Annotated in this window: 58 protein-coding genes and 2 tRNA genes; 35 read left to right on the top strand and 25 right to left on the bottom strand. The window is 66.6% G+C overall.

Annotation, left to right across the window (positions count from 1 at the left end; genetic code table 11):
- Positions 1–643: 643 nt before the first annotated feature.
- Positions 644–790, bottom strand: coding sequence for a hypothetical protein (locus N0B51_RS03420; RefSeq protein WP_259960817.1), 147 nt, complete (start codon positions 788–790; stop codon positions 644–646).
- Positions 791–933: 143 nt separating this feature from the next.
- Between N0B51_RS03420 and N0B51_RS03425 the strand changes: the two genes are divergently transcribed.
- From N0B51_RS03425 to N0B51_RS03440, 4 genes are all read left to right on the top strand, one after another.
- Positions 934–1551, top strand: a complete 618-nt coding sequence (locus tag N0B51_RS03425; RefSeq protein ID WP_259960819.1) for a hypothetical protein — start codon at positions 934–936, stop codon at positions 1549–1551.
- 247 nt (positions 1552–1798) lie between these two features.
- Complete coding sequence (ribH, locus tag N0B51_RS03430; protein ID WP_259960820.1) at positions 1799–2218, top strand: 6,7-dimethyl-8-ribityllumazine synthase; 420 nt, start codon at positions 1799–1801, stop codon at positions 2216–2218.
- Positions 2215–3147: an aldo/keto reductase gene (locus tag N0B51_RS03435; RefSeq protein ID WP_259960821.1), complete on the top strand. Its 933-nt coding sequence runs from the start codon at positions 2215–2217 to the stop codon at positions 3145–3147. Before ribH ends, N0B51_RS03435 begins: the two co-directional genes overlap by 4 nt.
- A 66-nt stretch (positions 3148–3213) precedes the next feature.
- Positions 3214–3522, top strand: a complete 309-nt coding sequence (locus N0B51_RS03440; RefSeq protein WP_259960822.1) for a hypothetical protein — start codon at positions 3214–3216, stop codon at positions 3520–3522.
- Positions 3523–3526: 4 nt separating this feature from the next.
- Here N0B51_RS03440 and N0B51_RS03445 read toward each other — a convergent pair whose 3' ends face one another.
- Together N0B51_RS03445 and eno are read right to left on the bottom strand one after the other, a co-directional pair.
- Positions 3527–5614, bottom strand: a complete 2088-nt coding sequence (locus tag N0B51_RS03445; RefSeq protein WP_259960823.1) for a M13 family metallopeptidase — start codon at positions 5612–5614, stop codon at positions 3527–3529.
- A gap of 107 nt (positions 5615–5721) precedes the next feature.
- On the bottom strand, positions 5722–7008 hold the full coding sequence (eno, locus tag N0B51_RS03450) for a phosphopyruvate hydratase (protein ID WP_259960824.1): 1287 nt from the start codon (positions 7006–7008) through the stop codon (positions 5722–5724).
- 172 nt (positions 7009–7180) lie between these two features.
- Between eno and N0B51_RS03455 the strand changes: the two genes are divergently transcribed.
- The 5 genes from N0B51_RS03455 (at position 7181) to N0B51_RS03475 (ending at position 9385) form a co-directional block, all read left to right on the top strand.
- On the top strand, positions 7181–7783 hold the full coding sequence (locus N0B51_RS03455) for a hypothetical protein (protein WP_259960826.1): 603 nt from the start codon (positions 7181–7183) through the stop codon (positions 7781–7783).
- Between the two features lie 23 nt (positions 7784–7806).
- Positions 7807–8208, top strand: coding sequence for a phage holin family protein (locus N0B51_RS03460; protein WP_259960828.1), 402 nt, complete (start codon positions 7807–7809; stop codon positions 8206–8208).
- The gene (locus tag N0B51_RS03465) at positions 8205–8540 is read left to right on the top strand and encodes a hypothetical protein (RefSeq protein WP_259960830.1); all 336 of its coding nucleotides are present in this window, start codon (positions 8205–8207) and stop codon (positions 8538–8540) included. Before N0B51_RS03460 ends, N0B51_RS03465 begins: the two co-directional genes overlap by 4 nt.
- A gap of 32 nt (positions 8541–8572) precedes the next feature.
- Complete coding sequence (locus N0B51_RS03470) at positions 8573–9049, top strand: hypothetical protein (protein ID WP_259960831.1); 477 nt, start codon at positions 8573–8575, stop codon at positions 9047–9049.
- A gap of 99 nt (positions 9050–9148) precedes the next feature.
- On the top strand, positions 9149–9385 hold the full coding sequence (locus tag N0B51_RS03475; protein ID WP_259960832.1) for a DUF4170 domain-containing protein: 237 nt from the start codon (positions 9149–9151) through the stop codon (positions 9383–9385).
- A gap of 90 nt (positions 9386–9475) precedes the next feature.
- On the opposite strand, the gene greA is transcribed toward N0B51_RS03475, so the two are convergent.
- The 3 genes from greA to carA form a co-directional block, all read right to left on the bottom strand.
- Positions 9476–9952 carry a transcription elongation factor GreA gene (gene greA, locus N0B51_RS03480; RefSeq protein WP_259960833.1) on the bottom strand — a complete coding sequence of 159 codons (477 nt, stop codon included), beginning with the start codon at positions 9950–9952 and terminating at the stop codon, positions 9476–9478.
- A gap of 111 nt (positions 9953–10063) precedes the next feature.
- Positions 10064–13387 (bottom strand): carbamoyl-phosphate synthase large subunit, encoded by a 3324-nt coding sequence (carB, locus tag N0B51_RS03485; protein ID WP_259960834.1) that lies wholly within the window; start codon positions 13385–13387, stop codon positions 10064–10066.
- Positions 13387–14550 carry a glutamine-hydrolyzing carbamoyl-phosphate synthase small subunit gene (gene carA / locus N0B51_RS03490; RefSeq protein WP_259960835.1) on the bottom strand — a complete coding sequence of 388 codons (1164 nt, stop codon included), beginning with the start codon at positions 14548–14550 and terminating at the stop codon, positions 13387–13389. The genes carB and carA overlap by 1 nt, the downstream gene beginning before the upstream one ends.
- Positions 14551–14675: 125 nt before the next feature.
- On the opposite strand from carA, the gene N0B51_RS03495 reads away from it, so the two are divergent.
- From N0B51_RS03495 to N0B51_RS03535, 9 genes are all read left to right on the top strand, one after another.
- Positions 14676–15128 (top strand): GatB/YqeY domain-containing protein, encoded by a 453-nt coding sequence (locus tag N0B51_RS03495; RefSeq protein WP_259960837.1) that lies wholly within the window; start codon positions 14676–14678, stop codon positions 15126–15128.
- Positions 15129–15169: 41 nt separating this feature from the next.
- Positions 15170–17059, top strand: coding sequence for a DNA primase (gene dnaG, locus N0B51_RS03500; protein ID WP_259960838.1), 1890 nt, complete (start codon positions 15170–15172; stop codon positions 17057–17059).
- The gene (gene rpoD, locus N0B51_RS03505; RefSeq protein WP_375545927.1) at positions 17056–19113 is read left to right on the top strand and encodes an RNA polymerase sigma factor RpoD; all 2058 of its coding nucleotides are present in this window, start codon (positions 17056–17058) and stop codon (positions 19111–19113) included. The genes dnaG and rpoD overlap by 4 nt, the downstream gene beginning before the upstream one ends.
- A 141-nt stretch (positions 19114–19254) precedes the next feature.
- Positions 19255–20118 (top strand): MBL fold metallo-hydrolase, encoded by an 864-nt coding sequence (locus tag N0B51_RS03510; protein ID WP_259960839.1) that lies wholly within the window; start codon positions 19255–19257, stop codon positions 20116–20118.
- Positions 20119–20191: 73 nt separating this feature from the next.
- Positions 20192–20641: a ribose 5-phosphate isomerase B gene (rpiB, locus tag N0B51_RS03515; protein ID WP_259960840.1), complete on the top strand. Its 450-nt coding sequence runs from the start codon at positions 20192–20194 to the stop codon at positions 20639–20641.
- The gene (gene glyA / locus N0B51_RS03520; protein ID WP_259960841.1) at positions 20638–21978 is read left to right on the top strand and encodes a serine hydroxymethyltransferase; all 1341 of its coding nucleotides are present in this window, start codon (positions 20638–20640) and stop codon (positions 21976–21978) included. Before rpiB ends, glyA begins: the two co-directional genes overlap by 4 nt.
- 1 nt (position 21979) lies before the next feature.
- On the top strand, positions 21980–22207 hold the full coding sequence (locus N0B51_RS03525) for a hypothetical protein (protein WP_259960842.1): 228 nt from the start codon (positions 21980–21982) through the stop codon (positions 22205–22207).
- A 14-nt stretch (positions 22208–22221) separates the two neighbouring features.
- Entirely contained in the window at positions 22222–22683 is a 462-nt protein-coding gene (nrdR, locus tag N0B51_RS03530; protein ID WP_259960843.1) for a transcriptional regulator NrdR, read from the top strand.
- The gene (locus tag N0B51_RS03535) at positions 22667–23392 is read left to right on the top strand and encodes an RNA methyltransferase (protein ID WP_259960844.1); all 726 of its coding nucleotides are present in this window, start codon (positions 22667–22669) and stop codon (positions 23390–23392) included. Before nrdR ends, N0B51_RS03535 begins: the two co-directional genes overlap by 17 nt.
- On the opposite strand, the gene N0B51_RS03540 is transcribed toward N0B51_RS03535, so the two are convergent.
- Positions 23389–23700 (bottom strand): chorismate mutase, encoded by a 312-nt coding sequence (locus N0B51_RS03540; RefSeq protein WP_259960845.1) that lies wholly within the window; start codon positions 23698–23700, stop codon positions 23389–23391. The two genes, N0B51_RS03535 and N0B51_RS03540, sit on opposite strands and share 4 nt — an antisense overlap.
- A 200-nt stretch (positions 23701–23900) precedes the next feature.
- On the opposite strand from N0B51_RS03540, the gene rpsD reads away from it, so the two are divergent.
- Positions 23901–24515, top strand: coding sequence for a 30S ribosomal protein S4 (rpsD, locus tag N0B51_RS03545; RefSeq protein ID WP_259960846.1), 615 nt, complete (start codon positions 23901–23903; stop codon positions 24513–24515).
- A 68-nt stretch (positions 24516–24583) separates the two neighbouring features.
- On the opposite strand, the gene N0B51_RS03550 is transcribed toward rpsD, so the two are convergent.
- The 11 genes from N0B51_RS03550 to N0B51_RS03600 form a co-directional block, all read right to left on the bottom strand.
- Positions 24584–25843 (bottom strand): HupE/UreJ family protein, encoded by a 1260-nt coding sequence (locus N0B51_RS03550; protein WP_259960847.1) that lies wholly within the window; start codon positions 25841–25843, stop codon positions 24584–24586.
- Entirely contained in the window at positions 25840–27228 is a 1389-nt protein-coding gene (locus tag N0B51_RS03555; RefSeq protein ID WP_259960848.1) for a tetratricopeptide repeat protein, read from the bottom strand. Before N0B51_RS03555 ends, N0B51_RS03550 begins: the two co-directional genes overlap by 4 nt.
- 72 nt (positions 27229–27300) lie before the next feature.
- Positions 27301–28434 (bottom strand): tRNA guanosine(34) transglycosylase Tgt, encoded by a 1134-nt coding sequence (gene tgt / locus N0B51_RS03560; RefSeq protein WP_259960849.1) that lies wholly within the window; start codon positions 28432–28434, stop codon positions 27301–27303.
- 140 nt (positions 28435–28574) lie between these two features.
- A complete protein-coding gene (locus tag N0B51_RS03565) occupies positions 28575–29519 on the bottom strand; it encodes a DUF481 domain-containing protein (protein ID WP_259960850.1) in 945 nt (314 codons plus the stop codon).
- Positions 29520–29538: 19 nt separating this feature from the next.
- On the bottom strand, positions 29539–30303 hold the full coding sequence (locus N0B51_RS03570) for an ABC transporter permease (RefSeq protein ID WP_259960851.1): 765 nt from the start codon (positions 30301–30303) through the stop codon (positions 29539–29541).
- Complete coding sequence (locus N0B51_RS03575; RefSeq protein WP_259960852.1) at positions 30300–31247, bottom strand: ABC transporter ATP-binding protein; 948 nt, start codon at positions 31245–31247, stop codon at positions 30300–30302. The genes N0B51_RS03570 and N0B51_RS03575 overlap by 4 nt, the downstream gene beginning before the upstream one ends.
- 40 nt (positions 31248–31287) lie before the next feature.
- Positions 31288–32316 (bottom strand): tRNA preQ1(34) S-adenosylmethionine ribosyltransferase-isomerase QueA, encoded by a 1029-nt coding sequence (queA, locus tag N0B51_RS03580; protein ID WP_259960853.1) that lies wholly within the window; start codon positions 32314–32316, stop codon positions 31288–31290.
- Between the two features lie 38 nt (positions 32317–32354).
- Complete coding sequence (locus N0B51_RS03585) at positions 32355–33029, bottom strand: peptidylprolyl isomerase (RefSeq protein ID WP_259961457.1); 675 nt, start codon at positions 33027–33029, stop codon at positions 32355–32357.
- 76 nt (positions 33030–33105) lie between these two features.
- Positions 33106–33606 (bottom strand): pantetheine-phosphate adenylyltransferase, encoded by a 501-nt coding sequence (gene coaD, locus N0B51_RS03590; protein WP_259960855.1) that lies wholly within the window; start codon positions 33604–33606, stop codon positions 33106–33108.
- Positions 33606–34520 carry a polyprenyl synthetase family protein gene (locus tag N0B51_RS03595; protein WP_259960856.1) on the bottom strand — a complete coding sequence of 305 codons (915 nt, stop codon included), beginning with the start codon at positions 34518–34520 and terminating at the stop codon, positions 33606–33608. The genes coaD and N0B51_RS03595 overlap by 1 nt, the downstream gene beginning before the upstream one ends.
- Entirely contained in the window at positions 34513–34764 is a 252-nt protein-coding gene (locus N0B51_RS03600; RefSeq protein ID WP_259960857.1) for an exodeoxyribonuclease VII small subunit, read from the bottom strand. The genes N0B51_RS03595 and N0B51_RS03600 overlap by 8 nt, the downstream gene beginning before the upstream one ends.
- A 73-nt stretch (positions 34765–34837) precedes the next feature.
- On the opposite strand from N0B51_RS03600, the gene N0B51_RS03605 reads away from it, so the two are divergent.
- Genes N0B51_RS03605 through N0B51_RS03625 form a run of 5 tightly spaced genes read left to right on the top strand, consistent with a single transcriptional unit; the run spans position 34838 to position 39287 of the window.
- Positions 34838–35236 (top strand): DUF2177 family protein, encoded by a 399-nt coding sequence (locus N0B51_RS03605; protein WP_259960858.1) that lies wholly within the window; start codon positions 34838–34840, stop codon positions 35234–35236.
- Complete coding sequence (locus tag N0B51_RS03610; protein ID WP_259960859.1) at positions 35237–35893, top strand: hypothetical protein; 657 nt, start codon at positions 35237–35239, stop codon at positions 35891–35893.
- A gap of 34 nt (positions 35894–35927) precedes the next feature.
- Positions 35928–38213 (top strand): phosphoribosylformylglycinamidine synthase subunit PurL, encoded by a 2286-nt coding sequence (gene purL, locus N0B51_RS03615; protein WP_259960861.1) that lies wholly within the window; start codon positions 35928–35930, stop codon positions 38211–38213.
- 4 nt (positions 38214–38217) lie between these two features.
- Positions 38218–38625, top strand: coding sequence for a DUF3052 family protein (locus N0B51_RS03620; protein ID WP_259960862.1), 408 nt, complete (start codon positions 38218–38220; stop codon positions 38623–38625).
- Positions 38583–39287 (top strand): nitroreductase family protein, encoded by a 705-nt coding sequence (locus N0B51_RS03625; RefSeq protein ID WP_375545928.1) that lies wholly within the window; start codon positions 38583–38585, stop codon positions 39285–39287. Before N0B51_RS03620 ends, N0B51_RS03625 begins: the two co-directional genes overlap by 43 nt.
- 4 nt (positions 39288–39291) lie before the next feature.
- Here N0B51_RS03625 and N0B51_RS03630 read toward each other — a convergent pair whose 3' ends face one another.
- Together N0B51_RS03630 and serB are read right to left on the bottom strand one after the other, a co-directional pair.
- Positions 39292–40116 (bottom strand): Coq4 family protein, encoded by an 825-nt coding sequence (locus N0B51_RS03630; protein ID WP_259960864.1) that lies wholly within the window; start codon positions 40114–40116, stop codon positions 39292–39294.
- A 62-nt stretch (positions 40117–40178) separates the two neighbouring features.
- Complete coding sequence (serB, locus tag N0B51_RS03635; RefSeq protein WP_259960865.1) at positions 40179–41063, bottom strand: phosphoserine phosphatase SerB; 885 nt, start codon at positions 41061–41063, stop codon at positions 40179–40181.
- Here serB and miaA point away from each other — a divergent pair.
- The 6 genes from miaA (at position 41056) to leuA (ending at position 47749) form a co-directional block, all read left to right on the top strand.
- Positions 41056–42027 (top strand): tRNA (adenosine(37)-N6)-dimethylallyltransferase MiaA, encoded by a 972-nt coding sequence (gene miaA / locus N0B51_RS03640; protein WP_259960866.1) that lies wholly within the window; start codon positions 41056–41058, stop codon positions 42025–42027. The two genes, serB and miaA, sit on opposite strands and share 8 nt — an antisense overlap.
- A 119-nt stretch (positions 42028–42146) precedes the next feature.
- Positions 42147–43895 carry a biosynthetic-type acetolactate synthase large subunit gene (ilvB, locus tag N0B51_RS03645; RefSeq protein ID WP_259961458.1) on the top strand — a complete coding sequence of 583 codons (1749 nt, stop codon included), beginning with the start codon at positions 42147–42149 and terminating at the stop codon, positions 43893–43895.
- Positions 43896–43908: 13 nt separating this feature from the next.
- On the top strand, positions 43909–44424 hold the full coding sequence (ilvN, locus tag N0B51_RS03650) for an acetolactate synthase small subunit (protein WP_259960867.1): 516 nt from the start codon (positions 43909–43911) through the stop codon (positions 44422–44424).
- Positions 44425–44514: 90 nt separating this feature from the next.
- A complete protein-coding gene (gene ilvC / locus N0B51_RS03655) occupies positions 44515–45534 on the top strand; it encodes a ketol-acid reductoisomerase (RefSeq protein ID WP_259960868.1) in 1020 nt (339 codons plus the stop codon).
- 52 nt (positions 45535–45586) lie between these two features.
- Positions 45587–45880: an I78 family peptidase inhibitor gene (locus N0B51_RS03660; protein ID WP_259960869.1), complete on the top strand. Its 294-nt coding sequence runs from the start codon at positions 45587–45589 to the stop codon at positions 45878–45880.
- A 192-nt stretch (positions 45881–46072) separates the two neighbouring features.
- Positions 46073–47749 (top strand): 2-isopropylmalate synthase, encoded by a 1677-nt coding sequence (gene leuA / locus N0B51_RS03665; protein ID WP_259960870.1) that lies wholly within the window; start codon positions 46073–46075, stop codon positions 47747–47749.
- Between the two features lie 28 nt (positions 47750–47777).
- Here leuA and N0B51_RS03670 read toward each other — a convergent pair whose 3' ends face one another.
- Both N0B51_RS03670 and N0B51_RS03675 read right to left on the bottom strand, forming a co-directional pair.
- The gene (locus N0B51_RS03670; protein ID WP_259960871.1) at positions 47778–48578 is read right to left on the bottom strand and encodes a hypothetical protein; all 801 of its coding nucleotides are present in this window, start codon (positions 48576–48578) and stop codon (positions 47778–47780) included.
- The gene (locus N0B51_RS03675) at positions 48565–49389 is read right to left on the bottom strand and encodes an aspartyl protease family protein (RefSeq protein WP_259960872.1); all 825 of its coding nucleotides are present in this window, start codon (positions 49387–49389) and stop codon (positions 48565–48567) included. The genes N0B51_RS03670 and N0B51_RS03675 overlap by 14 nt, the downstream gene beginning before the upstream one ends.
- A 187-nt stretch (positions 49390–49576) precedes the next feature.
- On the opposite strand from N0B51_RS03675, the gene N0B51_RS03680 reads away from it, so the two are divergent.
- Both N0B51_RS03680 and N0B51_RS03685 read left to right on the top strand, forming a co-directional pair.
- Positions 49577–50620 (top strand): amidohydrolase family protein, encoded by a 1044-nt coding sequence (locus tag N0B51_RS03680; protein WP_259960873.1) that lies wholly within the window; start codon positions 49577–49579, stop codon positions 50618–50620.
- Positions 50621–50679: 59 nt separating this feature from the next.
- Positions 50680–51654, top strand: a complete 975-nt coding sequence (locus tag N0B51_RS03685) for an NAD(P)H-dependent flavin oxidoreductase (RefSeq protein WP_259960874.1) — start codon at positions 50680–50682, stop codon at positions 51652–51654.
- Here the strand turns inward: N0B51_RS03685 and N0B51_RS03690 are convergent.
- The 3 genes from N0B51_RS03690 to N0B51_RS03700 form a co-directional block, all read right to left on the bottom strand.
- Complete coding sequence (locus N0B51_RS03690; protein WP_259960875.1) at positions 51615–52172, bottom strand: AHH domain-containing protein; 558 nt, start codon at positions 52170–52172, stop codon at positions 51615–51617. The two genes, N0B51_RS03685 and N0B51_RS03690, sit on opposite strands and share 40 nt — an antisense overlap.
- A complete protein-coding gene (locus N0B51_RS03695; protein ID WP_259960876.1) occupies positions 52169–52903 on the bottom strand; it encodes a hypothetical protein in 735 nt (244 codons plus the stop codon). Before N0B51_RS03695 ends, N0B51_RS03690 begins: the two co-directional genes overlap by 4 nt.
- Positions 52904–53060: 157 nt before the next feature.
- Positions 53061–53543, bottom strand: coding sequence for a flavodoxin family protein (locus tag N0B51_RS03700; RefSeq protein ID WP_259960877.1), 483 nt, complete (start codon positions 53541–53543; stop codon positions 53061–53063).
- Positions 53544–53624: 81 nt separating this feature from the next.
- On the opposite strand from N0B51_RS03700, the gene recJ reads away from it, so the two are divergent.
- From recJ to N0B51_RS03715, 3 genes are all read left to right on the top strand, one after another.
- Positions 53625–55430, top strand: a complete 1806-nt coding sequence (recJ, locus tag N0B51_RS03705; RefSeq protein WP_259960879.1) for a single-stranded-DNA-specific exonuclease RecJ — start codon at positions 53625–53627, stop codon at positions 55428–55430.
- Positions 55431–55500: 70 nt separating this feature from the next.
- Positions 55501–55575, top strand: a tRNA-Glu gene (locus tag N0B51_RS03710).
- Positions 55576–55600: 25 nt separating this feature from the next.
- A tRNA-Glu gene (locus N0B51_RS03715) sits at positions 55601–55675 on the top strand.
- The last annotated feature ends 24 nt before the right edge of the window (positions 55676–55699 follow it).

Consider the following 55699-nt stretch of genomic DNA (forward strand, 5'->3'; position numbering starts at 1 on the left):
TCGGGCGAGGAAAGCTGCTCGCCCCCGATCCGCGTCAGCCTGCCAGCAACGCAGAACCCGACTTCTTCAACAGAATAGGGTGGTTAGCAGACCTCAGAAGGACCCTCCCGGTCAGGACTCTCTGGTGCACCACATGCGGCACAGAACCGGGCTACTGGAGTTCGCAATGGCTTCCCACAGGTGCTGCAGGGCGGGCCATACATGCTACGACGATGATGCCAGATGGCGTTAATGTTCGTTTCACGAACACCCGTCATCTCGTGGTAGAGATCGAGCGCAGCATCTCTTCGCGTTGGTTCAGCAGAAGCTTCGAGGAAGGGGCCGATCCGCGCCCACTCGTCCTCGTCAAGCATGGGCATCTCTACTCGGCAACGCCAACAGTAGGTTTCTTCTGCCACGCGCTAGTCTCCTATGGGCCGTTAAGAACGCGAGGACCACCAGTAGCCGCCTCTGCTCTGCGGACGCGTATCCAATGACGTTCGCGCTGGTTCAGCGTATCTCGTTCGCAATTTTCCAAGATCGTCACTAACACACACTGCTTCCCCGCCTGGGCATCACGCAAGGCATGATGAACCTGCCGAAAGTCTGTCTCCTTACCGCGACGATAAGGGGCGCCGGTGAGCAGCTTGCGCACATTGTTAGGTTATTCTCGAATGCGGCGGCGCAGCCGACAGGATTTGCCGATGTAGACGCTCTCGTTGGCGATGCGCCACTCGTAGATGCCGGGACGGGTAAGATCGACGTGCGCTGGCACTTCGAGCTTCCACCAGTCCCCTCCACCGTCACTCATGCTGCCAAGGATGGCACCCGCGAATAATGTCCGCAATGGGGTCGTAGCGGAATGTCCGTTCCCAGCCGTTCGCCGCTGTATAATTCTCTAATGATTTAGGAAAATCCTTCGCTCTGCGTTTCCGCGTTTGTTTGATTCAGAGCATGGGTGGCTACGGATCTGGACAGCACGGTTGGAGGCCAATTGCCGATGCTTCGCGGCGCATTGATTTGGCATGGATGTTCAGGGATGGTCTGGCGCGGCCGGGACAGCGGATCAGCGGCACCTTGCGCTGGACCTGCGGTGGAAACCCGTCCGGTTCGATGAGCTACGATGCCGTCATGGACGATCCTGAGCAGGAGCGGCTTCAGTTATCCTACACGCGCGGAAGCGGCAAGGATGCCGAAAGCGTGGGCCAGACGGTCTATCTCTGCCACACCCAGCCGAATTATGGGGGCAAGCGCTGGTGGATGATCTGTCCCTATCGCGGCAACCGTGTCCGCAAGCTCTACCTTCCACCAGGTGGCGACAGGTTCGCGTCCCGCAAGGCATGGCGGCTGGCCTATCAATTCCAGCGTTACGCACACCGAGACCGGCCTTTCGAGCGCCTGTTTAGGCTCCAGAAGAAGCTCGACTGCGAGCAAGGTTGGGGCAGCGTTATCCAGCGCCCCAAGGGCATGTGGCACCGCACATTCGAGCGCCACTGGGAAGAGTTCCTGGAATTGGACGATCATTGCGCGGTGCAGATGATGGCGATGGTTGGCCTACTGAATCGCAAATAACTGCTAACGACCCGATTGGGGACTTCCGGTGAGGCCAAACCACTAATATGCAGACGTAGCGATTGGTGCCATTACCGCGTAACGTTTGCCGGACCCCCATAGCGCTCAAAGCTAGGTGACGACCGTTAGGCGTGGGAAAGAGTGTGGGAGCGCTCTGATCATTTGAAAAAATATCGATGTTTTTCAATTTGTAATGGCAATAGTTGAACGGACGTCCTGTCCGCCATGCAATCGAGAGGATCCATCCTTGGCCAAGTTCCTGATCGTCGAAGCCCGTTTCTACGACCATCTCAACGACCTGCTCGTGAAAGGCGCGGGCGACGAACTGCGCCGCAACGGGCACGAGTTCGACGTCATGACGGTGCCCGGCGCGCTCGAGATCCCGGGGGCTATCGCGACGATTGCCGACAGTGGTCGCTATGACGGCTTCGTCGCCATCGGGGTGGTGATCCGCGGAGAAACCTATCACTTCGAGATCGTCGCCGGAGAGAGCGCGCGCGGGGTGATGGCGCTCACCATGGACGGGGTGCCGATCGGCAACGGCATCCTGACGGTCGAAAACGAGGCGCAGGCGCTCGAGCGCGCCGACCCGGCTCGAAAGGACAAGGGCGCCGAGGCGGCCAAGGCGGCGATGGCGCTTCTATCGATCGCGGAGCAGTATTCATGATGGCGAAGCACGATTTCATGGCCGGCATTCCGCTGGTGCTCGGTGGTAACGTGTTCGGTTGGGCGACCAAGGGCGACGAGACGCTTGCGGTCCTCGACAAGTTCTACGAGGCCGGGGGCCGGATGATCGACACCGCCGACGTCTATTCGGCCTGGGTCGAGGGACACGAGGGCGGCGAATCGGAAAGCGAGATCGGGCGCTGGTTGTCGAGCCGCGGGGTGCGCGACGAAATGCGTCTGCACACCAAGACGGGGATGCTGGGCGGAAAGGAACTCTACGAACCTGAGCGGGTGCTGAAGTCGCTCGATGCCTCGCTCGACCGGCTCGGGACCGATCGCGTTGACCTGTATTACGCGCACAAGGACTATCCCGACCTCGCGATCGAACAGATCGTCGAGGCGTTCGATGGCGCGGTGCGTTCCGGCAAGGCGAAGGCGATCGGCGCATCCAATTTCGACGTCCAGCGGCTCGAGGACGCGGTCGAACACGCGCGCTCGATCGGGGCGGCTGCGTTTTCCGCCCTGCAGAACGAATACAACCTCGCCGCGCGCGAGGCGTATGGCGAGGATATGCGGGCGAGCGTCATCGACAATGGCCTCGTCATGTTGCCCTATTTCGGGCTCGCCGCAGGTTATCTCACGGGAAAGTACCGGACCGAGGATGACTTCAAGAAGTCGATCCGCGGGGGTCGGGCCAAGCAGCTTGCCGGTGCGAACGGCCCCCGGGTGCTCGCCGCGATGGATGATGTTGCAGCCGAGACCGGCGCGAGCCACGCGGCGATTGCGCTGGCGTGGCTCGTGCGTCAGGCGGGCATTCCCGCGCCGATCGCCAGCGCACGGACCGCGGACCAGCTCGACGACTTGCTCGAATTCACCCGGGTCGAGCTGACCGATGACCAGGTCGACAGGCTGACCGCTGCCGGATCCTGACCGGGTCCGGAACTCCCGGCCCTTTCCGCAGCTTGTCGCTAGCGTGACCGCATCGGAAGGACAGGAATGAACGGACCGCTCGAATGGATCGCCGCCGTCGGCACGATGCTGGCGGCCGGGCTCATCGCGCTCGATCTCGGCCGCAAGGCGACCGGGTGGGGATTTGTGCTGTTCTGCCTCGTGTCGGTCACCTGGATCGCGTCCGGCCTGACCAGCGGCGCGATGCCGATCGCCGCGATGAACGCGATCCTGCTGCTCATCAACGCCTGGGGCGTATGGCAATACCTGCTCAGCCCGAAGAACAAGAAGGTGATGGACCGCCTCGAACCCGTGGCCGAGCGGATCGAGCACGAGGTCGAGGCGGAAGAAAGCTAGGCGATCACCAGACCTTCACGCGCTTTTCCGGCGGCAGGTACAGCTTGTCGCCTTCCTTGACGTCGAATGCCTTGTACCACGGGTCCATGTTGCGGACCGTCAGCGCCCTGTACTGCGCAGGGGCGTGGCCATCCGTGGCGATGCGCTGGCGCAGGGCTTCCTCGCGCATCTTGCTGGCCCAGGTCTGGGCATAGGCGATGAAGAACCGCTGGTCCCCGGTAAATCCGTCGATCACCGGCGCCTCCTTGCCGTTCAGCGACGCGCGATACGCGTCGTAGGCCGCCTGCAGGCCGGCGATATCGGCGATGTTTTCGCCCAGGGTAAGCTCGCCCTTAACGTTGAGGCCGGGAAACGGCTCGTAGGCGTCGTACTGCTCGGCGAGCGCCTTGCCGGCCGCCTGGAACTGCTTCTTGTCGGCATCGGTCCACCAGTTGCGCATCGTACCGGTGGAATCGAATTCGGCGCCGTTGTTGTCGAAGCTGTGGCTGATTTCGTGACCGATCACCGCGCCGATTGCGCCGTAGTTGGCAGCCGGGTCCCACTTCGGGTCGAAGAAGGGTGGCTGAAGGATCGCGGCGGGAAAATTCAGCGCGTTCTGCACCGGCAGGTTGACCGCGTTGACCAGCTGGGCGTTCATCCACCACTCGCTCTTGTCCATCGGCTTGCCGATCTTGGCGAGCTGCTGTCGGTAGCGCGCCTTCTCCGCCGCGATGACGGCGGCATAGGGCTTGCTTTCGGGGACCTGCAGCGCCGAATAGTCGGTCCATTCGTCCGGATACCCGACGCCGACCTCCATCGTCTGGACCTTCTTCGTCGCTTCCGCCTTGGTTTCGGCGGCCATCCAGTCGAGCGCTTCGATGCGCTTGGCGAACGCGTCCTTGATGTTGTCGACCATCCCCTGGATTTCTGCCTTGGCGGAGGCCGGGAAGTACTTTTCGGCGTAGAGCTTGCCGAGCGCATCGCCCATGTGCTCGTTGACCGCGGCCAGTGCGCGCTTGTCGCGCGCGCGTTGCTTCTCCTGACCGTTCAGCTTCTGGCCGTAGAACGCGAAGTGCAGGTCATCGAGCTTCGACGGCAGGACGTCGGTGTGGCTATTGATCTGGTGGAACGCCAGCCAGTCCTTCCACGCATCGAGCGGCTCGCTGGCGACCAGCCTGGACAGGCCGGTGATCGCGCCGGGGTGGTAGGCATCGAAGGTCTTGTACCCGTCGAGGTTGGCCCCTTTGAAAAAGGCATCCCAATCAAGGCCGGGAGCCTTCTTCGCAAAGTCGGACTGCTGCCACAGGCTGCTCGCGGTCGACCAGTCGTCGCTTTCTTCCCGGCTCACGTGGGCCCTGGCGATCTTCATCTCGAGGTCGAAGATCCGCTGCGCCCTCGCATCGGCATTGTCGATGCCGGCAGCCTTCAGCAGGTCGGCGATGTAGGCGCGGTAGGCGGTCCTGAGGCCGGCCATCTTCTGGTCGGATGACAGGTAGTACTCACGCTCGGGCATCCCCAGGCCGCCCTGCAGGATGTAGGGCACGACCTCACCGCCCTTGAGCGCCTGGGTCACGAACACGCCGAACAGGTTCTCGGTACGGAAGTCGGTCGCATTGAGCGGATCGACGTCGGCACGGGTCTGGCTGCCGAGCACCTGGGCCAGTGCGGACTTGTCGGCGATTCCGGCGAAGCGGGCGAGATCGTCCTTCACGGGCGCCAGACCCGCGGCGTCGATCGCCTTGGTGTCCATGTAGGCCTGGTAGAACGCCTTGACCTTCGCGGCATCGCTCCCCGGCTCGGGGTCCGACGCGACGATCTCCGCGATGAGCGATTCGAGGTTCTTTTCGGTCGCCTGGTCGGCGATCCAGAATCCCCCGATGCCCGAGCGGTCGGCGGGAATCTCGGTGTTCTGCACCCAGCTGCCGTTCGCGTACTGGAAGAAGTCGTCGCCCGGCTTGGCCGAAGTGTCCATCCAGTCCTTGCGGATGCCGAGCTCGGTCCCCGGCGTGGTGGCTACGTCGGCGGTGTCAGTACCGGCCATCGAACAGGCGATGGGTCCCAGGGTGGCGCTGGCCACGCCCAGCATCAGGGCGGCGACGAAACGGGTGTTCATGGAAACGGGCTCTCCCAGTGAGTCGGTTACAATCGCAACCGTCTAGGGGCGGAGCGCCCGTCGCGAAACCGCCTTCGTCAGCTCCGCCCGGTGGTTCGTCGATTGCCCTAGCGGGCCAGCCGGCCGAAGCAGTCCGCGCCCGCGTAGTGCGCGCTCGCCCCGAGTTCTTCCTCGATGCGGATGAGCTGGTTGTACTTTGCCAGCCGGTCAGACCGCGCGAGGCTCCCGGTCTTGATCTGCCCGCAATTGGTGGCGACCGCGAGGTCGGCGATCGTCGCGTCCTCGGTTTCACCCGAACGGTGACTCATCACCGCGGTGTAGCCCGCGCGCTGCGCCATGCTGACAGCCTCGAGCGTTTCGGTCAGCGTGCCGATCTGGTTGACCTTGACCAGCAGCGAGTTCGCCAGTCCCTTGCCGATGCCCATCTCGAGCCGGCGCGGATTGGTGACGAACAGGTCGTCTCCGACGAGTTGCACCCTGTCGCCGACGAGGTCGGTGAGCGCCTTCCAGCCCTCGAAGTCGTCCTCGCTCATGCCGTCCTCGATCGAGCGGATCGGGTAGTCGGCGCACAGCTTTCCGAGCCACTCGGCGTTTTCCTGCGGCGAGAGCGAGATGCCCTCGCCCGTCATCTCGTATTTGCCGCCCTTGAAGTATTCGGTCGCCGCGCAGTCGAGCGCGAGCACGATGTCGGTGCCGGCCTTGAACCCGGCCTCCTCGATCGAACCCATGACGAAGTCGAGCGCGGCCCGGGTGCTCGCGAGATCGGGCGCGAAGCCGCCCTCGTCCCCGACCGCGGTGGCCAGGCCCTTGGCGTGGAGCGACTTCTTGAGCGTGTGGAATACTTCCGCGCCCCAGCGCACCGCCTCGGCAAGGCTGCCGGCACCGACGGGCATGATCATGAATTCCTGCACGTCGATGGGGTTGTCGGCGTGCTCGCCGCCGTTGACGATGTTCATCATCGGCACCGGCAGGACGTGCGCCGACACGCCGCCGACGTAGCTGTAGAGCGGAAGGCCGCGGGCATCGGCGGCCGCCTTTGCCACCGCCAGGCTCGCGCCCAGTATCGCGTTGGCGCCAATGCGCCCCTTGTTCTCGGTGCCGTCGAGTTCGATCATCGCGAGGTCGATGTCGCGCTGGTCCTCGGCGTCGAAGCCGACGAGCAGATCGCTGAGCTCGCTGTTGACCGCGTCGACTGCCCTGATCACGCCCTTGCCGAGGTAGCGGCTCTTGTCGCCGTCGCGCAGTTCGACCGCCTCGTGCGCGCCGGTCGACGCGCCGGAAGGCACCGCCGCGCGGCCGAAGCTGCCGTCTTCGAGCAGGACGTCGACCTCGACCGTCGGGTTGCCGCGGCTGTCGAGGATTTCGCGACCGTGGATGTCTATGATAGCGGTCATGACGACTCTCCGTGGGAAGGGTGTTGTATAGTTCTAATACACGCCCATATGGGGATGCAGGCGCGCTCTATGCGGCGGAACCATGCCACGCAAGTTGCGTTGCAGCATTGCGGTGTCCGATACCCCCGGACGCACGATGAATTTGTATGCGAGGGCAAGAAGGAAAGCGATCATGGCCGAAGCCAGCACCCCGAAATCCACCACTCCCAAGCCCAAGGCGACCCGCAAGCCGGCCACCAAGGTTGCCGGCTCCGGCGCGACCACGACCCCACGCAAGCCTGCTGCCCAGTCCCGCAAGAACACCGACGTCGCCAAGAGCCGCTTCAATGCCGCGCTCGAGGAAGCGAAGGCCGGTGCCGCGGCGCTCAAGACCGAGGCGGGCGAGCGCGCTGCCGCCTATCGCAACCAGGCCCGCGCGCAGAGCGAGGACTGGGTCGCCGAGGCGAAGAACTATGGTGTCCAGGCCAAGGGCAAGGCGGGTGAACTCGCCACCGACGGCAAGGGCAAGATCGCCGAGGCGCTCCTCGCGCTCGGCCGTGCCGTGTTCGATACCGCGCCCACGGTCGACGAGAAGCTCGGCGCCAAGTACGGCGACTATGCCCGTTCGGCCTCGCGCTCGCTCCAGGAAGCGTCTGCCAAGATCGACGCCAAGAGCGTTGAGGAACTGGGCGAGGACGCGCGCGAGATGGTGCGCAAGAGCCCCGGCCTCGCAATCGGCATCGCCGCGGTCGGCGGGTTCCTGTTGGCACGGATGTTCCGCGGTTCTAACGACTGATCCTCCTGCTCGGGAGGGCTGACTTGAACACGCATGACCCCGATCTCCACTTTGCGGACGAGGATCGTCCCGTGGGCGAGGCTGATCCGGAGAAGGGATCGCTGACCGACGATATCGTCGCACTGTTCGACGACGGCCGCACGATGGTCGAGGCTGAGATCCAGTTCCAGAAGACGCGAGCGGCATTCGCCTTCGATCGCGGACGGTCGGGAGCGTTCTACGGTATTGCGGCCTTCGCGCTGGTCCACCTGGCCCTGGTCGCGCTCGTCGTCGGCCTGGTGATCGCGCTCACCCCGCTGATCGGCCCGTGGGGCGCCACCGGTGCCGTCGTCTTCGTGCTCCTCGCAGCCGGCACCGCCTTCGCCCTCGCCGCCCGGCGCAAGTTCGCCCGACTTGCCCAGGCCTATTCGGAGACCCGCGAATGAGCCTGTCTCTCGAAAGACAGCTCCGCGAGGATCGCGCACTGCGCAATGCCGCCCGCGCGCTGTTCGAGGCCGACATCGCCCACTTGCGGGCGAGCCTGGCCGGCAAGAGCATCTCGCGCCGGATCGTCGATCGCATCGGCGAAGGCGCGAGCGAGGTCCTCGACGAAGCGATCGAGGTCGCGGACAACAACAAGGGTGTTGTCGCGACTCTGATAGCCGCGATCGTGCTGTGGTTCGCCCGCAATCCCATCCTCGACCTGTTTCTCGACGAGGATGAAGTCGCCGACGGGGATCCGGGCGAATTGGAACGGAACACCGAGCCGACCCGTTAGCTAAGCGAACCCCCACTCGAATGGAGTCGCCCATGGCCACCAATTCCGAAGACAAACGCAAGGAACTCAAGAAGAAGATCGAAGCAGCCGAGCAGCGCAACAGCGATCGCTCTTTCGGCGATTACGCGCGCGACGCAGCGGACGGCGCGACCTCGTTCGTCAAGGAGCACCCGCTGGCGACGCTCGCTGGGGGACTTGCCCTGGGAGTCCTGGTCGCTGCGATCGTGCCGGGACCCGGGCGCCGCATGCGCAAGAAGGCCAGCGCGCGTACCGCGGTTCTTGCCGGAACGCTTGCGGACCTGGCGCTGACGTATGGCGCAAAGTTCCTGGAAAGCGCGGAAGAAGCGGCAAAGGCCGGGCAGGAACGCATCGGTGATCTTGGCGAAACGATCGGCGACGGCGCCCGTGATCTCGGACGCAGCGCGAGCGATTCGGCGAGCCGCGCGATCGACAGCGCGAGCCGGACCGCCAACCGCGCGCTCGGCAGCGCACGCTCCCGACTGCACTGATACCGGCGAAGCAATCGACGCGAGGCGGCGCGACGGGGTTTCCCTGTCGCGCCGCCTTCCCTATGGGGCGCTGCGATTCCTCCCCAAGGACCTGACACGATGACCGAAGCCAAGAAGCAGTTGCTCCACCTCGTCATGGGGGGGCGCGTGACCGACCCGATGACGCTGCAGTTCGAAAACCTGAAGGAAATCGACGTCGTCGGCGTCTTTCCCGACTACGCCAGCGCGCTCGAGGCCTGGCGCGGCGCGGCCCAGCGCACCGTCGACGATGCCGAGATGAAGTACGTTATCGTGCACCTTCACAAGCTCTTCGACCCCGAGGCCGAGGGCAAGTGAGACGCTCGACGGCAACCTCGGTCGATCCGCCGAACGGACGGGCCGAACGGGGGGAAGCGCCGCGACGGCGCCCCTCGCCGCGTGCCGTAATCAGATGAACTCGATCTTCTCGACCAGGTAGAACTTGTCGCCCGAGGGAACTGTGACCTCGATTTCGTCGCCGACCTTCTTGGTGATCAGCGCGCGGCCGAGCGGCGAATTGTAGCTGATCCTGCCCTTCTTGGCGTCCGCTTCGGTCTGGCCGACGATCTGGTACTTCACCGGCTTGTCGTCTTCGTCGAGCAGGGTCACCGTGGCGCCGAACACGATGCGGTCACCCGAAAGCGTCGCAGGGTCGATGATCTGCGCGCGGCTGATGCGGTCTTCAAGATCCGAAATCTGCGCCTCGATCTGGCCCTGACGCTCCTTCGCGGCATGGTATTCGGCGTTTTCGGAGAGATCCCCGTGCGCGCGCGCTTCCTCGATCGCGTCGACGATCTTCGGCCGTTCCGCGCGCAGGGCCTTGAGGTCGGCGGCGATTCGCTCGTAACCTTCGGCCAGCATCGGCACCTTTTCCATCGTAGCCATCCCGTCGTTCTTTCTCTTGCCGTCACGCCTGTCGGGACAATTCGAGACCCCGCCGCTTGTCGAAACGGCTCGTTACAAGGTCGCGATGTCGGGAAAAACGCGTGTGTTGTTTCAGCCGTAATAGTCCTGCAAGGGGCGGACTTCAAGCTGATCGGCCGAAACCTCGGTGATCGCGCGCGCTGCGGCGAGGCTGGCGGCGGCCGTGGTGTAGTACGGGACACGCGCTTCCAGCGCGCTGGCGCGGATCGACTGGCTGTCGAGAAGCGACTGCCAGCCCTCGGTCGTGTTGAAGATCAGCGCCACCTCACGGTCGATGATCCGGTCGACGATATGCGGCTGTCCCTCGGCGACCTTGTTCACCCGGTCGACCGGGAGGCCGGCCTCGGCAAGGTAACGCTGGGTTCCGCCGGTCGCGATCACCTCGAACCCGTGATCGATCAATGCCTTGACCGCAGGCAGGACAACCGGCTTGTCGCTGTCCTTGACCGACACGAACAGCAGGCCCTGTTGGGGCAGCGCGCTACCGGCACCGATCTGCGACTTCAGGAACGCGGTCGAGAAATCCCGGTCGATGCCCATGACTTCGCCGGTCGATTTCATCTCGGGCGTGAGTACCGGGTCGGCGCCGGGGAACCGGCCCCAGGGGAACACGGCCTCTTTGACGGCCATGTAGTCGAGATCGCGCCTGAACCGCTCGAAGTTCGACAATGGCTCGCCGGCCATCACCCGCGCGGCGATCTTGGCGACCGGCTGCCCGATCGCCTTGGCGACGAATGGCACCGTGCGGCTCGCGCGCGGATTGACCTCAATCAGGTAGACTTCGCCGTCCTTGACCGCGAACTGGACGTTCATCAGCCCCTTGACCCCGAGCGCGAGGGCAAGTGCCTCGGCCTGGCGCTCCATCTCGGCGACGATATCGGCGGAGAGCGAGTACGGCGGCAGGGTGCAGGCGCTGTCGCCCGAGTGGACCCCGGCTTCCTCGATGTGCTGCATCACGCCCGCGATGCGGACCTCGGTCCCGTCGCACAGCGCATCGACGTCGCACTCGATCGCGTCGCGCAGATACTGGTCGACGAGCACCGGGCTGTCCCCGCTGACCTGCACCGCGGTGGCGATGTAATCGTCGAGCTGCGCCTCGCTGTCGACGATCTCCATCGCGCGCCCGCCGAGCACGTAGCTGGGACGCAGCAGCACGGGATAGCCGATGCGGTTGGCCCAGGCGGCGGCCTCGTCGCGGCTGCGGGCGATGCCGTTCTGCGGCTGCTTGAGCTTCAGCTTGTTGACCAGCTGGGCAAACCGCTCGCGGTCCTCGGCAAGGTCGATCGCGTCGGGACTGGTGCCGAGGATCGGGATGCCTTCGTCCTCCAGCGCCTGGGCGAGCTTCAGCGGCGTCTGCCCGCCGAACTGGACGATCACGCCGACGAGCTCGCCGTTCGACTGTTCGACCCGCAGGATCTCGAGCACGTCCTCGGCGGTCAGGGGCTCGAAGTAGAGCCGGTCGCTGGTGTCGTAATCGGTGGAAACCGTTTCCGGGTTGCAGTTGACCATGATCGTTTCGAAACCTGCCTCGGACAGCGCGAAGCAGGCGTGCACGCAGCAGTAATCGAACTCGATGCCCTGCCCGATCCGGTTCGGGCCGCCGCCGAGGATGACGATCTTCCTGCGGTCGGTGGGGTTCGATTCGTTTTCGGGTTCCCCGAAGCTCGGTGCTTCGTAGGTCGAGTACATATAAGGTGTCACCGCCTCGAACTCGGCGGCGCAACTGTCGATCCGCTTGAACACCGGGAACACCCCGAGCTTGCGGCGCAGGTCGCGCACTTCCTGTTCGCTGGTGGCGCCGGCCATCGCGCGCAGCGTGTCGTGCAAAAGGCCCGAACGTTTGGCCTGGGTTTCTCCCAGCCCCCCTGCGACCCCGACCGAGCGCACCGCCAGCGTGGCAAGGCGCTTGTCGGAAAAGCCCATTGCCTTCAGCCGGCGCATTTCCTGCGCATCGCGCGGCAGGCCGTGATGACCGATCATCTGTTCTTCCCAGATGATCTCCTCGATCTGGCGGAGGAACCACGGATCGTATCCGGTGATGCGGGCGATCTCGTCGAGTTCGATCCCCTCCCGGAAGGCCTGCGCGACCTTGAGAAGGCGGTCCGGGGTGCGCCGGGCGAGCGAGGCGGTGATCTCCTCGCGGCTCGCGCCCTCGAGCTCGACCACGCGGTTGAACCCGTCGAGCCCGGTCTCGAGTCCGCGGAGCGCCTTCTGCACACTTTCCTGGAAGTTGCGGCCGATCGCCATGACCTCGCCCACCGACTTCATCGCGGTTGCGAGCTCGACCTTGGCGCCCTTGAACTTCTCGAACGCGAAGCGCGGGATCTTGGTGACGACGTAGTCGATCGTCGGCTCGAAGCTCGCCGGCGTCGCGCCGGTGATCTCGTTCGTGATCTCGTCGAGCGTGTAGCCCACCGCCAGCTTCGCCGCGACGCGCGCAATGGGGAAGCCGGTGGCCTTCGACGCGAGCGCCGAGGACCGCGAGACGCGCGGGTTCATCTCGATGACGATCAGCCGCCCGTCCTTGGGATTGACTGCGAACTGTACGTTCGAACCGCCTGTTTCCACGCCGATTTCGCGCAGCACCGCGATGCTCGCGCTGCGCATGATCTGGTATTCCTTGTCGGTCAGCGTCAGCGCCGGGGCGACGGTGATGGAATCCCCGGTGTGGACGCCCATCGGGTCGACGTTCTCGATCGAGCAGATGATGATGGCGTTGTCGTTCCTGTCGCGGACGACTTCCATCTCGTATTCCTTCCAGCCGAGCAGCGATTCCTCGATGAGGACCTCTGTGGTCGGGCTGGCGTCGAGGCCCTCGCGGACGATCTTCTCGAACTCGGCCTTGTTGTAGGCGATGCCGCCACCGGTGCCGCCCAGCGTGAAGCTCGGCCGGATGATCGACGGCAACCCGGTTCTTTCAAGAATTGCAAAGGCCTGGTCGACAGTGTTGGCAACGCCGCTGCGCGCGCTTTCGAGGCCGATCTTGTCCATCGCCTCGCGGAAGCGCTGGCGGTTCTCGGCCTTGTCGATCGCGTCGGCATCGGCGCCGATCATCTGCACGCCAAGCCGGTCGAGCGTTCCGTCGTTGAACAGCGCCAGCGCGGTGTTGAGCGCGGTCTGCCCGCCCATCGTCGGCAGCAGCGCGTCGGGCCGCTCCTTTTCGATGATCTTGGCGACGATCGCGGGCGTGATCGGCTCGACGTAGGTCGCGTCGGCGAACTCGGGATCGGTCATGATCGTGGCGGGGTTGGAGTTGACCAGGATCACCCGGTACCCCTCCTCCTTCAGCGCCTTGATCGCCTGCGTGCCCGAATAATCGAACTCGCACGCCTGTCCGATGACGATCGGCCCGGCACCAATGACGAGGATCGAGGAGATGTCAGTGCGTTTGGGCATTATCCGAGCATTCCGACGAATTTTTGAAAGAGATAGAAGCTGTCCTGAGGCCCCGGGCTGGCTTCGGGGTGGTACTGGACACCGAAGGCGCGCTTGCCCTTGATCGCGATGCCGCAGTTGCTGCCGTCGAACAGCGAGACGTGGGTTTCCTCGACGCCTTCGGGAAGTGCGGTGTTGTCGACCGCGAAGCCGTGGTTCATCGAGGTGATCTCGACCACGCCGTCGGCGAGCCGCTTGACCGGGTGGTTCGCGCCGCGGTGGCCCTGGTGCATCTTGCTCGTCGTCGCGCCCGCGGCGAGGCCGAGCATCTGGTGGCCAAGGCAGATGCCGAACACCGGCACGTCGCGCTCGAGCAGGGCCTTGATCGTCGGCACCGCGTATTCGCCGGTCGCCGCCGGGTCGCCCGGACCGTTGGAGAGGAACACGCCGTCGGGCTTCAACGCCTCGATCTCTTCCAGCGAAGTCTTGGCCGGCACCACCGTCACCCGCGCGCCCGCCTTCACGAGGTTCCTGAAGATGTTGTCCTTCGCGCCGTAATCGATTGCGACCACGTGCGGCTTGCCGGCGTTGTCGGCATCGGCGTAGCCTTTGCCCAGCTCCCAGTAGCCGCCGCCCCAGTCCTCCTGCGCCTCGCGGCTGACGCGGGTGGCGAGGTCCATGCCTTCGAGACCCGGCCATTCCTGCGCGCGCTGGATCAGCTTCTTGAGGTCGAACTGGCCCTTGGGGTGGTGCGCGATCACCGCGTTGGGCGCGCCCTTCAGCCGGATGCGGCGGGTGAGCGCGCGGGTGTCGATGCCCGACAGGCCGATCTTGCCCTTTGCCGCCATCCACTCGGTGAACTGCTGCTGGGAGCGGAAGTTGCTGCTCGGCGTCACCTCCTCGCGCACGACGCAGCCGACCGCGCCTTCGACCACGCTCTCGATATCCTCGGCGTTGGCGCCGACATTGCCGATGTGCGGGAAAGTGAAGGTGACGATCTGCGCCGCGTAGGAGGGATCGGTCATCACTTCCTGGTAACCGGTCATCGCGGTGTTGAAGCAGACCTCGCCCACCGCCTCGCCGGTAGCGCCGAAGCCCTTGCCCCAGATCACCGTGCCATCGGCCAGGACAAGCACGCCGGTGGCCCCCTTCGGTTGCGCAGGCGTGTTGGCGGGGACGGCCATGGGGCTCTCCGAGTCAGTGTTTCCGGCGATGTCGCTAAGTCCCAGCCGCTAGGGCCGGTTCCCCGCGGCGTCAACCCGCGCTAAGCGGCGCTCCGCAAACTTATCCCGTGAAAGGCACCCTCCCAATGATCCGCGATACCATCAAGCAGACCCAGATCGACGCGATGAAGGGCGGCGACAAGGAGCGCCTCGCCGCGGTCCGGCTCATCCTCGCAAAGCTGAAGGACCGCGACATCGAGCTTCGTACCGCGAGCCAGAAGCCCGAGGACGACGCGCTGGTCATCGAGACGCTGCAGAAGATGGCCAAGCAGCGCCGCGAATCGATCACGATGTACGTCGATGGCGGCCGCGAGGAACTCGCCGAGCAGGAGCGCAAGGAGCTCAAGGTCATCGAGGAGTTCCTTCCCCGGCAGATGTCGCAGGAGGAAACCTGCGCGGCGATCGAGGCGATCAAGACCGAACTCGGCGCGCAATCGGTCAAGGACATGGGCCGCGTGATGGCGGAACTGAAGGCGCGCCACGGGACCGTGCTCGACATGTCCGCTGCCAGCCGGCTGGTGAAGGAATCGTTGTCCTGACCCGCTTGCATCGAAGGGCGATTCGCCCGCATTGAGGGCGCATGGCGCTTTCCCCGCAATGGCTCGACGAACTGCGCGCGCGGGTGACGCTGTCGAGCGTGGTGATGCGCACCACCAAGCTCACCCGTGCCGGGCGGGAGTGGAAGGCGTGCTGCCCGTTCCATGACGAGAAGACGCCGAGCTTCACCGTCAGCGACGAGAAGGGCTTCTACCACTGCTTCGGCTGCGGCGCGCACGGGGACGTGATCCGCTGGATGACCGACCAGCGCGGCCTCGCCTTCATGGACGCGGTGAAGGAACTTGCGGCCGAGGCCGGGATGGAGGTCCCCGCCCCCGACCCGCGCGCTGCCCAGGCCGCCGAGCAGCGCGCCGGGCTGCACGACGTGACCCAGGCGGCGCAGGACTTCTACCGCGCCAGCCTCGACACGCCGGCGGCCGCCAAGGCCCGCGCATACCTCGAATCGCGCGGGTTCGACGCGCATACCCGCGAGCGGTTCGGTTTCGGCTACGCCCCGGGCGACCGGCAGGCATTGAAGGCGGCGCTCAAGCAGTTCGACGAGGCGATGCTGGTCGAGGCGGGCCTGCGGATCGCGGTCGACGACAAGCCGCCCTACGACCGGTTCCGCGACCGGCTGACCATGCCGATCCACGACGCGCGGGGCCAGGTCATCGGGTTTGCGGCGCGTATCCTCGACGCGGACAAGAAGGACGCGCCGAAGTACATCAACTCGCCCGACACCCCGCTGTTCGACAAGGGGCGGACGCTGTTCAACCTGCACCGCGCCGGCCCGGCCTCGCGCAAGACGGGCCGGATGGTCGTGGTCGAGGGTCAGATGGACGTCGTCGCGATGGCGGCCGCCGGGTTCGAGGACGCGGTCGCCCCGATGGGCACCGCACTCACCGAACGCCAGCTCGAGATGCTCTGGCGCCTCGTCGATGCGCCGATCCTGTGCTTCGACGGCGACAGTGCCGGCCAGCGCGCAGCGATGCGCGCGATCGGCCGCGCGCTGCCGATGCTCGCGCCGGGCAAGACGCTGTCGATCGTCCGGCTTCCCGCAGGGCTCGATCCCGACGACCTGCTCAAGCAGCAGGGCGCGCCGGCGATGGCGGCGCTCCTCGCCGATCCCGGCAGCCTGATCGACACGCTGTGGGCGTTCGAGAAGGCGGCCTCGCCACTGCGCACGCCGGAAGACAAGGCCGGCCTTAAGGCGCGGCTGATCGACCACTGCGAGGCGATCCAGCATCCTGACATCCGATCGCTCTACCGCCGCGAACTGCTCGAGAAGTTCTCCGCCTTCGCCTATCCGCCGCGCCCTCCGCGCGAACGCCGCGAATGGCGCAGCGGGTTCGCGAGGCCGGCATCGCCCCCGCTGTCGCCGGAATCCGCGGGGCGTTTGCGCAAGGCCGCCAGCGGCGCCAACCGCGATGCACTGGCGAGCGCGGTCGTCGCCGGGCTGCTGCGCTTTCCCGACCAGATTCTCGTCCATGCCGAGCCCCTGGGGCGGTTTGCCGCGCACGACGGGCGCGCCGGCCCCGCAATCGAATCGTTGATCGAGGCGGCCGAGATGCTTGAACCCGATGAAAAGGGGGCCATATCCGCCCCACAGGGTTTCGCCCCGCCGCCGGACAACAGTCGCTTTGCCTTCCTCGATGAAGGCGCCGATCCGCGGGCTGCGCGCGAGGACCTGGCCGAAGCCGTTTCGTTGCTGGTCGAACGGCCCGCGCTGGATGCCGCGCTTGCGGCTGCCACCGCGCGCTTCGAGACCGATCCCGAGGCCGCTTTCGCCGAGCAGCAGCGCCTGCTCAAACGAAAGCTGGCATTCGAGAAACGATTGGGGCTAATGGCGACCCGCAGGGCCGCAAGCGCAGCCCATCCGGATTCAGACTCTCCGTCGGCACCGTCCGGCGCCACGGACGAGGACAGCGAATGACACGAGACGAGATGGCGACCCAGGAAGACACCGACTCCAAGGACGATGCACCGCTCATCGACCTCAACGAAGCGACGATCAAGAAGCTCATCACCAAGGCCAAGCGCCGGGGTTACGTCACCGTGGACGAACTCAACGAAGCGCTGCCGCAGGACGAGCTTTCGTCCGAGCAGATCGAGGACGTCATGTCCGCGATCAGCGAGATGGGCGTCAACATCGTCGAGAAGGACGAGGACGCCGAGGACGAGGACAGTTCCGAGGACGAGGTCGACGAGATCGGCTCGGACGAAGACGGGGACGACGAAGGCGCCTCCAACAAGCCCGCCAAGCCCGCCGCCGCGACCAAGAAGAAGGAAACGGTCGAACGCACCGATGACCCGGTGCGGATGTACCTGCGCGAAATGGGCGCGGTGGAACTGCTCAGCCGCGAGGGCGAAATCGCCATCGCCAAGCGGATCGAGGCCGGTCGTGACATGATGATCATGGGCCTGTGCGAAAGCCCGATCACCTTCCACGCGATCATCCTGTGGTCCGAAGCCCTCAACAACGAGGAAATGCAGCTGCGCGAGATCCTCGATCTCGACGCCATGCTTTCCAAGGAGCCGCCGGTCGACAAGATGACCGACGACGCCGAGGACGACGACGACGGCGAGATTTCCGAGGAAACCGCCGGTCCCACCTACAAGGAAGACGAAGACGAGGAAGAGGAGGAGGAATCCTCCGACGACGAGGACGAGGACGGCGAAGGCACCTCGCGCCGCCGCGAAGAGGAAGAGGAGGAGGACAACACCCTCTCCCTTGCCCAGATGGAAGCGGCGCTGAAGCCCGAAGCGCTCGAGACCTTTGCGCGCATCACCGACCTGTTCAAGAAGTTCGAGAAGCTCCAGGCCGAGCGCGTCGAGGTTCTTGGCCGGGGCGAGGAGTTCCCGAAGGCAAAGGAGAGGAAATACGAGGAACTGCGCGAGCAGCTGACGGCAGAGGTCGAAAGCGTTCAGTTCCACGCGACCAAGATCGAATTCCTGGTCGACAACCTCTACGCGTTCAATCGCAGACTGACCGCGCTGGGCGGCCAGATGCTGCGCCTTGCCGAGCGCCACAAGGTGAAGCGCGCGGACTTCCTCAACGTCTACATCGGCAACGAGCTCGACGACAGCTGGCTGGCCGAGAACGCCAAGAAGGACAAGAAGTGGGCCGCCTTCGCCGAGAAGGAGGCCGACGCGGTCGAGCGCATCCGCGCCGAGATCGCCGACATCGCCAGCGCCACCGGCATGTCGCTGCCCGAGTTCCGCCGGATCGTGAACATGGTCCAGAAGGGCGAGCGCGAGGCGCGCATCGCCAAGAAGGAAATGGTCGAGGCGAACCTGCGCTTGGTGATCTCGATCGCCAAGAAGTACACCAACCGCGGCCTGCAGTTCCTGGATCTCATCCAGGAAGGGAACATCGGCCTGATGAAGGCGGTCGACAAGTTCGAATACCGCCGTGGCTACAAGTTCAGCACGTATGCCACGTGGTGGATCCGGCAGGCGATCACCCGCTCGATCGCCGACCAGGCGCGCACGATCCGCATCCCGGTCCACATGATCGAGACGATCAACAAGCTGGTGCGCACCAGCCGCCAGTTCCTCCACGAGCAGGGCCGCGAGCCCACGCCCGAGGAAATGGCCGAGCGCCTGTCTATGCCGCTCGAGAAGGTCCGCAAGGTGATGAAGATCGCCAAGGAGCCGATCTCTCTCGAAACGCCGATCGGCGACGAGGAGGATTCGCACCTCGGCGATTTCATCGAGGACAAGAACGCGGTGATCCCGGTCGATGCCGCGATCCAGTCGAACCTCAAGGAAACGGTCACTCGCGTCCTCGCGAGCCTTACCCCGCGCGAGGAGCGCGTCCTGCGGATGCGTTTCGGCATCGGCATGAACACCGACCACACGCTCGAGGAAGTCGGCCAGCAGTTCTCGGTGACTCGCGAGCGCATCCGCCAGATCGAAGCCAAGGCGCTGAGGAAGCTCAAGCACCCGAGCCGGTCACGCAAGATGCGCTCCTTCCTGGATCAGTAGCCCGCGGTGGCGCGCGACGGCGGGCAGGACGGCAGGAGCAATCCCGCTGTGCGATCCTGCCTCGCCGCATTGCTTGCATCGATTCTCGTGATTCCGTCCTCGCTTCCTGCAAGCGAGGGAGACCGGCAGGATGCGGTTGCGGTGACCTTTCTCGGAACAGGCACGCCTTCGCTCGATCCTGCCCGGTACGGCGCAGCCACCCTCGTCGAGGCAGGGGACCGAAGGCTCCTGTTCGACGTCGGCCGCGGTGCGACCATACGGCTCAGGCAGGCCGGCCTCGCGCCGATCGACGTCGACGCGGTTTTCCTGACCCACTTTCATTCCGACCACGTGGTGGGGTTGCCGGATCTTTTCCTGTCTCGGATCATTCTCGACGCCGGTCGGCCGGGTAGCAATTCCCCGCTTCGCCTGTTTGGCCCGCCCGGAACCGGGGCGCTCGCCGACGGCCTGCGCCAGGCCTTCGCGGCCGATCTTGCCATCCGCCGCAAGGACGAACGGTCGCCCGAGGCTCGGATGCAGATTCGGGTCGTGGAAATGGACGAAGGCGTCGTCTTCGACGAGGATGGGCTGCGGGTTACCATGTTCCGCGTCGATCACGGCGAGGACATCCGGCCCGCAGTTGGATACCGCATTGATTTTCGTGGGCGCTCCGTCGTGCTGTCGGGAGATACCCGCTACGATCCCTCGATCGCCGATCGGGCGAAAGGCGTCGATCTTCTCGTTCACGAAACGGCTGTGGCAGACGAAATGATCGCGGCCACGCCGCGCTTTTCCAGGATCCTGGCGCATCACACGTCGCCCCAGGACGTCGGACGGATATTCGCAAGCGCCGCGCCGAAACTGGCGGCGGTCAGTCACATCGGAATGCACGGCGCGGTGGACGAGACCGATATCGCGGAAGGTGTGCGAACATCCTACCACGGTCCCTTGCTCATCGCGCAGGACCTCACCCGTGTCCTCGTCGGCCAGGGAGACCCGGTGGTTACGCGAGCGGGTGACCGATGATCCGGGCCGAGCGCCTTTAAAAAGATTGACCCGCGGGGTCGCGCGAATCGGCCTCCGTCCCTATGTGGCCCCCATGCGTATCGCCATCGCCTCCGATCACGCCGCCGTCGACCTCAAGACCGCCCTGCGCGAGTGGCTGATCGATGCCGGCCACGAAGTCGCCGACCTTGGGCCCGACAGCCACGACAGCGTCGATTACCCCGATTACGGCTACAAGCTGGCCGAAGTCGTTGCCGAGGGCACCGCCGAACGCGGTATCGCGTTGTGCGGATCGGGCATCGGCATCTCGATCTCGGTCAATCGCAATCCCGGCGTTCGCTGCGCGCTCGTGTCGGAGCCGCTGTCCGCCGCTCTTGCGCGCGAGCACAACAACGCGAACGTCATGGCGATGGGCGCGCGCCTGACGGGCATCGACATGGCGAAGGCTTGCGTGACCGCGTTCCTCGACACCGATTTCGCCGGCGGGCGCCACCAGCGCCGCGTCGACAAGCTTTCCAACCCGCCCTCCAGGGAGACGGCATGACTATTTCCGAGCTTGGGGCCGCCACCCTCGCCCGCAACGCTGGCACTTCGGACCCGCTGACGCGCTTCTGGTGCGACGACCTCGAGACTGCCGATCCCGCGGTGGCCGAGGCGATCCGCCACGAGCTCGACCGCCAGCGCAACCGCATCGAGTTGATCGCGAGCGAGAACATCACCTCGAAGGCGGTGCTGGAAGCGACCGGCAGCGTCTTCACCAACAAGTATGCCGAGGGCTATCCCGGCAAGCGGTACTACGGCGGGTGCGAATACGCCGACGTCGTCGAGAACCTCGCGATCGAGCGCGCGAAGCAGCTTTTCGGGTGCGAATTCGCCAACGTCCAGCCCAACAGCGGCAGCCAGATGAACCAGGCCGTGTTCCTCGCGCTGCTGCAGCCGGGCGACACCTTCATGGGCCTCGACCTCAACTCGGGCGGGCACCTCACCCACGGATCGCCGGTCAACATGAGCGGCAAATGGTTCAACCCGGTCAGCTACGGCGTGCGCAAGGATGACGAGCTGATCGACATGGACGCGGTCGCCGCGACCGCGCGCGAGCACAGGCCGAAGCTGATCATCGCGGGCGGCACCGCCTATTCGCGCGTGTGGGACTGGGAAGCCTTTCGCCGGATCGCGGACGAGGTCGGCGCCTACCTGATGGTCGACATGAGCCACATCGCGGGCCTTGTCGCGGGCGGCGCCCATCCCTCCCCGATGCCGCACGCGCACGTCGTCACCACGACGACGCACAAGTCGCTGCGCGGGCCGCGCTCGGGCGTGATCCTGTGGAACGACGAGGCGCTGACCAAGCCGCTCAACATGGCGGTCTTCCCCGGCCTCCAGGGCGGTCCGCTGATGCACGTCGTGGCGGCCAAGGCGGTCGCCTTCGGCGAGGCGCTGCGGCCCGACTTCAAGGACTACGCCCGCCGCATCGTCGAGAATGCGCGCGCGCTTGCCGAGGGCGTCGAGGCGGGCGGCCTGCGCGTCGTGTCGGGCGGTACCGACAACCATTCGATGCTGGTCGACCTCACGCCCAAGGACGTGACTGGCAAGGCGGCCGAGCACGGGCTCGACCGCGCGTACCTCACCTGCAACAAGAACGGCATTCCCTACGACACCCGCAGCCCGTTCGTGACGAGCGGGATCCGCCTGGGTTCGCCGGCGGGCACCACCCGCGGTTTCGGCCCGGACGAGTTCCGCACGATCGGCGGACTGATCGCCGAGGTCGTCGACGGCCTCTCGCGCAACGGCGCGGAAGGCGACGCGCAGGTGGAACAGAGCGTCCGCCGCCGCGTGGCAGAGCTGTGCGAGGCATTTCCCGTCTATCCCGGAAGGAGCTGACATGGACCAGAACGATCCCAACAACCGCGGCGGCAAGGACTGGGTCGAGGACGTCAAGACCGAGGTGACCGGCATGGCCAAGGAAGGGATGCACCATCCCTCGACCAAGCCGGTGCTGACCGGCGCCGCGATCGGCGCGCTAGCCGGCGTGCTGTTGCCGGTGCTGACCTGGCCGGTCGGCCTGGCAGCCGGTGCGGGCATCGCGCTCTACAACCGCGTCAAGAAGTAGGACCGGGCGGCTAGATGCGCTGTCCCTTCTGTGCGCATGAGGATTCGCAGGTAAAGGACAGCCGCCCGGCCGAGGACGGCGCCGCCATCCGCCGTCGCCGCCAGTGCGACGGCTGCGGCGCGCGCTTCACCACCTTCGAGCGCGTGCAGCTGCGCGAGGTTTCGGTGATCAAGTCGGGCGACCGGCGCGAACCCTTCGCCCGGGCGAAGCTCGAACAGTCGATCACCCTCGCCTGCCGCAAGCGCGGCGTCGACCAGGAGCGGATCGACCAGCTCGTCAGCGGGATCCAGCGCCAGCTCGAGACATCGGGCGACAGCGAAGTACCGGCAGCCCGCATCGGCGCACTCGTGATGGAAGGGCTACAGCGCCTCGACAGCGTGGCCTACATCCGCTTCGCCAGCGTCTATCGCGATTTCGGCGAAGCGAAGGATTTCGAGGAATTCGCCAGCAGCGTGCGTGATGCCGGTCGCAGCTGAGCCGCCTGCGATCGTGCTGGTGCGCCCGCAACTGGGCGAGAACATCGGCAAGGCAGCGCGGGCGATGTTGAACTTCGGTCTGGAGGATATGCGCCTCGTCGCCCCCCGCGACGGGTGGCCCAACCCCGCCGCCGGCCCGGCGGCGTCCGGCGCCGACGTGGTGCTCGAGAATGCACGCGTGTTCGATACCGTGGGCGAGGCGGTAGCCGATTGCGCCCACGTCTATGCGACGACGGTTCGCAAGCGGGGTGTTACCAAGCCGGTCGTAACCCCCGAGGCGGCGGCGGCGGAGATCCATGGCCGGACCGGTCGCAGCGCCATCCTGTTCGGGCCGGAGCGATCGGGTCTCGAGACCGACGACGTCGCGCTTGCACGGGCAATCCTGACCGTGCCGATCAACCCGCAGTTCGGCTCGCTCAACCTCGCGCAGGCGGTGATCCTCGTCGCGTATGAATGGTCGAAGGGACAGGATCTGGCCAGTCCCACGGCTGAGGACCTGCTGCCCCCGGCGCCGCAGGAGGATCTCGACGGCATGATCGCGCAGCTCGAGGCGATGCTGGAGCCCAAGGGATTCTTCCGGCCGGAGAGCCGCGCTGCCTCCACCCGCCGCACGCTGCGCAGCCTGCTGACAAAGCCGGGCTGGAACCACCTCGAGGTGCGCACGCTGCGCGGCGTGCTCAGCCACCTTGCCAAACCGGACCGGGACTAGGCCCGCTGACGGTCCCACTCGTCGAATTCGTAGGCGATCGAGGCCTCGACGAGCCGATCCCAGATCTCGCCGATCGCGTCCGTCGGCAGGCCCCGCGCCGCTGCGTCGGCGACGGCGGCAGAAATCACCTTGGCCTTGCGCGCTTCGTCACGAACGCTCGCGCGATCCTGCTTGATCCGCGCCGCGGCGCGCATGTAGCCGAACCGCCGGTCGAGCAGTTCGATCAACGCGCGGTCGGTGGCGTCGACCCCGGCGCGCACCTCGGCCATGGTTTCGCAATCGGCCGGCATGATAAGGGTATCGGTCATGCGGGGCGCGTTGGCCCGGCAGGCTCGATTTGTCGAGTACCCGAGGCTTGATTCCCCCGCCGATCCTGCTATCGGCGCGCCTCGCGTTTGATCCCGCATCCCGGTGAAGCGGCGATCGCGGTTGGCAAGTGGGCCAACCGGGCGATGCCGGGTTGAATGGCCGCGAATGGCGCGGTCCAGCAGAACGAAGGAACGACATCATGTCGAAGCGCAAGAGCGCCAAGCATAAACTCGACCGCCGGATGGGCGAGAACATCTGGGGTCGCCCCAGCAGCCCCGTCAACCGTCGCTCCTACGGCCCGGGCCAGCACGGCCAGCGCCGCAAGGGCAAGACGAGCGACTTCGGCCTGCAGCTGCGCGCCAAGCAGAAGCTCAAGGGCTACTACGGCGACGTGACCGAGAAGCAGTTCAAGGCGACCTACGCCGAGGCTGCGCGGATGAAGGGTGACACCGGCCAGAACCTGATCGGCCTGCTCGAGCGCCGGCTCGACATGATCGTCTACCGCGCCAAGTTCGCGCCGACGATCTTCGCCGCGCGCCAGATCGTTTCGCACGGCCACATTCGCGTCAACGGCGTGAAGTGCAACATCGCCAGCCGCCGCGTGGCCGCCGGCGACGTGATCAGCCTGGGCGACAAGGCCAAGGAAATGGCCCTCATCATCGAAGCGCAGAGCCTGCCCGAGCGCGACATCCCCGACTACGTCAGCCCCGACGGCACCGACAAGGTGACCTTCACCCGCGTGCCGACGCTCGACGAGGTGCCCTACCCGGTCACCATGGAACCGAACCTGGTGGTCGAGTTCTACTCGCGCTGATCCGGCTTCGCCGACGAACTTCAAGAGGGCGGTCCTGGCGGGCCGCCCTTTTTCGTCCGGGTGGCTAATCAGCCGGCCTGGGGCCGCCATGCGGCGCGCGTTGCGATCTGGTAACCGGCGAGCGCATAGAACCCGGCAAGTGCCCATAGGCCATGCGAGGCGACCGCGTCGATCTCCTCAACCACGCCGGTCCCCACGCCAAGCGCGCGGTTGGCAATCCAGGCCAGCGATACGGCGAGAGTCAGTCCGCCCAGCGCAATTCGCAGGAACCCGAACCAGCGCGCGTGCGCGACGATAACGAGCGGGGGGACCACCGCGGCCACGATCGCCAGTTGGACGACCTCGATCCCGAGATTGAAGCCGAGAAGGTTCGCCGCCGTGCTGGCGGTCCCCGCTCCGGCATTTCCCAGCAAGGTCGCGAAGGCGAGACCGTGAACCAGTCCGAAAGCCAAGGCCACGTAATGCTCGCGGTTCGGCATCAGCGGGCGGATCGCGTGGATCGCCGTAACCAGCACCGAAACCGCGATAAGCACCTCGACCGGCGCCGCGGGCAACCGCCATCCCCCCAGCGTCGCTCCGACCAGCGTCAGGCTGTGGCCGATTGTGAATGCCGTGACGATCCGGACGAGTTGCAACGCGGTGTCGCGCGCGCGGCGCGGGGCCGCCCACCGCCCGGCCCGCGCGGCCAGCGGCGCTGGAAGAAGCAGCGCGAGCAGGAAGAGAAGATGATCGTATCCGCCGATGATGTGCTGAACGCCCAACCGCGCGGCGTCGAGCAGCGCTGCCCCGGGGCGCGCGTCGTCGCGGCGCACCTCGAGAACGGTATTCCCGGCTCTCAGCGCGCCCAGCACCGTGCGCCCGTCGCTTTTTGACGCATCCGGTTTCTCCGCCAGCACGACCAATGCGAAGTGGCTCGGCAATTCGCCGAAAAGGGCAGACCACTGGATCGTGAAACGGCGCGGGGATCTGCCATCGGGCGGCACAAGCCGGGCGGTCGCGTGGAGGTCGGGCGGCCCCGCGATCTGCTTGAACTCGACTTCTTCGAAGGCGATCGACCACGCGGTGCCGTCGTACGACGTCACGCGCAGGTGGTCGGACAGGTATCGGCGCGCGATCGCGATCGCCGCGGGATCCCTGCCCACCGGGTTGCCGGTGGCATAGGCGTATTCGCCCTGCGGCACCACGATGTCGGCCGATACCCCATCGTCGCCGATCGTCAGGACGAGTTCGGAATTGGGGGTCAGGTGTGCGCCGGCCGGCAAGCTCCACCCGCCAAGCAGCAGCGCGAGAAAACCAAGGACGATTCGCGCTCCGTGGTACGGGTTCATCCGTGCGAGAACCAAACGAGCGCGGTTTCCCGGTCGAATATCCGCGGGTTGAGTGCCAGGGCCGCGGCGCGCGCCTTCTGGGCGGCGGCCCTGTTTCCCTCGAGGGCCAGGATTTCGGCGCGCAGCGCGTATAGCGGCGCGCTCCGCCAGCCGCCCGCTTCGGCCATGTCGAGCTGGTCGAGCGCCGCCGCGTTCCGCCCGTTCTGCACCAGCGCGCTGGCCATGAGCACCCGCGCTTCGCCGTACGGGCGGGCGGCCAGGTTGCGGCGGGCAAGCGCCAGCGCCCGTGCGGGCGTGCCGAACACCAGTTCGTGCTCGACCGCGTGGCCGTAGGCGGCCTCGGGGGCGAGTTCGATCCGGCGATCCCAGGCGTCGCCTGCCCGCCGGGCCCAGGCGCGGCTCTCTTCCGGTTGCCCGAAAGTGCGCAGCAGCATGGCAAGGGCATCCATCGCTTCCGGGCTGCCGCTCCGTTCGGCAGCCTTGCGCATCAGGTCTATGCCGCCGGCAGGATTACCGGCGATCGCGGCACTTTGTGCGACATGGGCTTCGATCAGCCAGTAGCCGGGGAAAACGCGGTTGGCTTCTTCGAACCGGCGGCGCGCTTCGGCCACGTTGCCGCGGGCGAGCTCGATCGCTCCGATCCGCAGGGCCGTCGTCGCGACCGTATGGGGCGAAGGCCGCTTTCGCTCCTCGAGCCAGGATCGCGTTCCGTGGATCGCGGCCTCGAAGTTCCCCTGAGCCATGTCGATAACGGCGGTGCGCAGCGACAGGCCGGTCGGGTCGATGGCCTGCGCGCGGGAATACTGGTCGCGCGCTCCGCTCATGTCTCCTCGGTAGAATGCAATGTCCCCGGCCAGTGCGGCCGCTTCGGCGCTTTCCGATCGTGCGGGTGCGACCCATTCGGCAAATCGCGCGAGCGCCAACTGGGCCTGGCGCAACCGGTGCGAGGCAAGGGCGATCTCCGCGCCGGCCAGCACCGGGCCGCCGGGAGGTTCGGCTAGCTGCATTCCTCGTTCGATCGCGGCGCGGGCGCCGGCAAGATCATCGTAGTCGCCGGTCAGGCGAAAGCGATCGATGAGCGCGAGCGCCAGCTCTTCCTGCCGCACCCAGTCATCGCCAGACGATGCGGCAAGGGCCTGCTTGCGGGCGACCTGCGCATTTACGGTCTCGAGCGCCTCGGCATAACTTGCCGCGCCGAGGACGGGTTGCGGAAGCTGCCACGGGCGCTCGGCGACCGGTTCCGGACCGCGCGATAGATAGGCGTCCGCGGCAATGACGATCCCGATCGCGGCTACGCCCGAAGCGATCCATTTCCACGCCGGCGAACCAGTCTCCTCGCCCGGGGCGGGAGATGCCGGAGAGGGTGGAGCGAACGACGCGATCACGGGGTGCCTTATGACCGGTCCGCCAACTCATGGGAAGGAAGGACGCCGGCTTCCCCCGCCAATCGCGCGCGCTTATGCGCTCCCGCCTCGATAGCTTTCGAGGAATGCTGCGGCGAACGGGCCGAGGGTGCCTACTCCGATCGCTTTGCGCATTGCCGCCATGAGCTGCTGGTAGAACGAAAGGTTATGCTCGGTCAGCAGCATCGCGCCGAGCATTTCGCCGGCTTTCGTCAGATGGTGCAGGTAGGCGCGGCTGTAGGTGCCGCAGACCTCGCACGAGCATCGCGGATCGAGCGGCCCGGTGTCATCCGCGTGGCGCGCGTTACGCAGGTTGACCGGGCCGGCCCAGGTGAACGCCTGCCCGTTGCGGCCCGAGCGGGTGGGCAGGACACAGTCGAACATGTCCACACCGCGCAAGACGGCACCGACGAGGTCGTCGGGCTTGCCGACCCCCATGAGATAGCGCGGTGCGTCCTCGGGAAGCTGTCCAGGCGCGAAATCGAGCGTGGCGAACATCGCTTCCTGCCCCTCCCCCACCGCCAGGCCGCCGATCGCGTAGCCGTCGAACCCGATTGCGCGCAGCGCCTCGGCAGAGCGGGCGCGAAGTCCTTCGTCGAGCGCGCCCTGCTGGATCCCGAACAGGGCGGAAGCCGCCGCGTGCGCGCCGCCAGCGTCGAAGGCGTCGCGGCTTCGCCGGGCCCAGCGCATCGACAGTTCCATGCTCGCCTCGATCTCGCCCAGCGGACGGTCGGCGCGCGGGCACTCGTCGAAGGCCATCACGATGTCGCTGCCGAGCAGACGCTGGATTTCCATCGATCGTTCGGGCGTGAGCAGATGCTTCGAGCCGTCGATATGGCTGGCGAACGAAACCCCCTCCTCGCTCAGCTTGCGCAGCGCCGCGAGGCTCATGACCTGGTAGCCGCCGCTGTCCGTCAGGATCGGCCGATCCCAGTTCATGAACCGGTGCAGGCCCCCTAGACGAGCGACCCGTTCCGCGCCGGGGCGGAGCATCAGGTGATAGGTGTTGCCAAGCAGGATGTCGGCCCCGGTCGCGCGCACGCTTTCGGGCTTCATCGCCTTGACCGTCGCGGCGGTCCCCACCGGCATGAACGCGGGCGTGCGGATTTCGCCGCGGCGCATCGCGATGGTGCCGGTCCGCGCCTTGCCGTCGGTCGCCGCGATAGAGAACTGGAAGCGGGGTTTCATCGCTGTGCGCCTAGCCTTCCGCCCGGTCATTCGCCAGCCTGACCAGGGGCGTTTTTCGCGCTCGGAATGCGACATTGCTCACGGTGGCGCCCCTTCGCCGCCCCTGGCGCCGGAACGTGAACGTGCACGCGGAGCGTGGGTCAGAAGCCGTAGACGAAGCTGAACCGCGAGATGCTGTCGGTGTTGACCTTCCCCGCGGGCGGATTGCTGTCGTAATCGACCGCATAGGAGAACCGCGTGCTGAGGTGATCGCTCACCTTTGCCTCGATTCCCGTCACGAGGTTGAGGGTGGTGCTGCGCGAATCGATGATCGCCACGGCGGTGCCCCCGGTTTCCGTCACCGCGTTGGTCGACTGGGTCAGCTTGAGCCGGTCAGTGATGCGCCAGTCGAAATCGAGGCCGAGCAGACCGGCGAGGCGCGTGTCGCTGGTGCCGTCGGTGCTTTCGGTGACGCGCAGCGCCGGGCCCGCCTTTACCGACAGGTCGAGGTCCTTCGTATCGACGATGGTCGCGCCCAGCCCTCCGGATAGCGCATACCGTCCATCGAAGCCCTGAAACCGGTCCCGCTCGAACTGGGCGAGGCCATAGGCGAACATCCCGTCGCGGATGTCGTACCGTGGCTCGTATGCCGCGTAATATTTCTCGCGCGTGGTGCGGGTTCCGTTACGCTGGTAATCGACCCGAGCGTTGACCTTGTGGCGCCAATCGATGCCCTTGCGGTCGAGCGCGAGCGCGCCGGTCAGTCCGAGCGTGTCGGTGTTGCCGGTGGAGCGAAAGCCGCCCAGTTCGCCCTTGCCCTTCCACCGCTGGAACAACCCCGCGCGGCGGATCTTGCGCTGCTCCTCTTCCTTGCGTTTCGCGGCCAGTTCCGCCTGCTCGGCCCGAAAAGTCGCCTGGAGTGCGTCGATTGCTGCGGCCTCGTCGGGATTTGTCGCCTTGGCGATTTCGACCACCGTATTGACCTTCCTGACGTCGCCCGTCGCGATCGCGGCGTCGATCATGGCGCGAACCGGCTCGGGCAACCCGGCCGCCGCCGGGGCTCCGGTGACGAGCAGCGCGAACGACAGGGGAAGGACAGTGCGCATCGGTGGCGTCGTTAGCGATTCAGCTCCGCAGCCGCCAGCCACTCCTGAAAATCCACGCGATTATTGCAATGCACAGGGCAAGGAACGCTATCGTGAGCGAAAGCGCGGTCCCGATCGAGACGTCGGCCTCGCCGAGGAATGTCCACCTCAGGCCGCTGACGAGGTAGAAGATCGGATTGAACTGTACGACCGTGCGCCAGGGCTCGGACAGCATGTCGATCGAGTAGAACGTGCCGCCAAGGAACGTCAGCGGGGTCAGGATCAACATCGGCACCATCTGCAGCTTCTCGAATCCTTCCGCCCAGATGCCCAGGATGAAGCCGAGCAGCGAGAAGCTCGCCGAGACGAGAATGACGAACATCAACGCGTAGAATGGGTGCGCGATGTGATAGTCGACGAACAGGGTCGCCGTAAGCAGGATGACCGCCGCGAGAATGAGGCTCTTGGTCGCCGCCGCGCCGACGAAGCCCAGCAGCGTTTCGGCCACACCGACGGGCGCCGAGAGCAGCTCGTAGATCGCGCCCGTGAAGCGCGGCATGTAAATCCCGAAGCTGGCGTTGCTGGTGCTTTCGCTGAGCAGCGTCAGCATCAGCAGGCCTGGCACGATGAACGCCCCGTAATCGACGCCGCCGACTGCATCCATCCGCCCGCCGATAGCCGCACCGAAGACGATGAAGTAAAGACTCGTCGTCAGCACGGGCGACACCAGCGACCCGAACACCGTGCGCATGAAGCGCGCCAGCTCGTTGCGATAGATTGCATAGGTCGAGCGCCAACCGATCATGCCGGCACCCCCTTCGTCTGTTCCACGAGGTCTACGAAGATGTCCTCGAGCGAACTCTCCTTCTGGTCGAGCCCGGTATAGGCGATGTCGGCCTTGGCGAGTGCCTGCGCCACCGCGGCGATTTCTGCCTTTCCTTTCCCCGACCCGTCGCCGCCGCGATAGGTCAGCGTGCGGCCGCCGTCCTCTAGGTGGAGCGGATAGGCGCACAGCGCGTCCGGCACGGCGGACAGCGGCGCGGCGAGCCGGAAATGCGCCTCGGTGCGGCCCATGCGTGCCATGATCGCGTCCTTGTCGTCGACGAGCAGCAATCTGCCCTTGTCGATCACGCCGACCCGATCGGCCATTTCCTCGGCTTCCTCGATGTAGTGCGTGGTCAGGATCACGGTCACGCCCTGGTCGCGCAGACGGTCGATCTGCCGCCACATGTCGCGCCGCAGCTCGACGTCGACCCCGGCGGTCGGCTCGTCGAGGAACAGCAGTTCGGGATCGTGCGCGAGAGCCTTGGCGATGAGCACCCGACGCTTCATCCCGCCCGACAGCGCGCGGATCTGTTCCTTGCGCTTGTCCCACAGGCTGAGCGAGCGCAGCACTTCCTCGATCCGCGCCGGGTCGGGGCCGAGCCCGAACAGGCCGCGCGAATAGGCGACCCCGCGCTCGACCGTCTCGAACATATCGAAGCCCATTTCCTGCGGGACCAGGCCGATGCGGCGGCGCGCCGAGCGCCAGTGATGCGCCATGTCCTGTCCGAATGCGTGGATCGAACCTCCTGTCACCCTGACGATGCCGCAGACCGCGCCGATCAGCGTGGTCTTGCCGGCTCCGTTGGGGCCAAGCAGCGCGAAGATCTCGCCCTTGCGGATTTCCAGGTCGACCCCGTCGAGCGCCTTGAGGCCGCCCGGATAGACCTTGGTCAGACCTTCGATGCGGAGAATCGGCTCGCTCACTGCCCGTGAGATCGGAGACCGGTGCGCGGAATGCAACCTTTTACGGCAGCAGGAGCGAGGAATCCCCGTAGCTGTAGAAGCGGTAACCCTCGGCGACCGCGTGGGCATAGGCGGACTGCATCCGTTCGCGGCCCATCAGCGCGCTCACCAGCATGAACAGCGTCGACTTCGGCAAGTGGAAATTGGTCATCAGCCCGTCGATCGCGCGGAACCGGTGGCCCGGGGTTATGAAGATCGCGGTGTCGCCTTCGAACGGGTGGATCGTACCGGCTTCGTCCGCCGCGCTTTCGAGCAGGCGCAGCGAGGTCGTACCGACCGCGATCACGCGCTTGCCCGCTGCCCGCGCGGCATTGAGCCGTTCGGCGGTGGCGGCGTCGATCCGGCCCCACTCGGCGTGCATCGCGTGGTCATCGGTATCCTCGGCCTTGACGGGGAGAAAGGTCCCTGCCCCGACGTGAAGCGTGAGCGTCTCGGTCCGGATGCCGCGCGCCTCGATCCGGTCGATCAGGTCGGGCGTGAAATGAAGCGCGGCGGTTGGCGCTGCGACCGCACCGTCGCGCGCCGCAAACATCGTCTGGTAGTCGCTGCGATCGCGTTCGTCGGTCGGGCGCTTGCCGGCGATGTAGGGCGGCAACGGCATCTGGCCTGCGCGCTCGAGGAGAACCTCGACCGGTTCCTCGCCGGCAAACGACAGCGTCCAGGAGCCGTCCGGCAGGCGCGCTTCGGCAATGGCCGATACGCCCGATCCGAAGTCGATCGGGTCGCCTTCCCGCAGGCGCTTGGCGTTGCGCACGAAAGCCTGCCAGCGCCTCAGGTCGATCCGCTTGTGCAGCGTGGCGCCGATCCGCGCTTCGCCGCGCCGCCCCTCGAGTTGGGCAGGGATCACGCGGGTGTCGTTGAACACCAGCACATCGCCCGCCTCGAGCATCTCGGGCAGATCGCGCACATGGCTGTCGAGCGTCTCTCCCGCCCCGCGCAGCACGAGCATTCGCGCCGCGTCCCGCGGGCTCGCGGGCCGCAGGGCGATCAGCTCGGTCGGAAGCTCGAAATCGAAAAGATCGACGCGCATCGGCGGCGCGCTAGCAGAGTATCGGGACGCGCGGGAGGCTAGTTCGAAGGCGGCGCGCTGAGCATGTCGGCCGTGATCTCAGCCGACGCAGCAGACGGAGCGGCGAACTTCTGCGGCTTCCCGTCCGCAGCGATCGAGGCCTGGACGATCACCGTCGGGCTTGCCGGCGGCTCGCCCCGCGCGATCGCATCAACCGCGTCCATGCCATCGATCACCCTTCCGAAATTGGTGTATTTCCGGTCGAGGCTGAAGCGTGGGTAGAACATGATGAAGAACTGGCTGTTGGCCGAATCGTCGCTCGCAGCGTGCGCCATCGAGATCGTGCCACGCAGGTGCGGCATCGGGTTGAACTCGGCCTTGAGGTCGGGCAGCTCGGATCCGCCGCGCCCGGTGCCGGTCGGGTCGCCGGACTGCGCCATGAACCCCTCGATCACGCGGTGGAAGATCACGCCGTCGTAAAAGCCCGCGCGGGTCAGCGTCTTGATCCGTTCGACGTGGTTGGGCGCCCAGTCGGGCATCAGGCGGATGGCCACGCGCTGACCGTTCGAAAGGTCGAGCAGCAGGATGTTCTCGGGATCGTGGCTCTTGTCGAAGTCAACCGGGGCATAGGTCCGCGGCGCCTCGGCCGGAGGCGCGGCAGGCGCGTCCTTCGCCGCGACGGGCGTCAGCGCAAGGGCGGCGAGCGCGCCGGCGGCAAGCAGTCGGGTAAACATCGTGATGGGCGTCCCGTCGATCCTGGTCATCTGGTCCGCGCCTCTAGCGGCCACGGTCTGTCGATACAATGAATGGTTAGCGGCGGACGGGGCCCACCCGGTCGAGCACGTCGGCGCGCACGGCCGGCGTGACGAACTTGGATATGTCTCCGCCGTAAAGGGCGATCTCCTTGACCAGCCGGCTCGCGATCGGCTGCAGGCTCACGTCGGCCATGAGGAATATCGTATCGACCCCTTCGTTGAGGATGCGGTTCATCCCCGTGAGCTGGTACTCGTACTCGAAGTCGGTCACCCCGCGGATGCCGCGAATGATCGTCGCGGCTCCCATCTCGGCGGCGAAATCGACCAGCAGCGAGTTGAACCCGATGACCTCGACGTTGTCGCCGATCCCCGCGACCTCGCGCTTGACGATCGCGATCCGCTCCTCGTCCGAGAACATCGGGGTCTTTGCCATGTTGGTGGTGACGCCGATGATCAGCCGGTCGACCAGGCGGGATCCGCGCTCGATGATGTCCATGTGGCCGAGCGTGATCGGGTCGAAAGTGCCCGGATAGATGCCGATGCGTGTCCCGGCCATCAGTGATCCCTTTCCACGATGTAGCGTGCGAGCGCGCGCAGCAAGTCGGCCTCCCGGCCGTAGGCGGACAGGTGTCCGATGGCCTGGTCGACCAGCGCGCGCGCCTGGGTCCGCGCGCCTTCGGTGCCCATCAGGCTGACGAACGTCGCCTTGCCGGCCTCCTCGTCCTTGCGCAGCGCCTTGCCCGCGAGTTCCTCGTCACCTTCGGCATCGAGCAGGTCGTCGGCGATCTGGAAGGCGAGGCCGATGTCGCGCGCATAGGCGCGCAGGTGCCCGCGGCCCTCGTCGGGTACCCGGCCGAGGATCGCCCCCATTTCGACTGCCGCGCCAAGCAGCGCGCCGGTCTTGAGCTGCTGGAGCCGGGTGATCGTGTGGAGATCGTGCTTCGCGCCGCTTTCGGCGGCGATGTCCATCATCTGGCCGCCCGCCATTCCGCCCCAGCCGCTCGCTCCCGCCAGCGCGGCGACGAGTTCGGCGCGCACGAAGGGATCGCCGCTGGTTTCGGGCATCGAGAGGATCTCGAACGCCAGCGCGTGCAGCGAATCGCCCGCGAGCACCGCGGTCGCCTCGTCGAAGGCCTTGTGCAGCGTGGGCTTGCCGTGGCGAAGGTCGTCGTCGTCCATGCACGGCAGGTCGTCGTGGACCAGCGAATAGACGTGGATCGCCTCGACCGCACAGCCCGTGCGGATCGCCGCGTCGCGCACGACGCCGAACATTCCCGCGGTGGCGGCGGTGAGCAGCGGGCGCACCCGCTTGCCGCCGCCGATCGCGGCATAGCGCATCGCCTCGATCAGCGGCGCGCGGGTGTCGTCGGGAACCGGCAGGAACTGATCGAATGCCTCGTCCACCTCGCGCTGGACGCGCTGCAGGGCGTCGGCCAGCAACATGCGGTCGGCGCTGGCGAGGTCAGCCATCGGCGTCGAACGGGACCGAATGGCTCGGTGCACCATCGGGTCCGGCGACGATCTTCTCGATTCGCGCCTGCGCCGCGTCGAGCCGCGCCTGGCAATGCTGGCGCAATGCTTCGCCACGTTCGTAGAGTTCGATCGACTTGTCGAGCGGGACTTCCCCGCTCTCGAGCTTGCGGACGACGTCCTCGAGCGCGCGGAGCGCGTCTTCGAAGGTCATCGATGCGATCTGCTGGGCACCCTCATCCATCGCGTGATGCATTGACCGCGCAGGCGCGCAGGGTCAAGCTGCGACCGTCGCGAGGCAGGGGGAAGATGTCCGGATGAAATGGATCGTTGCCTATATCGGCACCGGCGCGAGCTTCGGGGTGCTCGATGCACTTTGGCTGCGGTGGGCCGGACCGAACTTTTACCGACCGGCGCTGGGCGATCTCCTCGCGGACAGCTTCCGGCCGGTCCCCGCGATTGCGTTCTACCTGCTCTATATCGCCGCGCTCGTCTGGTTCGCGGTGCGGCCGGGCCACGCGGGCGGCGGCATCGGTGCCGCTGCGCTCAACGGCGCGCTGCTGGGCGCGATCGCCTATGCGACGTACGATCTCACGAACCAGGCGACGATGAAGGTCTGGCCGGTCCACGTCACGCTGGTCGACATAGCGTGGGGCGCATTCGCCAGCGCGGTCGCCGCGGCGGTGGGATGCTGGGCCGCGGTGAAGTTCGCCTAGATGTTCATCGGGCACTGGGCGCCCGCGCTCGCCGCCGCAGCAGTCACCAGGCGCGCGCCGCGTCTCGGCGCGCTGTTCATCGCCGCTCAACTCGTCGACTGGGCGTTCTTCGTCTTCCTGCTGGTCGGCGTCGAGCATATGCGGGTGGTGCCCGGGATCACCGCGATGAACCCGATGGACCTCTATCACATGCCCTACACGCACAGCCTGCTCGGCACCGGCGTTTGGGCTGCGGCGTTCGCGCTCGTCGCCTGGTTCCGGCTGCGGGACCGCTCCTATGCGCTGCTCGCGGCTCTGGTGGTGATGAGCCACTGGCTGCTCGACCTGCTCGTTCACCGCCCGGACCTGACGCTTGCGGGTCATCCGCCCAAGCTAGGATTCGGCCTGTGGAATGTGCCTTATGTCGAGATGCCGCTGGAACTGGCGCTGACCTTCGGCGCGTTCGCCTTCTACCTGTCCCGGACGCGCGGACCGGCCTTGCCGCCGATCCTTCTCGGCGTCGTGCTGCTGGGCCTCCAGGCGATCAACTGGTTCGCGCCCCCGCCGCAAGGCGTTACGGTGGGCACCAGCCTGCTCGCCTTTGCCGCCTACGGGCTCGCCACGCTTGCCGCCTGGTGGCTGGGGATGACCCGCAGCCACGTGCGAAGGCGGGGCTAGCCCCCCGCCGCGCCCGCCGCTAAGGGCGCGGGCGATGGCACACTCCGCAGAACCGATCACCCGCGAAGTCGTCGAGGCCCACGGCCTCAGCCCCGAGGAATACGAGCGCGTCGTCCACGCGATGGGCCGCGAGCCCAACCTCGTCGAACTCGGCATATTCTCGGTCATGTGGTCAGAGCACTGCAGCTACAAGTCGAGCCGGATCCACCTCAAGAAGCTGCCGACCGAAGCGCCGTGGGTCATCTGCGGCCCTGGCGAGAACGCGGGCGTGATCGACATCGGCGACGGGCAGGCGGCGATCTTCAAGATGGAGAGCCACAACCACCCGAGCTACATCGAGCCTTACCAGGGCGCGGCGACCGGCGTGGGCGGCATCCTGCGCGACGTGTTCACGATGGGCGCACGGCCGGTCGCGAACATGAATGCGCTGCGTTTCGGGCGGCCCGATCACCCGAAGATGAAGCACCTGGTCCAGGGCGTCGTCGCGGGGATCGGCGGCTACGGCAACTGCGTCGGCGTTCCCACGGTTGGCGGCGAGACCAATTTCCACCCGGCCTACGACGGCAATATCCTCGTCAACGCGATGACCGTCGGCGTCGCCGATGCCGACCGGATCTTCTATTCGGCCGCGACCGGCGTTGGCAATCCGATCGTCTACGTCGGCTCGAAGACCGGGCGCGACGGCATCCACGGCGCGACGATGGCGAGCGCCGACTTCGCCGAGGACGCGGAAGCCAAGCGGCCGACCGTGCAGGTCGGCGACCCGTTCACCGAGAAGCTGCTGATCGAGGCCTGCCTCGAACTGATGGCGACCGACGCGATCGTCGCGATCCAGGACATGGGCGCAGCGGGCCTTACCTCCTCCAGCGTCGAAATGGCGACCAACGGCAAGGCGGGCATCCGCCTCGTTATGGACAACGTCCCCTGCCGCGAGGAGGGCATGACGCCCTACGAGATGATGCTCTCGGAAAGCCAGGAGCGGATGCTCATGGTCCTGAAGCCCGGCAAGGAGGCGATGGCCGAGGCGATCTTTAAAAAGTGGGAACTGGACTTCGCGGTGATCGGCGAGGTCACGGATACCGGCCACATGGTGCTCGAATGGCAGGGCGAGGTCGTCGCCGACATCCCGCTCGGCCCGCTCGCCGCCGATGCCCCGCTCTACGACCGCCCCGCCCTGAGCCGCGAGGAATACAAGGCCTGGGCGCAGGTCAAGCCGCTCGGCAACCTGCCCGAAAGCGGTGATCTAGGCGCGGACCTCCTTAAGATGATGGCGAGCCCCGATCTCGCCAGCCGCCGCTGGATCTGGGAGCAGTACGACAGCCAGGTCGGCGCCGACACGCTCCAGCTTTCGGGGGGCGACGCGGCGGTCGTTCGCGTCCACGGCACCCGCAAGGCGCTGGCGATGACCACCGACTGCACGCCGCGCTACTGCTACGCCGACCCCTACGAAGGCGGCAAGCAGGCGATCGCCGAGGCGTTCCGCAACCTCTGCGCGGTCGGCGCAAAGCCGCTGGCGGTGACCAACTGCCTCAATTTCGCCAACCCGCAGCGGCCCGAGATCATGGCGCAGCTGACCGGCTGCCTCGAGGGCATGGGCGATGCCTGCCGCGCGCTCGACTTTCCGATCGTGAGCGGCAACGTCAGCCTCTACAACGAGAGCAAGGCGACCGGGGGCGGCAGCGCGATCCTTCCCACCCCCGCGATCGGTGGAGTCGGGATCATCGCCGACTACGCGCAGATGGCGACGATCGCCTTCAGGGAAGCGGGCCAGGACATCTGGCTGGTGGGCCCGCGCTGCGGGCACCTTGGCCAGTCGCTCTATCTCCGCAACATCCACCGCCGCGAAGACGGCGAGGCGCCCGAGGTCGACCTCAAGCTCGAATGGGCGACCGGCAGGCTGGTGCGCAAGGCGATCGCCAGCGGGTGGCTGCAAACCGTGCACGACGTGTCCGATGGCGGGCCGCTGGTGGCGCTCGCCGAGATGGCGCTAGCGGGCGGAATCGGCGCGGAGATACTCGGCGACGCCTTCATCCAGAAGCCGGCCAGCCACGACTGGCTCGACAAGGACGTCGCCAGCCCGGCGGCGCAGCTCTTCGGCGAGGACCAGGGGCGCTACCTCGTGGCGGTGTCAGGCGACAACGGCGATGCCTTCCTCGAGGCCGCAGAGGCCGAGGGCATTCCGTTCGTCATGGTCGGTCGGACCGGGGGGGATGCGCTGCGGCTCACCGACGGGGACAGCGGCGCCAAGGCGTTCTCGATCGCTCTGGAATCGCTTCGCGAGGCCAGCGACAGCTTCTTCCGCGACTGGATGGAAGGCTGAGCGGGTGGCGAGCGGCTACTCCGGCACACCGCTCGCGAAAAAGCTGAGCCTGCGCGACGGGCAGCGGGTGTGGTTCGACGGGATGCCCGATCACGTGGCGGACGAGATCGACGAATACGCGCTCGAACTGACGTTCGTCGGCGATCCCGCCGAAGGGATCGACGCGGCGCACGTGTTCGTCACCGAACGCGCGGACCTTGAAGCCAGGCTCTCCGCCCTGCGGACCCAGGTCGCGCCCGACGGACAGGTCTGGGTTAGCTGGCCGAAGAAGGCGTCGGGCGTCCCCACTGACGTGACCGAGGACACGATCCGTGAGGTGGCGCTGCCGCTGGGCTTCGTCGATACCAAGGTCTGCGCGATCGACGAGACATGGTCGGGCCTCAAGCTGGTGATCCGCAAGGAACTGCGGTGAGCGAGACGCCCTTCCCGCGATTGCCCGCGTTCTCCGACGACGAACGCGTGGCCCGTGCCCGCGCTGCCTTTGACCGACTTGCCAACCGTCGCACCTGCCGCGCGTTCACCGACGCGCCGGTCCCGCGCGAAGTCATCGAATACGCCATCCGCGCCGCCGGGACGGCGCCGTCGGGCGCGAATCACCAGCCGTGGCATTTCACCGCAATCTCCTCGCCCGCGATCAAGCGGGCGATCCGCGAGGCGGCCGAGGCGGAGGAACGCGAATTCTACGCCGGCCGTGCGAGCGACGAATGGCTCGAAGCGCTCGCCCCGCTGGGCACCGACCCCGACAAGCCGGTCCTCGAGACCGCGCCGTGGCTGATCGTCTGCTTCGCGCAGCGCAAGGGCGGGATCGCCGAGGACGGGGCGACCGGCAACTACTACGTCACCGAAAGCGTCGGGATCGCCTGCGGACTATTGCTGGCGACACTGCACGAGGCGGGACTTGCCACCCTCACCCACACGCCCAGCCCGATGGGCTTCCTGCGCGATATCTGCGGGCGGCCGGCTCACGAGAAGCCCTTGATGATCGTGGTCGCCGGCCATCCCGATCCGCGCGCGACGGTGACCGATCACGCGCTGCGCAAGAAGGACATCGCGGTTATCGCGAACTGGCTCTGAGCGGTTACTTCGCCTGCTTGCCGAGCAGGTCGTAGGGATCGATCCCCTCTTCCCGCCAGACCGCGTGGCACTTCGCATACCACTTCGCCGGGGTGATCCCGAGATTGTGCCGCGCCTCGGCAAGATCCATCGCGAGCAGTTCGCGGATCGACATGTTCACCAGCGGCGGGCACGCCCTGCCCAGCCGGTGCGCCTCGCGCACGGCCTTGAACACCGGCGCCTTCGATTTGACCTGCTTGGTAATATTGAACGCGCCCGCATAACCCAGAAGCAGATGCCCCGGAGCAGGCTGCTGGCCGTGGGTGAACAGGAGTACGCACTGTTCGCCGAGCGCGTCGCGGCCATAACCGGTCAGGACGTGCATCAGGTCGTGCGTGTCGCGTTGGCGAAACCCGAACCACTGCACCAGATCGTCATGGCGCGGCCGGCCCGCCTTCTCGGATTCGGCGACGAGGCCGGCCGCGGTCAGCCCCTCGCTCTCCATGAAGTCGCAATAGGCGTGCGCGACGCTTCCCGCGGGTAACTTGCGCAGGGCGTCGTGGTCGTCGAGAATGGGCGCCAGTTCCGGTTCCGCGGCGCGCAGCGCCTGCCCGTGCGGGCTCAGCGTCAATGCGCGCGCCCGCGGCAGGAAGTGTTTCGACGGCAGCGCCTCGTAGATCTCGAACACCAGCGCGGTGTTTTCCTTGTCCTTGATCAGCTCGCGGAACTTGCGCAGCGCCTTGCGCACGTCGCGCCGCGGCTGTGGGCGCGCGGGATCGCGGAAGACCGTGCCATCGGCCGCGCAGGCGAGATTCGGATCGGCATTCGGGATCGGCTGATGAGCGGTCATGCGGCGCCTCTACTGACAGGCTTGTCAATATAGCGTTTCGATCCGCAACTGGAAAGCACGTATTAGGCGGACACCCATTCGTCGCGCGGAATGCCCAGCAACGAAAGGATCGCGGTCAGGTCGCCGCGGTCGATCCATCCGTCCGCCGCCGCGCGCGCCTTTGGCTTGGCGCGATAGGCGATTCCCCAGGTAGCCGCTTCGATCATCGGGATGTCGTTCGCCCCGTCCCCCGTCGCGAGGCTCGATGCCTCGTCGCCAAGCGCGGAGCCCTCTTCAAGCAGCACACGCTTCTTGACCGAGCTGTCGACGATCGCGCCCGCAAGCGCACCGGTGAGCTTGCCGTTCGTGACCGCGAGGCGATTGCCGACGACCTGTTCGAACCCGATCTGCTCCGCCACCGGATCGGCGAAATGGTGAAACCCGCCGGTCACGAGCACCGTCCGGCATCCCTTGGCCTTGAGCGTCGCGACGAGCGTCCGCGCGCCCTCCACCGGACGGATGCGTTCGGCGAGGCAGGTTTCGATAGTGTCCTCGGCCATCCCGGCCAGCAGGCCGACGCGCTCGTTGAGCGCGCTTTCGAAGTCGAGTTCTCCCTGCATCGCGCGCTCGGTGATCGCGGCGACCTTGTCCTTCAGGCCCGCGAAATCGGCGAGCTCGTCGATGCATTCCTGCCCGATCATGGTGGAATCCATGTCGGAGACGAACAGCCTGGGGACCTCGATCTCGCGCGCCGACACGAGGACGTCGGCGGGCGCGAAGTGATCGTCGAGTACGCGGCGCAAGGTCGCGGGATCGCCATCGGGCAGCATGATCTGCAGGACGTCACCGCAGAAGTCGAGCATCACCGCCGCGGCCACGCGCATCCCCTCTCCCTCGAGAGCGGCGCTGGCGGCATCGAGCCGTGTTTCAAGGCCGAGCGGGTCTGCTATCAGCCGCGCGATGAGCACTGGGAAATCTCCGGAAGAAGTTGGCGTAAGTCCGGGTGGACGAGGACCGCTGGCGCTCATTGCAGGGCCGACCGCCAGCGGCAAGAGCGATCTCGCCGTGCGCCTGGCGCTCGCCCACGGCAACGCGGTGGTTATCAACGCCGACAGCGCGCAAGTCTATGCCGACCTCCAGGTGCTCAGCGCGCGGCCGACCGAAGCGGAGATGCGCGGGGTCCGGCACCGCCTGTTCGGCACCTGGGACGGTGCGCGCGCGTGCTCGGCCGCGGACTGGGCGGCAGCCGCGCGCGCAGAGGTTGCCGCGGCGCACCGGACCGGGGCGCTGCCCATCCTCGTGGGCGGGACCGGTCTGTACATTCGGACCCTGCTTGACGGCATCGCCCCGGTTCCGGCCATCGACCCGGCGATCCGGGAAGAGGTCCGCGCGCTGCCGGTCGCCGAGGCCCACGCCGCGCTGGCGCGGGAAGATCCCCAGCGGGCGGCAGTTCTTGCTCCGGCAGACACCACCCGCGTGGCTCGAGCGCTGGAGGTCGTGCGGTCGACAGGGCATACCCTTTCCCACTGGCAGGCGCGGCGCGCGGGTGGAATCGCGGATCGCGTAACGCTCGCTCCGGTGGTTCTGGAGGCTGATCGTGCCTGGCTGTCTCGACGCTGCGACCGCCGGTTCGAGATCATGGCGGAGAGTGGCGCGCGCGAGGAGGTCGCGGCGCTCATCGCGCGGGACCTCGACCCGTCCCTGCCGGTCATGCGCGCGATCGGCGTGCGCGAGATCGCCGCCTGGCTCGACGGGCGTGTCGACCGGGAAGCGGCGATTGCCGCGGGCCAGCTGGCCACGCGCCAGTACGCGAAGCGGCAAGCGACCTGGTTTCGCCACCAACTGCCGAAATCCTGGAAACGAGTACGTGCGGAAAATATCATCTTAGTCGAACAAATTGAAACTTTATTCGCCGATAATGCCTTGACATGACATTTTCCGTCTCGTAGGCCGGTCATCTCAAGAGGAGAGACCGACCCGGCGTGCAGTCCCCGCGCCGGGTCGCTTTTATCTGGGGCCGGGCGTATGCCGGCCCGCGAAACAAGGAATTCATCGTGGCCGAGCTCAGCGGCGCCCAGATCCTGATCGAATGCCTCGTGCGGCAGGAAGTCGAGTACGTCTTCGGCTATCCGGGCGGCGCGGTCCTGCCGATCTACGACGAGCTGTTCGCCGATGACCGCGTGCGGCACATCCTCGTCCGGCATGAGGCCGGCGCGGCCCACGCGGCCGAGGGGTATGCGCGCTCGACCGGCAAGCCCGGCGTCGTCCTGGTCACGAGCGGCCCCGGCGCGACCAACGCGGTCACCGGCATCGCCGACGCGTACATGGACTCGATACCGATGGTCGTCATCACCGGGCAGGTTGCCACGCCGCTGATCGGGACCGACGCGTTCCAGGAAGCCGACACGATCGGCATCACCCGCCACTGCACCAAGCACAATTACCTCGTGAAGGATCCCTCGCGGTTGCAGGCGACGATCGAGGAAGCGTTTCGCATCGCCACGACGGGCCGGCCCGGCCCGGTGCTGATCGACATCCCCAAGGACGTCCAGGTTGCGCTGGCAAGCATGGGAGCGCAGGACGATCGCGCCCTTCCCTCCGCCCGCTATAACCCGCCTTCGACCGGCGCGCTCGACGACGTGCTCGACGCGGTCGACCTGATCGCCGCCGCCGAGCGCCCGGTGTTCTATACCGGCGGCGGAGTGATCAATTCGGGTCCGCGCGCCAGCGCGTTGCTGCGCGAGTTGCAGGACCTGACCGGTGCGCCGGTTACCAGCACGCTGATGGGGCTCGGCGCATTTCCCGCGGATCATCCCGACTGGCTCGGGATGCTGGGAATGCACGGCACCTACGAAGCCAACATGGCGATGAACAAGTGCGACCTGATGGTGTGCATCGGCGCGCGCTTCGACGACCGGGTGACGGGGCGCCTCGACGCGTTCAGTCCGGGGTCGAAAAAGATCCACATCGACATCGACCGGGCATCGATCAACAAGGTGGTGCCCGTCGACCTCGCGATCCTGGGCGATTGCGCGGCCGTGCTCGATCAGCTCGTGACCGCGTGGGGCGACCGCAAGGCGCAGGACCTCGGCGAATGGAAGGCGCGGATCGCGGGCTGGCGCGCGCGGGAAAGCCTCGCCTATCCCGAGAGCCGCAGCGAGATCATGCCGCAGAAGGCGATCGAGCGGCTGTTCGCCCTCACCCGCGACCGTGACCCGATCATCACGACCGAGGTCGGCCAGCACCAGATGTGGGCAGCCCAGTACTTCGGGTTTTTCGGGCCGAACAAGTGGCTGACCAGCGGCGGCCTCGGCACGATGGGCTACGGCCTGCCCGCCGCCATCGGCGCGCAGCTCGGCAATCCCGGAAGCCTGGTGATCGATGTCGCCGGCGAGGCGAGCATCCAGATGAACATCCAGGAACTCGGCACCGCGAGCCAGTACCGGTTGCCGGTCAAGATCTTCATCCTCAACAACGAATACATGGGCATGGTCCGTCAGTGGCAGGAACTGACCTACGAGAGTCGCTACTCGAACAGCTATTCCGACAGCCTGCCCGATTTCGTGAAGCTGGCCGAAGCCTATGGCTGGAAGGGCATTCGGATCGAAGACGAGGCCGGTCTCGACGCGGGGATCGCGGCCATGCTCGCGCACGACGGGCCGGTGATCGTCGATTGCCGCGTGTCGAAGGACGCCAACTGCTTCCCGATGATCCCCAGCGGCGCGGCGCACACCGACATGCTGCTCTACGGCGACCGGGTCGCGGGCACGCTCGACGACGAAGCCAAGGCTCTGGTGTAGGGACGCACGCGTGATGCACATCAAGGAAGCGCAGTCCGAGCGGCACGTGCTCGCGATCACGGTCGACAACGAGGCGGGGATTCTCGCCAAGATCGCGGGCCTGTTCACCGCGCGCGGCTACAACATCGATAGCCTGACGGTGGCCGACATCAGCACCGACCACGAAGTGAGCCGGATAACCATCGTGACCAACGGGCCGCCGGCGGTGATCGACCAGATCCACGCCCAGCTCGAGCGGCTCGTGCCCGTGCACAAGGTGGTCGACCTGACCGAAGAAGGCCCGCACGTCGAGCGCGAGCTGGCGCTCGTCAAGGTAGCTGGCACCGGCGAGAAGCGGGTCGAGGCGCTGCGCCTTGCCGACATCTTCCGCGCCAAGCCGGTCGACACCACAACCGAGAGTTTCATCTTCGAGATCACCGGCGCGCCCGAGAAGATCGACAGCTTCGTCGGCCTGATGCGCGAACTGGGACTGGTCGAGGTCGGCCGCACCGGGATCGTCGGGATGATGCGCGGGGCCGAAGGGGCCTAAGGCCAGCTTCACCCGACCCAAACCATTCGCCCTTTCCGCCAGCGGCAGGGGCGCTATCGCCACCCAACTCGCCAAGGATGGGGAATACACGTGAAAGTCTACTACGACGCCGACGCGGACCTGAACCTGATCGCCGACAAGAAGATCGCGATCGTCGGATACGGCAGCCAGGGCCACGCCCACGCCCAGAACCTGCGCGACAGCGGGGTGAAGGACGTCGCCATCGCGCTGCGCGAGGGCTCGGCCACCGCCAGGAAGGCCGAGGGCGCCGGATTCAAGGTGCTGTCCAACGCCGAGGCGGCGAAGTGGGCCGACATCGTCATGATCCTCGCCCCCGACGAGCACCAGGCGGCGATCTGGGACAACGACCTCAAGGGTAACATGAAGCCCGGCAGCGCGCTCGCCTTCGCGCACGGGCTCAACATCCACTTCGGGCTGATCGAGGCCCCGGCCGACATCGACGTGATCATGATCGCGCCGAAGGGACCTGGCCATACGGTCCGCAGCGAGTACCAGAAGGGCGGCGGCGTGCCCTGCCTGATCGCGATCCACCAGGACGCGACCGGCAACGCGCACGACGTCGCGCTCGCCTACGCCTCGGGCGTCGGCGGCGGCCGGTCGGGCATCATCCAGACCGACTTCAAGGAAGAGTGCGAGACCGACCTGTTCGGCGAACAGTCGGTCCTGTGCGGCGGCATCACCCACCTGATACAGGCCGGGTTCGAGACGCTGGTCGAGGCCGGCTACGCGCCCGAGATGGCCTATTTCGAGTGCCTCCACGAAACCAAGCTGATCGTCGACCTGCTCTACGAGGGCGGGATCGCCAACATGCGCTACTCGATCAGCAACACCGCCGAGTACGGCGACATCAAGACCGGTCCGCGGATCATCACCGACGAAACGAAGGCCGAAATGAAGCGGGTGCTCGCCGACATCCAGTCGGGCCGCTTCGTGAAGGACTTCGTTCTCGACAACCGCGCCGGCCAGCCTGAATTGAAGGCGAGCCGCAAGGCCGCCGCCGCTCACCCGATCGAGCAGGTCGGAGCCAAGCTGCGCGCGATGATGCCGTGGATCGGCAAGAACAAGCTCGTCGACAAGGCCGTCAACTGAGCCGGGAAACCGGGCGGGACTTGCGAGTTGGTACCCTCAAACGGAGGAATCCATGCGTGCTGCCCGCCCCGCTCTCGCCCTGTGCATCGCCGCCACCATGACGCTGTCCGCGTGCGTCACCACCGCCGCCGACAATGGCGGATCGTGCCATGCCGAGCGCGTGAACCCGTGGATCGGGCACGTCGCGACGCCGGAGAACCGCGCCGACATCGCCAAGGCCACCGGCGCCGAGACGATCCGCTGGCTCTATCCCGACAGCGTGGTGACGATGGACTACAACCCTGCGCGCCTCAATGTGACGATGGACAAGGGCACCGACGTGATCCGCTCGGCCAAATGCGGCTGACCGGTTGCAACTGAAACATTTGCTCCTGTTGCCGACTTCGCGCATTGGGGCACCATGACGCGCGCCGCGAACCTGCTGCTTCGACTTACCCGCCCTTGGGCGTGACCGGCTGCGTGGCCTGACGGGCGCGCGCCGCGCCCCCAAGGGAAAAGGCCACACCGAAGCAGCAACCAGCGTCAGTCGAGTTTCCAAATGTCCATGCTCAGCAATCCCGGCGTCAAGTACAGCGCATTTCCGCAAGTTCCCCTGCCCGACCGGCAGTGGCCCACCCGCACGATTACCGCTCCGCCGCGCTGGCTCTCGACCGACCTGCGCGACGGCAACCAGGCGATCGTCGATCCGATGGACGCGGTGAAGAAGAACCGCTTCTTCGACCTGCTGGTCGAGATCGGGGTCAAGGAGATCGAGATCGGCTTTCCCAGCGCCGGGGCGACCGAGTTCGATTTCATCCAGGGTCTGGTCCGCGCGGGCCGGATCCCCGACGACGTCACCGTGCAGGTGCTGACGCAGAGCCGCGAGGACCTGATCCGCACCAGCTTCGCGAGCCTCGACGGCGCGCGCGCGGCGATCGTCCACCTCTACAACGCGGTCAGCCCGGCCTGGCGCGACATCGTCTTCCGCATGAGCCGGGACGAGGTCCGCCAGATCGCGGTCGCAGGCGCCAAGGTGATGCGCGACGAAGCGGCGAGGCGCCCAGGCACCGCGTGGCATTTCCAGTACAGCCCCGAGACGTTCTCCACTGCCGAACTCGATTTCAGCATCGAGGTCTGCGAAGCGGTGATGGAAGTGCTCGCCCCCACTCCCGAGCGGCCGATCATCCTCAACCTGCCAGCCACGGTCGAGGCGGCCACGCCGAACATCTACGCCGACCAGATCGAGTATTTCTGCCGCAACCTGCCGAACCGCGAGAGCGCGGTGATTTCCCTGCACACCCACAACGACCGCGGCACCGGCGTCGCGGCGGCCGAACTCGGCCTGATGGCAGGCGCCGACCGCGTGGAAGGCTGCCTGTTCGGCAACGGCGAGCGCACGGGCAACTGCTGCCTGGTGACAGTCGCTCTCAACATGTACACGCAAGGCATTGATCCAGGTCTCGATTTCTCGGACATCGACCGGATCATCGAGACCGTGGAGTACTGCAACCAGATCCCCGTCCACCAGCGCCACCCCTACGGCGGCGAACTGGTCTTCACCGCGTTCTCGGGCAGCCACCAGGACGCGATCAAGAAGGGGTTCGAGGCCAACGCGCGCCAGAACGATCAACGCTGGCGCGTGCCCTACCTGCCAATCGACCCGGCGGACCTCGGTCGCAGCTACGAAGCGGTGATCCGTGTCAATTCGCAGTCCGGCAAGGGCGGCTTCGCATGGGTACTCGAGCAGGACCAGGGCCTCAAGCTGCCCAAGGCGATGCAGGCGGACTTCTCGAAGGCGGTCCAGCGCATGGCCGACGAATTGGGCCGCGAACTCAATGCCGTCGATATCTGGTGCGCGTTCCGCGAGACCTACCACGTCCAGACTGTGGGCAAGCATTTTCAGCTTGTCGACTACGAGGAAAACCGTGCCGCGGACGGTACCCGTGTGTTCGCCGGTACGATCGAGGTCGCCGGGCAGGTGCAATCCGTCAGCGGCCGGGGCAACGGGCTGATCTCTTCCGTCGTGGCGACGCTGCGGGACGCGTTCGATCTCGATCTCGAGGTCTGCGATTATTCGGAGCACGCACTCTCCACCGGGTCGGATGCACGCGCGGCGGCCTATGTCCAGTGCGCCCTTCCATCGGGCGAGCGGATCTGGGGTTGCGGCATCGATGAAGACGTCGCCACCGCCAGCGTGCGGGCGATCCTCAGTGCGGCGAATACGGCGGTCGCCTGACGGGCGAACGGGATGGGATCGGACCGGCTCAGGGAACCGGCGAAAACCGGATCTTGCCCGCGAACCGCTCGGCGAGCGAATCGATCACTGCGGCCCGGTGATCGGCGCCGACCACGAGGGCGACCCGGCACGCTACCCGTGCCTCTTCGATGCACGACGCGACGATCGCTGCGGCGTTCGCGGCGATCCGGCGGTCGCGCTCGGCATAGAACGCGCTGAGCGGAGCGAACTGGGTGCCTTTCAGTGCCTTGGATAGGGCAGCGTAATATTCCCGTGTAGCCTCATCATACCGTCCGTCGTTGAGCGACGAGGACGTCGCCGCACCGAGGATTTCCATCTGCGCTGCCCTTGCCACATCGGCATCCGCCGCGACGACGGCCTTGTCCGCGTCGAGCTCGCGTTCGAGTCGCTTGATCACGCTCTGGTCGCGCCAGTAACCCTGCGGGATGGGTCTTCCGTCCAGATCGGTGCCGAGCCAGTCGATGCCGACGGTGATGTTCGGGTATTGCCGGGCCAGCGTGCGCATTTCGAGCGGGTAGTTGGCGGCAAGATAGCCTGCCTCCCGACCGAGGTCTTCGTCCCGCATCTCGATCCCGATCGCATGGGGCGCAAACGCGCGCACGATCGCGTAGAGATCTTCATAGGAATAGCGGGGATTTGCCCTGTGCCCCGAATGGAGGGTGGCGACGACCATGACCTCGGCCTGCGGGGCGGTGCCTTGGAGGGGCCTGAATTGTGTAGTCGCGCACCCGACGAGCAAGCCCAGAACGCCGAGCGCGACTGTCACGAGGGCAAGGAGCCGCGGCACGGCCATCTCACCGGCGCGCATCGAGCCAGACCCGCTTGGCGGGAAAGTCCGTCACGATCATGAAATTGCGCAGCAGGCCCACTCCGACGTTGGCCGGCACCTGAAGGTCGGGCGAAACATGGGCACGGACGTCGTGGAAGGATCTCCCGGCGATGGTGATTTCCGGAACGAAGACCACCGGTCGCAGGATCGCGCCGCCAATCCCTCCGGCGGGCTCCAGCCCAACTGGCACAAGGCCAAGATCCTTCGCCAGTCCGGTCGAGATCAACAGCCCCGACCCGTTGCCAAGGTCGAAGTCCGCTGCGCGTTCGCCTGCCGTGCCAAAGCGGACGGCGATCGTCTCGATCCCATGCGCGGGGGCGAGTTCCAGCATGGTGCCGGCAGGTGCCTCGGCCTCGTCCAGCCAGTCGATCCGCGCCGCCTCAAGATCCACGGCAAGGCGACCCTGATCGAAGATTTCCCGCCCGAGGACCATGGGCAGAGGGGCGTTGAGCAGCCGCGATCCGACGTCCGACAGGTCGATGACAGCAGCGACCGGAACCAAAATGTCGCGCCCCAGGGCGGTCACGGTCACGTTCTCGACGAGCTCGGCCCGGATCGGTCCGGCGCCGGTACCGCGCGCATCGACTTCGACCCCGCCGACGAGACCCAGTCTGCTTGCGGCCGTCTTGTCGAAGACGGTTACCTCGGCTCCAGTATCGAGCAGTGCCAGGAGGCGCTCCCCGTTGACCTTGACCGGCACGAAGACGCGATCGCCGCGTATCTCAAGCCTCTCGGCGTGCGCGGGGACTGCGCTGAGGGCCAGCAGCCCTGCAAGGAACATGCGTATCATTCGGCTCCCACTAAAGGTGTGTTATGGCAGCGACACGGCGTGTCGACAAACCGCCGCTTCGGCCAGACGAACGCGCGGGTGACGGCCAGACTGGGTCATCTTGCGCCACGCGTAACACTTTCTCGCTGCTGGACAGTGTGACAAGTGTGCCATGGTGGGGGCCAAGGAGCTTGTGGGAGAGCGAAGCGTGACCGAATCGATCATCGAACCCGACCTGCCGATTATCGATCCGCATCATCACCTGTGGGATCTGCGGCCACTGTTTGGGGCAATGCAGGGGCCGCTGCATCCCTTTTCAGCCGCGCTGTCGGATGCCGCCTATTACGCGTTCGATGATCTCTATTCCGACACGCATAGCGGTCACAACGTCATCGCGACCGTGTTTCTCGAATGCCACGCTTTTTATGACGCGGCCCGCGGCCAGCACCTGCAATCGGTAGGCGAGGTCGAGTTCGTCAACGGGGTCGCGGCGCAGGGGGCCAGCGGGCTCTATGGCGCATATCGTCCCTGCGCGGCGATCGTTGGGCACGCGGACCTCACGCTGGGCGCAGGTGCGGGCGTGGTGCTGGACGCGCTCTCGGCTGCTTCTCCCCGCTTTGTCGGCATCCGGCACTCCGCCGCTTGGGACGCCGATCCCGAAGTGCTCGGCCCCGTCGGTCGAGCTCCCGAAGGACTGTATCGAGACGCCGCGTTCCGCGAAGGATTTGCCGAACTCGGCAAGCGCGGTCTAACGTTCGACGCTTGGTTACTTGAACCCCAACTAGGCGATCTGCTCGACCTCGCGCGCGCGTTTCCCGACCAACCAATCGTGATGGACCATTGCGGAACGCCGCTCGGTATCGGCACCTATCGCGGCAAGCTACATGAAAACTTCGATCGCTGGCGCGCCAGCGTGCGCGCGATCGCGGAATGCGAAAACGTGACCGTCAAGCTCGGCGGGCTCGCGATGGCATTCTGCCAGTTGCCCGACAAGGGGCCGATGGCGGGGACAGGCTCGGAAGACCTTGCGGCCATGTGGCGTCCCTACATCGAGACCTGCATCGAAGCCTTCGGGCCGGATCGCGCGATGTTCGAAAGCAACTATCCGGTGGATCGCTGGGGCGCGAGCTACGCGGAACTGTGGAACGCGTTCAAGCGGCTCACCACGGGCGCTTCGAGTGACGAGAAGCGGGCGCTGTTCGCCGGCACCGCCGCGCGGGTCTATGGCCTCGAACACCTGCTGCCGGTGTGACTCTCGACAGGCGCGATCGCTCCGGTTAGGCCGGTTGCAAAGCAAAACCGGAGTAGCCGATGCCGACCACCCTGCCCGCACCGTTCGATCGCCTGCGCCTCCCCGTGATCGGCTCGCCGCTGTTCATCATCTCGGGGCCCGAACTCGTCATCGCGCAATGCAAGGCCGGGATCGTCGGCGCGTTCCCCGCGCTCAATGCGCGCCCGTCGGGCAAGCTCGACGAATGGCTCCACCAGATCACCGAGGAACTTGCCGCGCACAACCGCGTCCACCCGGACCGGCCGGCAGCTCCGTTCGCGGTCAACCAGATCGTCCACAAGTCGAACAACCGGCTCGATGATGACATGGCGGTCTGCGCCAAGTGGGCTGTGCCGATGGTGATCACCTCCCTGGGGGCGCGCGAGGACGTGTTCGCCGCCGTGAGGGAATGGGGTGGAATCACGCTGCATGACGTGATCAACGACCGTTTCGCGCGCAAGGCGATCGAGAAGGGCGCGACGGGCCTTATTCCGGTCGCAGCCGGTGCCGGCGGGCACGCGGGCACGCTTTCTCCCTTCGCCATGATGCAGGAAATCCGCGCGTGGTTCGACGGCCCCGTCGCGCTGTCGGGCGCGATCGCGCATGGCCGGTCGGTCCTCGCCGCGCAGGCAATGGGGGCGGACTTCGCCTATATCGGCTCGCCCTGGATTGCCACGAAGGAAGCGAACGCCGACCAACGCTACAAGGACGCCATCGTCGCCGCGCGGGCGGACGGAATCGTCTATTCGAACCTCTTCACCGGGGTTCATGGGAATTACCTCCGCTCGTCGATCGAGGCCGCGGGAATGGATCCCGACAACCTACCCGAAAGTGATCCCACGAAGATGAACTTCGGCAGTGGCGGCAACACCGAGGCCAAGGCGTGGAAGGACATCTGGGGCTCGGGCCAGGGCGTCGGGATGGTGGAGGCGGTGGAAACCGTCGCCGAGCGGGTCGACGCACTCGCCGCCCAGTATCAGGCGGCCAAGGAGGAACTTTCCGCCAAGGCGCTCTGAGTGGCACCCCACAGCTGATCGACCATCGCATCGAGCCTGGTGAAGTCGAAACCCGTGCCCACGGGGTCGTGGCGATTGAGCCGCAACGGGGTGCGCGCGGGATCGAGCAACCGGCGTCGAAGGGCGCGTTGAAGCAGGGCGAGGCGGAACAGGGCGTCCTCTCCCGCCGAGACGGGCGCACGCGGCCGCGCAGCTACCCACTGCGCCTCGATCATGCCGACGCGTTCGATCACCATGGCGTTGTAGGCCCGGTGCGGTCCGCGGTGGAGCGGTAGGCCGAGCCGGCTCGCCGCGTCGGTTCGTGCGGGCAGCAAAACGCCATTGCGGCGAAAGTCATCGAACCCGAGCCGGCGCGGGTCGAGCGCGCCCAGCAGGCGCCCGAAGCAGCGGTTGCCCAGAAGCTGGCGCGGAAGCAGGTGATGGCGCTGGAGTGCCGGATCGTAATCCGCCGCGCCGGGCCGGTTGACTGCCCGGAACGGCAGCCGCTCGCGCTGGGCGTACTCGACCGCTGCGGTCACGCGCGACGGACCCGGATGGTCTTGCCGTCCCGTGTCGGCTCGAGTGCAAGGCGGCCGCCGTCGGGCGCGATGATATGGTCCTGCGAAGTCAGTCGCCCTTGCGAGACGAGCTGGTTCACCAGCCGCACGCCGAGCCGCGCCGCGTTCGCTCGGTCCTTGGCGATGTCATTTGAGAACCGCAGTTCCTGTCCGGTGAACCAGGACAGCCCTTCGCTGACCATCCCGCCCTGGGAATCGGTGGCAAAGGCGGTGAACCCCAGCGAAGGAAACGCGCCTCCCTCGAGCCAGGCCGAAACGCTCGAGGCGAAGAAATCGGCCCCGACCAGCGTGCGTGCGGGTTTCCATCCATACGCAACCAGCCCGGGAAGCAAGCCGGCCAGCGAGGCCGCGATTCCGGCCTGGGTCCGCACGACCGGGATCGAGTGCGCGCCAGCCGCAAGATGCGGGCCGGGCACAAGCACGGCCGCTTCGAGATCGTCACTGGAACCGGAGAAGCCGAAGCGGTGACGGATGGGCGGAATCGCGACGGACGGACCCGGGGCCAGCCCGGTAAGGTCGTAGGTCATCCCGTCGCGCAGCAATTCGAACCCGGTGAACACCGGGGAATGGCTGCCCGCTGTATCCGGATGATCCGATTGCGCGAACCGGTGGGTCACCGTCAGCCTGCCAGCGGCTTCGATAGCCGCGGCCAGGCGATCGGCATCGGGCCGTTGCCCTTTCGCGAAGAGCAACAGCAATGCCCCTTCTGCGGCCTGCCCCCCGGATCGACCGTTTGTCGTGATGAAACGACCTTCCGCCTTCAAAACTCAGAGGTTTCGTGCCGCAAAACGCGCGCTCCGTCGAGTCCTCGAAAGTTAGTCCCAACCGGAATGGATCATTCGCTTCCGGTCAGAACATTCCGGCGACAAGTCCTTCCGCCAGTGCCTCACCGATGTCGCGGCATCGCTGCAACGCGCTTCCGGGCACGCTCTTGGGGGCAAGGATGGCCTCCGGGGTCTGGGCGGAAAGGTTGACGATCACCGGTTCGGCGACGCGGCGCAGGCGCCATCCGGTCGCGATCCTGTCGATCTGTCGCTGGGCGCCCTCGCCGTCCGAACCCGCGGCGATCAGCGTGGCATAGGCGCGACCCTCGATCCGGCCGAGCACCGGGTAGTAGGAGCGATCGAACATTTCCTTCATCAGCCCGCTCATCGTCGCCAGGTTTTCCGGGCACACGAACAGGTACCCTTGCGCGCCGAGCAGGTCGCCGGGCTCCACGACATCGCATCGCAGCAGCCGGGCGCGTCCCGCCGCGCCTTCGTGCGCTGCGCGCGCCATCGCCTCGGAGGCCCCGGTACGGCTGTGCCAGGCGATGAGCAGCGGGGTGTCCATCCTCAAAACATCGGTCGATGCTGTCGATTGTCAATCGCCTCCGGGTATCGCGACCGCACGCGGCGCGGTAGACCGCTTGCGATGGCATCGCACTCGCTCAGCCCGGTCTTCGGCGTCGCCCGCTCGCTTTCCGGCAAGGCCTGGAGATGGCGGGGCGGCAACATGGACGTCGGAGAGCTCGGCGACGAGATCGGTCCCGGCGCGCCGGGCGCGCTCGACGACGTCGTCACCCAGCTACTGCTGTCCCGGGGCGTGCCGCGCGAGGATCTTGCGCGGCACCGGTCGCCGACCTTGCGCGCTTTCCTTCCCGACCCGTCGCACTTTCGCGACATGGACATCGCCGCGGAGCGCCTCGCACAGGCAGTGATGACGGGCGAGACGGTGACGGTTTACGGCGACTACGATGTCGACGGAGCGACCAGCGCCGCGCTGCTCATCCGGCTCCTTCGCGCGCTCGGGCGCGAAGCGAGGTACTACATCCCCGACCGGCTGCTCGAGGGATACGGCCCCAGCGGCGAGGCGCTCGTCCGCCTCGGCGAGGAAGGATCGAGCCTGATCGTCACCGTCGATTGCGGGGCAATGGCGCATGACGCGCTGGCGCAGGCGCACGCGGCGGGGATCGACGTGATCGTGGTCGATCATCACAAGTGCGCGGCAGAGAACCCCGTCGCGGTCGCGCTGGTCAATCCCAACCGGCTCGACGAAAGCGCGCAAGGCGCCGAGCACGGCCACCTTGCCGCGGTCGGGGTCGCCTTTCTCCTCGCGGTCGCGCTCGTTCGCACCCTGCGCGGCCTCGGCTACTTCGCCGGCGGTCGCCCGGAGCCCGATCTGATGGCCCTGCTCGACCTCGTCGCACTAGGCACGGTGGCCGATGTGGCCCAGGTGCGCGGGCTGAACCGCGCGTTCGTGGCGCAGGGCCTCAAGGTGATGGGGCGGCGCGCCAACATCGGGATGTCCGCGCTGATCGACGCCAGCCGCCTGAAACGCAGCCCGCAGTGCAGCGACCTCGGCTTTGCGCTCGGCCCGCGAATCAACGCCGGCGGCCGGGTCGGCGAATCGACGCTGGGCGTGCGGCTGCTGACGACCGAGGACCCCGCCGAGGCGGCCGAGATTGCCGCGCAGCTTTCCGCGCTCAACGAGGAGCGCCGGGCGATCGAAGCCGAGGTCCAGGCCGCTGCCGAAGCGATGCTCGACGGCCAGCACAACCGCGCGGTCCACGTGGTGGCGGGCCGCGGGTGGCATCCGGGCGTGATCGGGATCGTCGCAGGCCGAATCAAGGAGAAGACCGGCAAGCCCGCCCTCGTCGTCGCCCTCGACGAGGAGATCGGCAAGGGTTCGGCCCGATCGATCATCGGCGTCGACCTTGGCGCCGCGATCATTGCCGCCCGCGAAGAAGGGCTACTGGTCGCGGGCGGGGGCCACGCGATGGCCGCGGGACTGACGGTCGAGTCGGCAAAGATCGGAGCGTTGGCCGACTGGCTCGATTCGCGCCTCGGTGCCGCCGTCGCGCGCGCGAAGGAGAGCGAATCGATGGCGCTCGACCTCGTGCTCGCGCCCGGCGGACTCACCCCCGCGCTGGTCGATGCGCTCGAGGCGGCCGGCCCCTTCGGCATGGGATGGCCGGGTCCTCGCGTCGCAGTCGGCCCGGTCCGGCTCGTCAAGGTCGACGTGGTGGGGGTCGATCACGTTCGCGCCATCGCCACCGGCCTCGACGGGCGGAGTTTCAAGACGATCGCGTTCCGCGCCGCCGAGACACCGTTGGGACAGGCGCTGCTCCACGGCTCGCGCGGGCGCACTCTCTGGCTGGCGGGCCGCGCGAAGATCGACGACTGGGGCGACCGCCCGCAGGCGGAGCTCCAGATCGAGGATGCCGCGTGGGCCGATTGACGGCGCATCGCGAGGCCGGGGTTGACCGCCCGCCCCCTCGCCCGTAATGGCCCGCCACGCTTTCCGGAGCGGCCCCTTCGTCTAGCGGTCAGGACGCGGCCCTTTCACGGCTGAAACACGGGTTCGATTCCCGTAGGGGTCACCACCGGTGACGCGCCATTCGCAAGGATGGCCCCTTCGTCTAGCGGTCAGGACGCGGCCCTCTCACGGCTGAAACACGGGTTCGATTCCCGTAGGGGTCACCAGCGAGATCTTTCACCCATGCCAAG

This window comes from Tsuneonella litorea (assembly GCF_025154015.1).
In the GTDB taxonomy this organism is placed as follows: domain Bacteria; phylum Pseudomonadota; class Alphaproteobacteria; order Sphingomonadales; family Sphingomonadaceae; genus Tsuneonella; species Tsuneonella litorea.

What these genes read in the sequence shown, in the direction of transcription:
- N0B51_RS03625 (WP_375545928.1), top strand. Translation starts at nt 38,583, where the DNA reads ATGGTCGGGCCTCAAGCTGGTGATCCGCAAGGAACTGCGGTGAGCGAG.
- leuA (WP_259960870.1), top strand. Translation starts at nt 46,073, where the DNA reads ATGTCCATGCTCAGCAATCCCGGCGTCAAGTACAGCGCATTTCCGCAA.
- tgt (WP_259960849.1), bottom strand. Translation starts at nt 28,434, where the DNA reads ATGAAACCCCGCTTCCAGTTCTCTATCGCGGCGACCGACGGCAAGGCG.
- N0B51_RS03595 (WP_259960856.1), bottom strand. Translation starts at nt 34,520, where the DNA reads ATGGCTGACCTCGCCAGCGCCGACCGCATGTTGCTGGCCGACGCCCTG.
- N0B51_RS03660 (WP_259960869.1), top strand. Translation starts at nt 45,587, where the DNA reads ATGCGTGCTGCCCGCCCCGCTCTCGCCCTGTGCATCGCCGCCACCATG.
- N0B51_RS03605 (WP_259960858.1), top strand. Translation starts at nt 34,838, where the DNA reads ATGAAATGGATCGTTGCCTATATCGGCACCGGCGCGAGCTTCGGGGTG.
- N0B51_RS03425 (WP_259960819.1), top strand. Translation starts at nt 934, where the DNA reads ATGGGTGGCTACGGATCTGGACAGCACGGTTGGAGGCCAATTGCCGAT.
- carA (WP_259960835.1), bottom strand. Translation starts at nt 14,550, where the DNA reads ATGGCCGTCCCCGCCAACACGCCTGCGCAACCGAAGGGGGCCACCGGC.
- N0B51_RS03455 (WP_259960826.1), top strand. Translation starts at nt 7,181, where the DNA reads ATGGCCGAAGCCAGCACCCCGAAATCCACCACTCCCAAGCCCAAGGCG.
- N0B51_RS03550 (WP_259960847.1), bottom strand. Translation starts at nt 25,843, where the DNA reads ATGAACCCGTACCACGGAGCGCGAATCGTCCTTGGTTTTCTCGCGCTG.
- recJ (WP_259960879.1), top strand. Translation starts at nt 53,625, where the DNA reads ATGGCATCGCACTCGCTCAGCCCGGTCTTCGGCGTCGCCCGCTCGCTT.
- N0B51_RS03685 (WP_259960874.1), top strand. Translation starts at nt 50,680, where the DNA reads ATGCCGACCACCCTGCCCGCACCGTTCGATCGCCTGCGCCTCCCCGTG.
- N0B51_RS03445 (WP_259960823.1), bottom strand. Translation starts at nt 5,614, where the DNA reads ATGAACACCCGTTTCGTCGCCGCCCTGATGCTGGGCGTGGCCAGCGCC.
- coaD (WP_259960855.1), bottom strand. Translation starts at nt 33,606, where the DNA reads ATGGCCGGGACACGCATCGGCATCTATCCGGGCACTTTCGACCCGATC.
- nrdR (WP_259960843.1), top strand. Translation starts at nt 22,222, where the DNA reads ATGCGCTGTCCCTTCTGTGCGCATGAGGATTCGCAGGTAAAGGACAGC.
- N0B51_RS03610 (WP_259960859.1), top strand. Translation starts at nt 35,237, where the DNA reads ATGTTCATCGGGCACTGGGCGCCCGCGCTCGCCGCCGCAGCAGTCACC.
- N0B51_RS03495 (WP_259960837.1), top strand. Translation starts at nt 14,676, where the DNA reads ATGATCCGCGATACCATCAAGCAGACCCAGATCGACGCGATGAAGGGC.
- greA (WP_259960833.1), bottom strand. Translation starts at nt 9,952, where the DNA reads ATGGCTACGATGGAAAAGGTGCCGATGCTGGCCGAAGGTTACGAGCGA.
- N0B51_RS03435 (WP_259960821.1), top strand. Translation starts at nt 2,215, where the DNA reads ATGATGGCGAAGCACGATTTCATGGCCGGCATTCCGCTGGTGCTCGGT.
- N0B51_RS03420 (WP_259960817.1), bottom strand. Translation starts at nt 790, where the DNA reads ATGAGTGACGGTGGAGGGGACTGGTGGAAGCTCGAAGTGCCAGCGCAC.
- N0B51_RS03540 (WP_259960845.1), bottom strand. Translation starts at nt 23,700, where the DNA reads ATGACCGATACCCTTATCATGCCGGCCGATTGCGAAACCATGGCCGAG.
- dnaG (WP_259960838.1), top strand. Translation starts at nt 15,170, where the DNA reads ATGGCGCTTTCCCCGCAATGGCTCGACGAACTGCGCGCGCGGGTGACG.
- N0B51_RS03525 (WP_259960842.1), top strand. Translation starts at nt 21,980, where the DNA reads ATGGACCAGAACGATCCCAACAACCGCGGCGGCAAGGACTGGGTCGAG.
- N0B51_RS03440 (WP_259960822.1), top strand. Translation starts at nt 3,214, where the DNA reads ATGAACGGACCGCTCGAATGGATCGCCGCCGTCGGCACGATGCTGGCG.
- N0B51_RS03535 (WP_259960844.1), top strand. Translation starts at nt 22,667, where the DNA reads ATGCCGGTCGCAGCTGAGCCGCCTGCGATCGTGCTGGTGCGCCCGCAA.
- rpiB (WP_259960840.1), top strand. Translation starts at nt 20,192, where the DNA reads ATGCGTATCGCCATCGCCTCCGATCACGCCGCCGTCGACCTCAAGACC.
- N0B51_RS03600 (WP_259960857.1), bottom strand. Translation starts at nt 34,764, where the DNA reads ATGGATGAGGGTGCCCAGCAGATCGCATCGATGACCTTCGAAGACGCG.
- rpsD (WP_259960846.1), top strand. Translation starts at nt 23,901, where the DNA reads ATGTCGAAGCGCAAGAGCGCCAAGCATAAACTCGACCGCCGGATGGGC.
- N0B51_RS03570 (WP_259960851.1), bottom strand. Translation starts at nt 30,303, where the DNA reads ATGATCGGTTGGCGCTCGACCTATGCAATCTATCGCAACGAGCTGGCG.
- N0B51_RS03675 (WP_259960872.1), bottom strand. Translation starts at nt 49,389, where the DNA reads ATGATACGCATGTTCCTTGCAGGGCTGCTGGCCCTCAGCGCAGTCCCC.
- carB (WP_259960834.1), bottom strand. Translation starts at nt 13,387, where the DNA reads ATGCCCAAACGCACTGACATCTCCTCGATCCTCGTCATTGGTGCCGGG.
- N0B51_RS03475 (WP_259960832.1), top strand. Translation starts at nt 9,149, where the DNA reads ATGACCGAAGCCAAGAAGCAGTTGCTCCACCTCGTCATGGGGGGGCGC.
- N0B51_RS03700 (WP_259960877.1), bottom strand. Translation starts at nt 53,543, where the DNA reads ATGGACACCCCGCTGCTCATCGCCTGGCACAGCCGTACCGGGGCCTCC.
- queA (WP_259960853.1), bottom strand. Translation starts at nt 32,316, where the DNA reads ATGCGCGTCGATCTTTTCGATTTCGAGCTTCCGACCGAGCTGATCGCC.
- glyA (WP_259960841.1), top strand. Translation starts at nt 20,638, where the DNA reads ATGACTATTTCCGAGCTTGGGGCCGCCACCCTCGCCCGCAACGCTGGC.
- N0B51_RS03630 (WP_259960864.1), bottom strand. Translation starts at nt 40,116, where the DNA reads ATGACCGCTCATCAGCCGATCCCGAATGCCGATCCGAATCTCGCCTGC.
- purL (WP_259960861.1), top strand. Translation starts at nt 35,928, where the DNA reads ATGGCACACTCCGCAGAACCGATCACCCGCGAAGTCGTCGAGGCCCAC.
- N0B51_RS03565 (WP_259960850.1), bottom strand. Translation starts at nt 29,519, where the DNA reads ATGCGCACTGTCCTTCCCCTGTCGTTCGCGCTGCTCGTCACCGGAGCC.
- N0B51_RS03470 (WP_259960831.1), top strand. Translation starts at nt 8,573, where the DNA reads ATGGCCACCAATTCCGAAGACAAACGCAAGGAACTCAAGAAGAAGATC.
- ilvN (WP_259960867.1), top strand. Translation starts at nt 43,909, where the DNA reads ATGCACATCAAGGAAGCGCAGTCCGAGCGGCACGTGCTCGCGATCACG.
- eno (WP_259960824.1), bottom strand. Translation starts at nt 7,008, where the DNA reads ATGACCGCTATCATAGACATCCACGGTCGCGAAATCCTCGACAGCCGC.
- miaA (WP_259960866.1), top strand. Translation starts at nt 41,056, where the DNA reads ATGAGCACTGGGAAATCTCCGGAAGAAGTTGGCGTAAGTCCGGGTGGA.
- N0B51_RS03465 (WP_259960830.1), top strand. Translation starts at nt 8,205, where the DNA reads ATGAGCCTGTCTCTCGAAAGACAGCTCCGCGAGGATCGCGCACTGCGC.
- N0B51_RS03670 (WP_259960871.1), bottom strand. Translation starts at nt 48,578, where the DNA reads ATGCGCGCCGGTGAGATGGCCGTGCCGCGGCTCCTTGCCCTCGTGACA.
- rpoD (WP_375545927.1), top strand. Translation starts at nt 17,056, where the DNA reads ATGACACGAGACGAGATGGCGACCCAGGAAGACACCGACTCCAAGGAC.
- N0B51_RS03585 (WP_259961457.1), bottom strand. Translation starts at nt 33,029, where the DNA reads ATGTTTACCCGACTGCTTGCCGCCGGCGCGCTCGCCGCCCTTGCGCTG.